The organism is Escherichia sp. MOD1-EC5495, assembly GCF_002965965.1.
Lineage (GTDB): Bacteria > Pseudomonadota > Gammaproteobacteria > Enterobacterales > Enterobacteriaceae > Escherichia > Escherichia ruysiae.
In genome coordinates this window covers 57,672-99,213 of the sequence record NZ_PTRI01000019.1, presented here as the reverse complement: position 1 = coordinate 99,213, position 41,542 = coordinate 57,672, and the positions used below count along the sequence as shown (strand labels likewise).

General features: G+C 49.7%; 34 protein-coding genes and 1 pseudogene (1 of these 35 running past the window's edge). 24 read left to right on the top strand and 11 right to left on the bottom strand.

The window, feature by feature from the left end; genetic code table 11:
* The 5 genes from BEG40_RS22150 to dosP form a co-directional block, all read left to right on the top strand.
* A partial coding sequence (locus BEG40_RS22150) for a hypothetical protein (protein WP_001447379.1) occupies window positions 1-80 on the top strand: 80 nt, incomplete at its 5' end.
* 157 nt (window positions 81-237) lie between these two features.
* Window positions 238-1,773: an acid resistance gamma-aminobutyrate antiporter GadC gene (gene gadC, locus BEG40_RS16120; protein WP_000246004.1), complete on the top strand. Its 1,536-nt coding sequence runs from the start codon at window positions 238-240 to the stop codon at window positions 1,771-1,773.
* Window positions 1,774-1,903: 130 nt separating this feature from the next.
* Window positions 1,904-3,223, top strand: a complete 1,320-nt coding sequence (locus BEG40_RS16115) for a family 10 glycosylhydrolase (protein WP_021550797.1) — start codon at window positions 1,904-1,906, stop codon at window positions 3,221-3,223.
* A 350-nt stretch (window positions 3,224-3,573) separates the two neighbouring features.
* Entirely contained in the window at window positions 3,574-4,956 is a 1,383-nt protein-coding gene (locus tag BEG40_RS16110) for a diguanylate cyclase (protein WP_000426303.1), read from the top strand.
* 24 nt (window positions 4,957-4,980) lie between these two features.
* Entirely contained in the window at window positions 4,981-7,386 is a 2,406-nt protein-coding gene (dosP, locus tag BEG40_RS16105) for an oxygen-sensing cyclic-di-GMP phosphodiesterase DosP (protein ID WP_105285742.1), read from the top strand.
* Window positions 7,387-7,453: 67 nt separating this feature from the next.
* Here dosP and BEG40_RS16100 read toward each other — a convergent pair whose 3' ends face one another.
* Window positions 7,454-8,377: an omptin family outer membrane protease gene (locus tag BEG40_RS16100; RefSeq protein ID WP_105285741.1), complete on the bottom strand. Its 924-nt coding sequence runs from the start codon at window positions 8,375-8,377 to the stop codon at window positions 7,454-7,456.
* A gap of 310 nt (window positions 8,378-8,687) precedes the next feature.
* On the bottom strand, window positions 8,688-9,119 hold the full coding sequence (osmC, locus tag BEG40_RS16095; RefSeq protein ID WP_000152304.1) for a peroxiredoxin OsmC: 432 nt from the start codon (window positions 9,117-9,119) through the stop codon (window positions 8,688-8,690).
* Between the two features lie 343 nt (window positions 9,120-9,462).
* Between osmC and bdm the strand changes: the two genes are divergently transcribed.
* The 5 genes from bdm (at window position 9,463) to BEG40_RS16065 (ending at window position 13,344) form a co-directional block, all read left to right on the top strand.
* Window positions 9,463-9,678, top strand: a complete 216-nt coding sequence (bdm, locus tag BEG40_RS16085) for a biofilm-dependent modulation protein (protein WP_000495766.1) — start codon at window positions 9,463-9,465, stop codon at window positions 9,676-9,678.
* A 101-nt stretch (window positions 9,679-9,779) separates the two neighbouring features.
* Complete coding sequence (gene sra, locus BEG40_RS16080; RefSeq protein WP_000841554.1) at window positions 9,780-9,917, top strand: stationary-phase-induced ribosome-associated protein; 138 nt, start codon at window positions 9,780-9,782, stop codon at window positions 9,915-9,917.
* 154 nt (window positions 9,918-10,071) lie between these two features.
* Window positions 10,072-11,769: a malate dehydrogenase gene (gene maeA, locus BEG40_RS16075; protein WP_105285740.1), complete on the top strand. Its 1,698-nt coding sequence runs from the start codon at window positions 10,072-10,074 to the stop codon at window positions 11,767-11,769.
* Between the two features lie 133 nt (window positions 11,770-11,902).
* The gene (adhP, locus tag BEG40_RS16070; protein WP_000642427.1) at window positions 11,903-12,913 is read left to right on the top strand and encodes an alcohol dehydrogenase AdhP; all 1,011 of its coding nucleotides are present in this window, start codon (window positions 11,903-11,905) and stop codon (window positions 12,911-12,913) included.
* Between the two features lie 146 nt (window positions 12,914-13,059).
* Window positions 13,060-13,344 carry a HigA family addiction module antitoxin gene (locus tag BEG40_RS16065; protein ID WP_105285739.1) on the top strand — a complete coding sequence of 95 codons (285 nt, stop codon included), beginning with the start codon at window positions 13,060-13,062 and terminating at the stop codon, window positions 13,342-13,344.
* Window positions 13,345-13,394: 50 nt separating this feature from the next.
* Here the strand turns inward: BEG40_RS16065 and fdnI are convergent, their stop codons facing one another.
* Genes fdnI through fdnG form a run of 3 tightly spaced genes read right to left on the bottom strand, consistent with a single transcriptional unit; the run spans window position 13,395 to window position 17,985 of the window.
* Entirely contained in the window at window positions 13,395-14,048 is a 654-nt protein-coding gene (gene fdnI / locus BEG40_RS16060) for a formate dehydrogenase-N subunit gamma (RefSeq protein WP_000045648.1), read from the bottom strand.
* A complete protein-coding gene (gene fdnH, locus BEG40_RS16055; protein WP_001240582.1) occupies window positions 14,041-14,925 on the bottom strand; it encodes a formate dehydrogenase N subunit beta in 885 nt (294 codons plus the stop codon). Before fdnH ends, fdnI begins: the two co-directional genes overlap by 8 nt.
* Before the next feature lie 12 nt (window positions 14,926-14,937).
* A complete protein-coding gene (gene fdnG / locus BEG40_RS16050; protein WP_135522432.1) occupies window positions 14,938-17,985 on the bottom strand; it encodes a formate dehydrogenase-N subunit alpha in 3,048 nt (1,015 codons plus the stop codon).
* Window positions 17,986-18,216: 231 nt separating this feature from the next.
* Between fdnG and yddG the strand changes: the two genes are divergently transcribed.
* The 7 genes from yddG to BEG40_RS16010 all read left to right on the top strand — a co-directional run bounded on the left by yddG (window position 18,217) and on the right by BEG40_RS16010 (window position 28,472).
* On the top strand, window positions 18,217-19,098 hold the full coding sequence (yddG, locus tag BEG40_RS16040; RefSeq protein ID WP_010355607.1) for an aromatic amino acid efflux DMT transporter YddG: 882 nt from the start codon (window positions 18,217-18,219) through the stop codon (window positions 19,096-19,098).
* 265 nt (window positions 19,099-19,363) lie between these two features.
* Window positions 19,364-20,752 carry a nitrate/nitrite transporter NarU gene (gene narU / locus BEG40_RS16035; protein WP_105285738.1) on the top strand — a complete coding sequence of 463 codons (1,389 nt, stop codon included), beginning with the start codon at window positions 19,364-19,366 and terminating at the stop codon, window positions 20,750-20,752.
* A gap of 93 nt (window positions 20,753-20,845) precedes the next feature.
* Window positions 20,846-24,586 carry a nitrate reductase Z subunit alpha gene (gene narZ / locus BEG40_RS16030; protein ID WP_105285737.1) on the top strand — a complete coding sequence of 1,247 codons (3,741 nt, stop codon included), beginning with the start codon at window positions 20,846-20,848 and terminating at the stop codon, window positions 24,584-24,586.
* A complete protein-coding gene (gene narH / locus BEG40_RS16025; RefSeq protein ID WP_000702556.1) occupies window positions 24,583-26,127 on the top strand; it encodes a nitrate reductase subunit beta in 1,545 nt (514 codons plus the stop codon). The genes narZ and narH overlap by 4 nt, the downstream gene beginning before the upstream one ends.
* A complete protein-coding gene (gene narW / locus BEG40_RS16020) occupies window positions 26,127-26,822 on the top strand; it encodes a nitrate reductase molybdenum cofactor assembly chaperone (protein ID WP_105285736.1) in 696 nt (231 codons plus the stop codon). Before narH ends, narW begins: the two co-directional genes overlap by 1 nt.
* Window positions 26,819-27,499, top strand: a complete 681-nt coding sequence (gene narI, locus BEG40_RS16015; protein WP_000617142.1) for a respiratory nitrate reductase subunit gamma — start codon at window positions 26,819-26,821, stop codon at window positions 27,497-27,499. Before narW ends, narI begins: the two co-directional genes overlap by 4 nt.
* 79 nt (window positions 27,500-27,578) lie before the next feature.
* The gene (locus tag BEG40_RS16010; RefSeq protein ID WP_105285735.1) at window positions 27,579-28,472 is read left to right on the top strand and encodes a PhzF family isomerase; all 894 of its coding nucleotides are present in this window, start codon (window positions 27,579-27,581) and stop codon (window positions 28,470-28,472) included.
* Between the two features lie 42 nt (window positions 28,473-28,514).
* On the opposite strand, the gene nhoA is transcribed toward BEG40_RS16010, so the two are convergent.
* Window positions 28,515-29,360 carry an N-hydroxyarylamine O-acetyltransferase gene (nhoA, locus tag BEG40_RS16005; RefSeq protein WP_032225164.1) on the bottom strand — a complete coding sequence of 282 codons (846 nt, stop codon included), beginning with the start codon at window positions 29,358-29,360 and terminating at the stop codon, window positions 28,515-28,517.
* Window positions 29,361-29,534: 174 nt separating this feature from the next.
* On the opposite strand from nhoA, the gene BEG40_RS16000 reads away from it, so the two are divergent.
* On the top strand, window positions 29,535-30,104 hold the full coding sequence (locus tag BEG40_RS16000; protein ID WP_105285734.1) for a flavin reductase family protein: 570 nt from the start codon (window positions 29,535-29,537) through the stop codon (window positions 30,102-30,104).
* A 3-nt stretch (window positions 30,105-30,107) separates the two neighbouring features.
* On the opposite strand, the gene pptA is transcribed toward BEG40_RS16000, so the two are convergent.
* Window positions 30,108-30,335 carry a tautomerase PptA gene (pptA, locus tag BEG40_RS15995; RefSeq protein WP_001120153.1) on the bottom strand — a complete coding sequence of 76 codons (228 nt, stop codon included), beginning with the start codon at window positions 30,333-30,335 and terminating at the stop codon, window positions 30,108-30,110.
* A gap of 310 nt (window positions 30,336-30,645) precedes the next feature.
* Here pptA and BEG40_RS15990 point away from each other — a divergent pair, with 310 nt between their 5' ends.
* Both BEG40_RS15990 and BEG40_RS15985 read left to right on the top strand, forming a co-directional pair.
* Window positions 30,646-32,622, top strand: a complete 1,977-nt coding sequence (locus BEG40_RS15990; RefSeq protein ID WP_105285733.1) for an alkyl/aryl-sulfatase — start codon at window positions 30,646-30,648, stop codon at window positions 32,620-32,622.
* Between the two features lie 105 nt (window positions 32,623-32,727).
* The gene (locus BEG40_RS15985; RefSeq protein WP_105285732.1) at window positions 32,728-33,777 is read left to right on the top strand and encodes a GGDEF domain-containing protein; all 1,050 of its coding nucleotides are present in this window, start codon (window positions 32,728-32,730) and stop codon (window positions 33,775-33,777) included.
* Here the strand turns inward: BEG40_RS15985 and BEG40_RS21780 are convergent.
* Window positions 33,778-33,882 (bottom strand): annotated as a pseudogene (locus BEG40_RS21780) (thioredoxin domain-containing protein); the annotation flags it as partial.
* A 266-nt stretch (window positions 33,883-34,148) separates the two neighbouring features.
* Between BEG40_RS21780 and ansP the strand changes: the two are divergent.
* Window positions 34,149-35,648, top strand: a complete 1,500-nt coding sequence (gene ansP / locus BEG40_RS15980; RefSeq protein ID WP_105285731.1) for an L-asparagine permease — start codon at window positions 34,149-34,151, stop codon at window positions 35,646-35,648.
* Window positions 35,649-35,773: 125 nt separating this feature from the next.
* Here ansP and yncE read toward each other — a convergent pair whose 3' ends face one another.
* Window positions 35,774-36,835: a 7-bladed beta-propeller protein YncE gene (gene yncE / locus BEG40_RS15975; RefSeq protein ID WP_105285730.1), complete on the bottom strand. Its 1,062-nt coding sequence runs from the start codon at window positions 36,833-36,835 to the stop codon at window positions 35,774-35,776.
* Between the two features lie 240 nt (window positions 36,836-37,075).
* Here yncE and pqqU point away from each other — a divergent pair, with 240 nt between their 5' ends.
* Window positions 37,076-39,178 (top strand): TonB-dependent receptor PqqU, encoded by a 2,103-nt coding sequence (pqqU, locus tag BEG40_RS15965; RefSeq protein ID WP_105285728.1) that lies wholly within the window; start codon window positions 37,076-37,078, stop codon window positions 39,176-39,178.
* Window positions 39,179-39,217: 39 nt separating this feature from the next.
* Here the strand turns inward: pqqU and curA are convergent, their stop codons facing one another.
* Complete coding sequence (curA, locus tag BEG40_RS15960) at window positions 39,218-40,255, bottom strand: NADPH-dependent curcumin/dihydrocurcumin reductase (protein ID WP_000531466.1); 1,038 nt, start codon at window positions 40,253-40,255, stop codon at window positions 39,218-39,220.
* 180 nt (window positions 40,256-40,435) lie between these two features.
* Here curA and BEG40_RS15950 point away from each other — a divergent pair, with 180 nt between their 5' ends.
* Together BEG40_RS15950 and BEG40_RS15945 are read left to right on the top strand one after the other, a co-directional pair.
* Window positions 40,436-40,954 (top strand): GNAT family N-acetyltransferase, encoded by a 519-nt coding sequence (locus tag BEG40_RS15950; protein ID WP_000027831.1) that lies wholly within the window; start codon window positions 40,436-40,438, stop codon window positions 40,952-40,954.
* Window positions 40,951-41,400: a DMT family transporter gene (locus BEG40_RS15945; RefSeq protein WP_001076555.1), complete on the top strand. Its 450-nt coding sequence runs from the start codon at window positions 40,951-40,953 to the stop codon at window positions 41,398-41,400. The genes BEG40_RS15950 and BEG40_RS15945 overlap by 4 nt, the downstream gene beginning before the upstream one ends.
* On the opposite strand, the gene ydcY is transcribed toward BEG40_RS15945, so the two are convergent.
* Window positions 41,401-41,542 carry the 3' portion of a DUF2526 family protein YdcY gene (gene ydcY, locus BEG40_RS15940; RefSeq protein ID WP_000018633.1) on the bottom strand. The gene runs 92 nt beyond the window's last position, so only the last 142 of its 234 coding nucleotides appear in the window; its start codon lies beyond the right edge, outside the window — the gene reads right to left on this strand; it ends in the stop codon at window positions 41,401-41,403.

The following is a 41,542-nucleotide window of genomic DNA, read 5'->3' as shown; positions in this document are numbered from 1 at the left end:
ACAAAGCCTCCCTGAAATATCTCAGCGATCACCCGAAATTGCAGGGTATTGCTCAGCAGAACAGCTTTAAACATACCTGATAACGTTTAGATGGTAATGGCGTCCCGGAACGATCCCGTTTCGGGACAAATTCCAGAGTCTGTTCACTGGCATTAGCAATGGAAAAATATTGCTCTGAATACGCTTCAGAACAAGACAGGCGCGGTTCCGACAGGAATACCGTTTTAGGGGGAAAATATGGCTACATCAGTACAGACAGGTAAAGCTAAGCAGCTAACATTACTTGGATTCTTCGCTATTACGGCATCGATGGTAATGGCTGTTTATGAATATCCTACCTTTGCAACATCCGGTTTTTCATTAGTTTTCTTCCTGCTATTAGGCGGGATTTTATGGTTTATTCCCGTTGGACTCTGTGCTGCGGAAATGGCTACTGTGGACGGTTGGGAAGAAGGTGGCGTTTTCGCCTGGGTATCGAATACCCTGGGGTTAAAATGGGGATTTGCAGCGATCTCATTTGGTTATTTGCAAATCGCTATCGGCTTTATTCCGATGCTCTATTTCGTGTTAGGGGCACTCTCCTACATTCTTAAATGGCCAGCACTGAATGAAGATCCGGTAACAAAAACCATTGCGGCACTCATCATTCTTTGGGTTCTGGCATTAACTCAGTTTGGCGGTACTAAATATACAGCGCGAATTGCTAAAGTCGGCTTCTTTGCCGGTATCCTGTTACCCGCATTTATTTTGATTGCATTAGCGGCGATTTACCTGCACTCCGGTGCGCCAGTTGCTATCGAAATGGATGCAAAAACCTTCTTCCCGGATTTCTCTAAAGTTGGCACCCTGGTTGTGTTTGTTGCCTTCATATTGAGTTATATGGGGGTAGAAGCCTCCGCAACCCACGTCAATGAAATGAGCAATCCTGGGCGCGATTATCCGTTGGCAATGTTATTGCTGATGGTGGCGGCAATCTGTTTAAGCTCGGTTGGTGGTTTGTCCATTGCGATGGTCATTCCGGGTAATGAAATCAATCTGTCCGCTGGGGTAATGCAAACCTTTACCGTTCTGATGTCCCACGTGGCACCGGAAATTGAGTGGACGGTTCGCGTGATCTCCGCACTGCTGCTGCTGGGTGTTCTGGCAGAAATCGCCTCCTGGATTGTCGGTCCTTCTCGCGGGATGTATGTTACAGCGCAGAAAAACCTGTTACCTCCAGCGTTCGCCAAAATGAACAAAAATGGCGTGCCGGTCACTTTGGTTATTTCTCAGTTGGTGATCACCTCTATCGCCTTGATTATCCTCACCAATACCGGTGGTGGTAACAACATGTCCTTCCTGATCGCACTGGCTCTGACGGTGGTGATTTATCTGTGTGCTTATTTCATGCTGTTTATTGGCTACATTGTGTTAGTCCTTAAACATCCTGACTTAAAACGCACATTTAATATCCCAGGCGGTAAAGGCGTGAAACTGGTTGTGGCTATTGTCGGCCTGCTGACCTCAATCATGGCGTTTATTGTTTCCTTCCTGCCGCCGGATAATATCCAGGGTGACTCTACCGATATGTATGTCGAATTACTGGTCGTTAGCTTCCTGGTGGTACTTGCCCTGCCCTTTATTCTCTATGCCATCCACGATCGTAAAGGCAAAGCGAATACCGGTGTGACACTGGAGCCAATTAACAGCCAGAACGCACCGAAAGGTCACTTCTTCCTGCATCCACGTGCTCGTTCACCGCACTATATTGTGATGAACGATAAGAAACATTAACCATCTCTGAAGGAGATAAGACAAGGGAGCGATAGTTAATCGCTCCCTTTTTCGTACCTGTTATCGTATTGACTTGCCCCAGATAAGTACGAGAATGAGCAACACATCTGTTTACCGGAAACCAGCATATATGGATATCTGCTCCCGAAACGTGAAATTAGCGATCAAAAAGCCAGCCACACTCGTTGCTCTGGCTCTTTTACTGTGTAGTTGTAAGACCACACCGCCAACGCCAATAACTACACCACCAGCAGGTTCAAAACCACCAGCGACCACACATCAATCAGCGCAACCGATGCGCGGTATCTGGCTGGCCACTGTGTCTCGCCTCGACTGGCCACCTGTTTCCTCGGTTAATATCAGTAACCCCACCAGCCGAGCCCGTGTACAACAACAGGCGATGATTGACAAGTTAGATCATCTACAACGTCTCGGCATCAATACGGTTTTTTTCCAGGTAAAGCCCGATGGTACAGCCCTTTGGCCATCGGAAATTTTGCCGTGGTCCGATCTTATGACTGGCAAGATTGGTGAAGATCCAGGTTACGATCCGCTGCAATTTATGCTCGACGAAGCCCACAAGCGTGGGATGAAAGTGCACGCTTGGTTTAACCCCTACCGCGTGTCGGTTAACACAAAACCCGGAACTATCAGGGAATTGAATAGCACCCTGTCACAGCAACCAGCCAGTGTCTACGTGCAGCATCGCGACTGGATCAGAACGTCGGGCGACCGTTTTGTTCTCGACCCTGGTATCCCTGAGGTTCAGGATTGGATCACATCAATAGTTGCAGAAGTGGTTTCCCGTTATCCGATAGATGGCGTGCAGTTCGACGATTATTTCTACACTGAATCACCGGGTTCGCTACTGAACGATAACGAGACGTACCGCAAATATGGGAGAGCTTTTGCATCAAAAGCAGACTGGCGGCGTAACAATACCCAGCAATTAATTGCAAAGGTATCGCACACCATTAAAAGCATTAAGCCAGAGGTTGAATTTGGCGTTAGCCCAGCTGGCGTCTGGCGCAACCGATCACACGATCCGCTCGGTTCCGATACCCGAGGCGCAGCCGCCTATGACGAATCCTATGCAGATACCCGCCGTTGGGTAGAACAAGGTTTACTGGATTATATTGCCCCACAAATTTACTGGCCTTTCTCACGTAGCGCCGCACGTTATGACGTACTGGCAAAATGGTGGGCAGATGTCGTTAAACCGACCAAAACCCGTCTATATATCGGTGTTGCCTTCTATAAAGTGGGTGAACCCTCAAAGATAGAACCTGACTGGATGGTTAACGGCGGCGTGCCAGAACTAAAAAAGCAGCTTGATCTTAACGATGCTGTACCCGAAATTAGCGGCACGATTCTGTTCCGCGAAGATTACCTTAATAAGCCACAGACCCAACAAGCCGTTAGTTATCTGCAAAGTCGTTGGGGAAGTTAAACGCCCTGTTTTACTGTGTCATGCCGGTGATGTAAGCACCGGCTTGTCACCCTGCAAAAATGCCGTAACCTCTTAAATAAAATTATCTCCATATAAGCCGATTGTTATAATCCTCTGATTAATTAGTATCAACATGAAAAACAATACGATATTCGTCACCACCGAAAAATAATCACGATGGGCTATACTCTTCAGAAGAACAGTAGCGTAGATTAAAACTGTCTAATCCGTTTATTTCTTTTCATTTTATCCTCATATTTCAGGAGAATATGGTGCGATAAGTCTGTCCAGTATGTTGCGTTTCGTTTTTCGATCCCATCTGCCTTTCCAGTCGTATAAGGGGCTGAATTATGGAGATGTACTTTAAAAGAATGAAAGATGAGTGGACTGGATTAGTGACCCAGGCTTCCCCTCTCATTCGCGCTAAAGCCGCAGAAATTGCTGTTGCACATGCCCATTACCTGAGCAATGAGTTTTATCGTATTGTACGCACTGACCCACATGCCGAAGAGTTTTTGAGTAACGAACAGGTTGAAAGGCAACTTAAAAGTGCTCTGGAGACATGGATTATCGATGTGCTCTCTGCGCAAGCGGACGATGTTGATAGGCTTATACAAATCCAACATACCGTGGCCGAAGTACATGCCCGTATTGGCATTCCCGTAGAAATCGTTGAGATGGGTTTTCGTGTATTGAAGAAAATCCTCTATCCAGCAATATTTTCCTCTGATTATTCGCCTGCGGATAAACTTCAGGTTTATCATTTTTCGATTAACAGTATCGATATAGCCATGGAAGTTATGACCCGTGCGTTTACCTTTAGTGACAGTAGTGCGGCTAAAGAAGACGAAAACTATCGTATCTTCTCACTACTGGAAAATGCCGAAGAAGAAAAAGAACGGCAAATAGCCTCATTACTTTCATGGGAATTAGATGTTATTTATAAAGTCCTGTTGGATTCTGATTTAGGCAGCAGCTTACCGTTAAGCCAGGCGGATTTTGGCTTATGGTTTAACCATAAAGGTCGTCATTATTTTAGCGGTATTGCCGAAGTAGGTCATATCTCCCGCCTTATTCAGGATTTCGACGGGGTTTTTAATCAGACAATACTCCATGCCAAAAATCTGAGTAACAAAAGTCTGCGAGTGAAGTTTTTATTGCAGATACGAAATACCGTATCGCAAATTACCACCTTACTACGAGAACTGTTTGAAGAAGTTTCTCGCCATGAAGTAGGAATGGATGTGTTGACTAAGCTACTTAACCGTCGTTTCCTGCCGACTATCTTCAAACGTGAAATTGCCCATGCCAATCGGGCTGGCACGCCGTTGTCTGTTCTAATCATTGATGTTGATAAATTCAAAGAGATCAATGACACATGGGGACATAACACCGGCGACGAAATTCTGCGTAAAGTCTCGCAGGCGTTTTACGACAATGTCCGTAGTAGTGATTATGTTTTCCGCTACGGTGGTGATGAATTTATCATTGTTCTGACAGAAGCCTCAGAAACTGACACTTTACGTACCGCAGAACGTATCCGCAGTCGGGTAGAAAAAACCAAACTGAAAGCTGCAAACGGCGAAGATATTTACCTCTCTCTGTCCATTGGCGCCGCCATGTTTAATGGACATCCGGATTATGAACGTTTAATTCAAATAGCCGACGAAGCTCTGTATATCGCCAAAAGACGAGGTAGAAACCGTGTTGAACTCTGGAAAGCCAGTCTTTAGATTCACCCGGATGCAGAGGTAATCATGAAGCTAACCGATGCAGAGAATGCCGCTGACGGCATTTTTTTCCCCGCGCTTGAGCAAAATATGATGGGCGCGGTGTTAATTAACGAAAATGATGAAGTGATGTTTTTCAACCCCGCAGCAGAAAAGCTTTGGGGATATAAACGCGAAGAGGTCATTGGCAATAACATCGATATGCTGATTCCCCATAATTTGCGCCCTGCACACCCTGAATACATCCGGCATAACCGCGAAGGTGGTAAAGCGCGTGTCGAAGGAATGAGCCGGGAATTGCAGCTTGAGAAAAAAGATGGCAGTAAAATATGGACACGATTTGCCCTGTCAAAAGTGACTGCCGAGGGGAAAATTTATTACCTGGCGCTGGTGCGAGATGCCAGCGTTGAAATGGCGCAGAAAGAACAGACCCGGCAGTTGCTCATTGCCGTGGATCATCTCGACCGACCTGTGATTGTGCTTGATCCTGAGCGTCATATCGTTCAGTGCAATCGCGCGTTTACAGAAATGTTCGGCTATTGCATCAGCGAAGCCAGCGGTATGCAGCCCGATGCGCTGCTTAACATTCCTGAATACCCGACAGATAACCGCATCCGCTTACAGCAGCTTTTGTGGAAAACCTCCCGCGATCAAGATGAATTTTTGCTATTAACGCGCACGGGTGAAAATATCTGGATTAAAGCGTCTATCAGTCCGGTCTATGACGTGCTTGCTCATCTACAAAACCTGGTAATGACCTTCTCAGATATCACCGAAGAACGGCAAATCCGCCAACTGGAAGGCAACATCCTCGCCGCCATGTGCAGCAGCCCGCCGTTTCACGAAATGGGCGAAATCATTTGCCGTAATATTGAATCCATTCTTCATGAATCGCATGTTTCGCTGTATGCATTGCGTAATGGGATGCCAGTGCATTGGGCGTCGTCCTCTCATGGGACAGAAGTAAAGAATGCACAAAGCTGGGCTGTTACCATTCGCCAGCGCGATGGCGCACCAGCGGGAGTTCTGCAAATCAAGACGGCTGCAGGGACAGAAACCAGTGCATTTGTCGAACGCGTGGCAGACATCAGCCAGCATATGGCCGCACTGGCGCTGGAACAGGAGAAAAGCCGCCAGCACATCGAACAGCTAATCCAGTTTGATCCGATGACCGGTTTGCCAAATCGCAATAATCTGCACAATTACCTCGATGACCTTGTTGATAGAGCCGTCTCTCCGGTGGTTTATCTTATTGGCGTCGACCATATTCAGGATGTGATCGACAGCCTCGGCTATGCGTGGGCCGATCAGGCATTGTTAGAAGTCGTTAATCGCTTTCGTGAAAAACTCAAACCCGATCAGTATCTCTGCCGCGTTGAAGGTGCACAGTTTGTCCTCATTAGTCTGGAGGATGAAGTCAGCAACATTACCCAAATCGCTGATGAGCTACGCAACGTCGTTAGCAAACCGGTCATCATTGACGATCAGCCTTTTCCTTTAACCGTAAGCATTGGTATCAGTTACGACGTTGGTAAAAACCGTGACTACCTGCTTTCTACCGCCCACAATGCAATGGATTTCATTCGCAAAAACGGCGGTAACGGCTGGCAGTTCTTTAGCCCGACAATGAACGAGATGGTTAAAGAGCGGTTGATATTAGGCGCGGCGCTGAAAGAAGCAATCAGCAACAACCAGTTGAAGCTGGTTTACCAGCCGCAGATCTTCGCCGAAACGGGCGAACTGTATGGTATTGAAGCTCTTGCTCGCTGGTATGACCCGCAGCATGGACATGTTCCCCCTTCCCGGTTTATTCCCCTCGCAGAAGAGATTGGTGAAATTGAAAATATTGGTCGTTGGGTAATTGCTGAAGCCTGTCGCCAGTTAGCAGAATGGCGAAGCCAGAATATTCATATCCCGGCGTTATCCGTAAACTTATCTGCGCTGCATTTTCGCAGTAATCAGCTACCCAATCAGGTTTGCGATGCGATGGAAGCCTGGCAGATTGACGGCCACCAGCTGACGGTGGAAATCACTGAAAGCATGATGATGGAACACGATACGGAGATCTTTAAACGCATCCAGATCCTGCGGGATATGGGCGTAGGTTTATCTGTCGACGATTTCGGCACCGGCTTTTCCGGCTTATCTCGCTTAGTCAGCCTGCCGGTAACGGAAATTAAAATCGATAAAAGTTTCGTCGATCGTTGCCTGAGCGAAAAACGCATCCGTGCCTTATTAGAAGCCATTACCAGCATTGGACAAAGCCTGAACTTAACCGTAGTGGCAGAAGGTGTGGAAACGAAAGAACAGTTTGAGATGTTACGCAAGATCCACTGCCCCGTGATTCAGGGCTATTTCTTCTCACGTCCTTTGCCCGCTGAGGAGATCCCTGGCTGGATGTCTACTACGCTACCGCTTCAAATCGACGCTTAGTACATCTTGCCCGCGCAGGCGGGCAAGATTTCACGTATTCATATTCCGCCATTCGCCCGTCGCTATATTAAAATTTGTACTGAATGCCCGCGCCAATAATGTAATTATAGTTTTGCATCCCTGGCGAATCTTTCTCTTTTACGCTTTCACCCTTTTCTTTATAAGAAATTACTGTGTTACCAATATCATTAGAGAATCTACTCCATGACATTTCTGTGAAAATACGAGCCTGTGAATTAATGTTATACCCCACATTAATAAGACCTGAATAATATTTTTGGTTGGATACTTTATCTTTAAATGTAATGTTGCGCAAATAGTGCTGATCTGTTCCTTTCCCTTCTCCCCAGGCGCTATATTTAAATTGAGCAATAATATCAAAATCATGATAGATATATTTACCAGAAAGACCTAAATAAGGCGCACTGAATTTTTGTTGGTAGCCAATAACTCTTTGGTTATGAGGGATATCTCCAGTGTCGGCACCATTATCATAACTATAGTAACCTCCTTTCGCCGTCCAACTGAAACGCGTCTCCTGATAGCCTAACATAGCGCCGAGTTGGTAGTTTTGATCCTTTAAAAACCAACCTGTCATATTGAGATCAAACTGATTTGCAAAATTCAACCGCGTTGCCGGATGATGTGACCAATCGCTCCAGTGGTGCTGCCCCGGCTCGAGCCAGTCATAATCATCCATCAGCGTGCCGGCAGACGCAATTGTCGTCCAGCCTTTAGCATTAAGCGTCAGCCATGAGATTGCATCCCAGGTTAGCCCCATTTTAATAATGGGGGTATTTTGAATTTTCCAGTCCAGTTGGCTAAGTTTGCCGCCATCGCTATAAACAAACTCACCTGACTCACCATTCAGAAATGAAAGAGAAGCATCACCAAAGACATTGTCAGATAAGAAATTAAATTCTGAAGATGCGCTTGCATACTGACTTAGAGATATTAAAGCAATAGCAAAAGAGACCTTTTTCATCAACATAGTTTCATCCTTATTAAACAATGTTAATTAGCTCATTAATTAAATTTAATTAATTCAAATTAATTAAATCAACTGAATCTTACAATGCCATAAATGTTTCTCACCATCAAACAGAGAACATAAATAAACAGAGTTTTACTGTTATTCTGAACGGAATAGGAGTTTACAACCTGATGTAATAATGATTGTTCGAGAACAGTCGGGAATAACGAAAAGAATGACGATGCAGTTTAAATGCAAGATTTCATTGGGATAAGCAGAAAATATTGGTATAAATGCTTGCCGGATGACAACATCATCCGGCGAGTACTTATGCTTTCAACTGGTAATCCAGCGTAATTTCCGCTTTCAGTACCTGAGAAACCGGGCATCCGGCTTTTGCTTTCTGAATAATGCCGTCAAAGGTTGAGGCATCAATACCCGGTACGGCAACTTCACTCTTCAGTGCGATTTTGGTAATCGCGAAACCAGCATCGACTTTATCCAGCGATACATCGGCAGTGGTATCAATCGATGTTGGCGTGAATCCCGCTTCCCCCAGCATTAATGAAAGCGCCATCGAGAAACAAGCGGCATGTGCTGCACCAATCAATTCTTCAGGGTTGGTTCCTTTTTCGCCCTCAAAACGTGTGTTAAATCCATACGGCTGTTGGTTCAGCACGCCGCTCTCGGTGGATACTGTTCCCTTCCCGCGTTTGATATCGCCTTCCCAGTGTGCCTGACCTTTCTTATGGATTGTCATTGTTGCTCTCCTGTGGGCTTAAAAAGGAAATTATAGACTACGTGAGAAACAGCACGAGGATAAGCAGGATATTCCGAATAAAATCCGGCGAAAATATTACCTCTGCACTTAAATAAAATTACCACAACAGACGACTGGAATATATGTATTGAGAGATACCGCAGCAATATCAATCCACAAATACCAATAATAATACTCATGAATATCATGTAGTTAAAATATAAAATTCATCAACCAGGACTAATCTTAACAACGAAGCGGCAAATATTTGCCATGCTGAATGTGCTTTATAAATCTGCGATCCGTAGCAGACACCATAAATACACAGACACGGAGAATCACTATGTTTACTTATTATCAGGCAGAAAATTCAACAGCAGAACCCGCTCTGGTTAATGCCATTGAGCAAGGCCTTCGGGCAGAGCACGGTGTTGTCACTGAAGATGACATTCTCATGGAGCTGACCAAATGGGTGGAAGCTTCTGATAACGACATCCTCAGTGATATCTACCAGCAAACCATCAATTATGTGGTCAGTGGCCAGCACCCTACGCTTTAAGCTGCTATGCTTGATCGGCAACCTAATTTAGGGGTTTAGCACGTGTTTCTTCGCTACGGCGATGTTGTCCTTAAAACTAGCAACAGGATTGAGGAGTTAAAATGAAATCGAACCGTCAGGCACGTCATATTCTTGGACTGGATCATAAAATTTCTAACCAGCGCAAAATAGTTACCGAAGGTGACAAATCCAGCGTGGTAAATAACCCAACCGGCAGAAAACGCCCCGCTGAAAAGTAATTCATAACCATCAGTCCTCAATGACGATTAAACACCATTGCCTGCGCAATGGTGTTTTTGTTTTTATCTGCTTTATACTTGGGGGCGACGCCCTGGCGGTAAAGCAAAGACGATAAAAACCCCAGGGATGGATATTCAAAAAAGAGTGAGTGACATGGAACCAAAAACAAAAAAACAGCGTTCGCTTTATATTCCTTACGCTGGCCCTGTACTGCTGGAATTTCCGTTGTTGAATAAAGGCAGCGCCTTCAGCATGGAAGAACGCCGTAACTTCAACCTGCTGGGGTTACTGCCGGAAGTGGTCGAAACCATCGAAGAACAAGCGGAACGAGCATGGATCCAGTATCAGGGATTCAAAACCGAAATCGACAAGCACATCTACCTGCGTAACATCCAGGACACTAACGAAACCCTCTTCTACCGACTGGTAAACAATCATCTTGATGAGATGATGCCCGTTATTTACACCCCGACCGTTGGCGCAGCCTGTGAGCGTTTTTCTGAGATCTACCGCCGTTCGCGCGGCGTGTTTATCTCTTACCAGAACCGCCACAATATGGACGATATTCTGCAAAACGTGCCGAATCACAACATTAAAGTGATTGTGGTGACGGATGGCGAACGTATCCTGGGTCTTGGTGACCAGGGCATCGGCGGGATGGGTATTCCAATCGGTAAACTGTCGCTCTACACCGCCTGTGGCGGCATCAGCCCGGCGTATACTCTTCCGGTGGTGCTGGATGTCGGCACCAATAACCAGCAACTGCTTAACGACCCGTTGTATATGGGCTGGCGTAATCCGCGTATCACTGACGACGAATACTATGAATTCGTTGATGAATTTATCCAGGCTGTGAAACAACGCTGGCCGGACGTGCTGTTGCAGTTTGAAGACTTTGCTCAAAAAAATGCGATGCCGTTACTTAACCGCTATCGCAATGAAATTTGTTCTTTTAACGATGACATTCAGGGCACTGCGGCGGTAACAGTCGGCACACTGATCGCAGCCAGCCGCGCAGCAGGTGGTCAGTTAAGCGAGAAAAAAATCGTCTTCCTTGGCGCAGGTTCAGCGGGATGCGGCATTGCCGAAATGATTATCGCCCAGACCCAGCGCGAAGGATTAAGCGAAGAAGCGGCGCGACAGAAAGTGTTTATGGTCGATCGCTTTGGTCTGCTCACCGACAAGATGCCAAACCTGCTGCCTTTCCAGACCAAACTGGTGCAGAAGCGCGAAAACCTCAGAGACTGGGATACCGACAGCGATGTGCTGTCACTGCTGGATGTGGTGCGCAATGTAAAACCAGATATTCTGATTGGCGTCTCAGGACAGACCGGGCTGTTTACGGAAGAGATCATCCGTGAGATGCACAAACACTGTCCGCGTCCGATCGTGATGCCGCTGTCTAACCCGACTTCACGCGTGGAAGCCACTCCGCAGGACATTATCGCCTGGACCGAAGGTAACGCGCTGGTCGCCACCGGTAGCCCGTTTAATCCAGTGGTATGGAAAGACAAAATCTATCCTATCGCCCAGTGCAACAACGCCTTTATTTTCCCAGGCATCGGGCTGGGTGTTATTGCTTCCGGCGCGTCACGTATCACCGATGAGATGCTGATGTCGGCAAGTGAAACTCTTGCTCAGTATTCGCCGCTGGTGCTGAACGGCGAAGGTCTGGTACTGCCGGAACTGAAAGATATCCAGAAAGTCTCCAGAGCGATTGCTTTTGCCGTTGGCAAAATGGCGCAGCAGCAAGGCGTGGCGGTGAAAACGTCTGCCGAAGCTCTGCAACAGGCCATTGACGACAACTTCTGGCAAGCCGAATACCGCGACTACCGCCGTACCTCCATCTAAGTCTCCGCCCGGTAGTGAATGTTACCGGGCAATTTTCCGCTCCCTTTTTCAGATCTCATCCATACTGGGTAGTGGCAAATAAATCTCATTTGCCTCACCTGCTATGCAGAACATCATCCGAAAAGGAGGAACTATGAAGGCTGCGGTTGTTACGAAGGATCATCATGTTGACGTTACGGATAAAACGCTGCGCTCACTGAAACATGGCGAAGCCCTGCTGAAAATGGAGTGTTGTGGCGTATGTCATACCGATCTTCATGTTAAGAATGGCGATTTTGGTGATAAAACCGGCGTGATTCTTGGACACGAAGGCATTGGTGTTGTGTCAGAAGTTGGCCCAGGTGTCACCTCATTAAAACCAGGCGATCGCGCAAGCGTGGCATGGTTTTACGAAGGATGCGGTCATTGCGAATACTGTAACAGTGGTAACGAAACGCTCTGCCGTTCAGTTAAAAACGCCGGATACAGCGTTGATGGCGGCATGGCGGAAGAGTGCATCGTAGTGGCTGATTACGCAGTAAAAGTGCCAGATGGCCTGGATTCGGCTGCTGCCAGCAGCATTACCTGTGCGGGCGTCACCACCTATAAAGCGGTGAAGCTGTCAAAAATTCGTCCCGGTCAGTGGATTGCTATCTATGGTCTTGGTGGCCTGGGTAACCTCGCCCTGCAATACGCGAAGAATGTCTTTAACGCCAAAGTGATCGCCATTGATGTCAATGATGAGCAGTTAAAACTGGCAACTGAAATGGGCGCTGATTTAGCGATTAACTCACGCACCGAAGACGCCGCCAAAATTGTGCAGGAGAAAGCGGGCGGTGCACACGCTGCGGTTGTTACAGCAGTAGCCAAAGCCGCATTTAACTCGGCGGTTGATGCCGTTCGTGCAGGCGGGCGTGTTGTGGCAGTCGGTCTGCCGCCGGAGTCCATGAGCCTGGACATCCCACGGCTGGTGCTGGATGGTATTGAAGTGGTCGGTTCACTGGTCGGCACGCGCCAGGATCTCACCGAAGCTTTCCAGTTTGCCGCCGAAGGTAAAGTGGTGCCCAAAGTCGCCCTGCGTCCGTTAGCGGACATCAACACCATCTTTACCGAGATGGAAGAAGGCAAAATCCGTGGCCGTATGGTGATTGATTTCCGCCGCTAAGAGACCATTGCTGCGACTGCCAGTCCTGGTGTCGCAGCATCGCACTCTCTCCAACATGAAATGGCTAAATGGATTATTGTTGCGTAAGAAGGAACAACAATGATAGTGTTCCCAGTGAAGGAACACTACTGAGAGTAAAGATACTGATGAAAATGGCCAATCATCCCCACCCAGGGGACATCATTCAGGAATCACTGGACGAACTGAACGTCAGCCTGCGCGAGTTTGCCAGAGCAATGGAAATTGCGCCCTCGACAGCGAGCCGATTGCTGACCGGAAAAGCGGCTTTGACGCCAGAAATGGCGATTAAACTTTCCGTGGTGATCGGCAGTTCGCCGCAAATGTGGTTGAATCTGCAAAACGCGTGGAGTCTGGCAGAGGCTGAAAAAACGGTGGATGTGTCGCGACTACGCCGTCTGGTTACGCAATAAAAAAATGGCGCCTTTTACAGCGCCATTTTCTGTCTAAAGTTCAAAAGAGATTATATCCCTTCTTCACTCTCTTTTTTCGCTTCTGCCTTCTCGATTTCACGATACCAGCGCGGATGGTGTTTCTTCGCCCAGCGACGGCTCACCTTCCCTTCGATCATCCCTTTAATCGATCCTTTCACCCAAAATGCCATATACATATGGATCAGAATGGCGTGGATCAGGATGATACCGGCAGCCGCGTGGATCAGCAGGCTGTAGCGAACAACCTGCATCGGGAAGTACTGCGCAAAGTACGGACGCCAGATAATCACCCCGGTCACCAGCAGCACGAAAATCATGCTCATGATCGACCAGAACATCATCTTTTGCCCGGCGTTGTACTTACCAACATCCGCCACTTTGTGCTCATTGCCTTTTAATACTTCGACAATGTTCAACAGCCACGGAATATCTTTCTTATCCGGGATGTTGTGATGCACAAAACGCACAAACATAAACATCAGCGCGACGAAAATCGCAATGCCGAAGAACGGGTGCAAAATGCGTCCCATCTGCGGCGTACCGAAGGTTTGCGTCAGCCATTGCAGCGTCGGGAAGAAGAACGAAATCCCGGACAGCGCCACCAGGAAGAAGCAAATCACCACGGTCCAGTGACAGGCGCGATCAATAAATTTGGTGCGCACAATCATTTTCGACTTACTCATGATGATCCTCCTCGTCATCGTCCACTTCCTTATTCGGGCCAATACCGATGTAGTGGAAAATCAACCCGGCAAAAGTGGCAATAAAGCCAGCCGCTGCCAGCGGTTTCAACGCGCCTTTCCACAGGCTTACCGAGGTATCGATCTTCGGATCTTTCGGCAGACCATGATACAGCTCCGGCTGATCGGCGTGATGCAGCACGTACATAACGTGCGTACCACCGACCCCTTCCGGGTTGTAGACGCCAGCATGTTCGTAACCACGCGCTTTCAGTTTCGCCACGCGCTGTTCCGCCAGCTCCAGCATCTCCTTCTTGGTGCCGAAGTGGATAGCCCCGGTCGGACAGGTTTTCACACAAGCCGGTTCCTGGCCGACGCTGACGCGATCGACGCAGAGCGTGCATTTATATACCCGGTTATCCTCTTTGTTGAGGCGCGGAATATTAAACGGACACCCGGCAATGCAGTAACCACAGCCGATGCAGTTTTCCGACTGGAAATCGACAATCCCGTTAGCGTACTGAATGATTGCACCAGCAGACGGGCACGCCTTCAGGCAGCCCGGATCTTCACAGTGCATACAGCCGTCTTTACGGATCAGCCACTCCAGCTTGCCGTTCTGTTCGGTTTCGCTAAAGCGCATCACCGTCCAGGACTTGGCGCTCAGATCGGCGGGGTTATCGTAAACCCCGACGCAGTGCCCCACTTCATCACGGATGTCGTTCCACTCCGAACACGCCACCTGGCAGGCTTTACAGCCGATACAGGTGGAAACGTCGATAAGTTTCGCGACTTCTGCTTTGTAATCACGCACCTGAGAAGGCGGCGTGATGGAGTTAGTTGCGGACCTTTTGATAATGTCCTGCGTTTCCATAGCCATCTGTTCGCCCCCTTACGCCTTCTCGATGTTTACTAAGAACGCTTTATATTCCGGCGTTTGCGAGTTTGCATCACCGACATTCGGAGTCAGAGTGTTAGCGATATAACCTTTACGCGCGACACCCTCAAAGCCCCAGTGGATCGGAATACCCACCGTTTCAACCTGCTGACCGTTTACATTCAGCGGCTTCAGACGGCGCGTTACCACAGCCACAGCACGGATAAAGCCACGCTTGCTGGAGACAGTGACACGGTCACCATTGGCGATGCCTTTCGCTGCCGCCAGCGTTTCGCTGATTTCCACAAACTGTTCCGGCTGGGCGATTGCGTTGAGCAATGCGTGCTTGGTCCAGGTGTGGAAGTGCTCGGTCAGACGATAAGTTGTACCCACATACGGGAACTGCTCTTTTTTACCCATCCGCAGCGCGTCTTGTTCATACAGACGAACGACCGGGTTAGAAACCACGTTCGGATGCAGTGGGTTAGTTCCCAGCGGCGTCTCAATCGGCTCGTAGTGTTCCGGGAACGGACCTTCCGCCATTTTGTTGATGGCAAACAGGCGTCCCATCCCTTCCGGCTGCATGATAAACGGCCCGGTTGGCGTACCCGGCGCGGCATTGCCGAAGTCAGGAATATCGTTACCCGTCCACTTGCTGCCGTTCCACTGGATCAGCATTCGTTTCGGATCCCACGGTTTACCGTTGATATCCGCTGAAGCTCGGTTGTACAGCACGCGACGGTTGAGCGGCCACGCCCAGGCCCATCCCAGCGTATTCCCCAGACCGGACGGGTCGGAGTTATCGCGGTTGGCCATCTGGTTGCCCTGCTCTGTCCAGCTACCGGTATAGATCCAGCAAGAAGATGCGGTCGTACCGTCATCACGCAGATGCGCAAAGCTACTCAGCAACTGACCTTTCTTCGCAATCAGCACGCCATTGGCATCATAGAGATCTTCCAGCGCATAGCCGTTGTTCTCTTTTGCCACTTCGTCAGACTGCGGCTCGTGCGGCTGCTTGTAGTTCCAGCTCATCTTCATCAGCGGTTCTACGCCTTTACCACCTTCAGCTTTGTACAGCTCGCGCAGGTGATGGTAGATACCCGCCAGAATTTCGCCGTCGTTACGCGCTTCGCCAGGTGCGTCCTGACCTTTCCAGTGCCACTGCAACCAGCGACCGGAGTTGGCGATAGAACCATCTTCTTCAGCAAAGCAGGTCGAAGGCAGGCGGAATACCTCAGTCTGAATAGACGCCGGATCGACATCGTTCGACTCGCCGTGGTTCTGCCAGAAAGTAGACGTTTCAGTCACCAGCGGATCGATAACCACCATGTACTTCAGCTTACTCAGGCAGCTCACCACTTTGTTTTTGTCCGGGAAGGACGCAACCGGGTTAAAGCCCTGGCAGAAATAACCGCTGACTTTGCCTTCGTCCATCATGTTGAAATACTTGATGACGTCGTAGGTCTGGTCCCACTTCGGCAGCCAGTCGTAGCCCCAGTTGTTCTCTTTCTGCGCGGCATCGCCGTAGAAAGATTTCATCAGGCTAACGAAGAACTTCGGATAGTTGCTCCAGTAGTTCACCTGATCCGCCAGCGTCGCTTTCGGCGTGTTCGCTTCCAGATAAGACTGCAGATCAACCTGCTTTTCTGACGGCAGCGTCAGATAACCCGGCAGGCTGGTAGAGAGCAGGCCTAAGTCGGTCAGACCCTGAATGTTGGAGTGACCACGCAGTGCGTTCACGCCGCCACCAGCCATACCCATGTTGCCGAGCAGCAACTGGATCATCGCCATAGTACGGATGTTCTGCGCACCGACGGTGTGCTGCGTCCAGCCCAGCGCGTACAGGAAGGTGGTTGTGCGATCCGGCGCGCTGGTGGAGGCCAGCACTTCACACACTTTCAGGAAGTCAGCTTTTGGCGTACCGCAGATGTTTTCCACGACGTCCGGCGTGTAGCGGGAAACGTGCTCTTTCAGCAGGTTCCACACGCAGCGCGGATGAGTCAGCGTGTCATCGCGTTTCGCATAGCCGTTTTCATCGAACTGATAGTTCCAGGACGACTTATCGTACTGGCGTTTTTCAGCGTCATAACCACTGAACAGACCGTCTTCGAAAGCAAAATCATCACGCACCAGCAGGCTGGCGTTGGTGTAATGCTTAACGTATTCAGCGTTGATTTTGTTGTTTTCGATCAGGTAGCGCAAAACGCCAGACAGGAACGTAATGTCCGTACCGGAACGAATAGGTGCGTAAATATCCGCTACAGAAGCGGTACGCGTAAAACGGGGATCGACAACGATCAGGGTTGCATCGTTGTTGTTTTTCGCTTCCATCGCCCAACGGAAACCGACGGGATGCGCTTCAGCAGCGTTACCGCCCATTACCATTACGACGTTAGCGTTTTTGATATCCACCCAGTGGTTGGTCATCGCACCGCGACCAAATGTTGGAGCAAGACTTGCTACCGTTGGTCCGTGTCAGACGCGCGCCTGGTTGTCTACCGCCAGCATCCCGAGGGAGCGGGCAAATTTTTGGGTCAGCATCCCGGTTTCGTTGCTGGCGCCGGAAGCACACAGCATACCGGTAGAAAGCCAACGGTTTACCGTTACGCCCTGCTCATTCTTTTCAATAAAGTTGGCGTCACGGTCAGCTTTCATCAGCTTCGCAATACGGGAGAATGCTTCTTCCCAGCTAATGCGCTGCCATTTATCAGAGCCTGGCGCACGATATTCCGGGTAACGCAGACGGTTTTCGCTGTTCACGTAATCCAGCAAACCGGCGCCTTTCGGGCACAGTGCGCCGCGACTTACCGGATGATCCGGGTCACCTTCAATGTGATAAATCGCTTCTCTGGCGTTTTTCGCGCCATCGCCCAGGCTATACATCAATAGCCCGCAACCTACGGAACAGTATGTGCAGGTGTTACGGATCTCTTTAGCGCGTAATAATTTGTAGTTTCGCGCCTGAGCCAGTGCTTGCTTCGGGGCAAAGCCCAATGCCGCTACTGTTGTTCCAGCCATACCGCCCGCGCAGATTTTAAAAAATTGTCTGCGACTGACGTCCATTGCTTTCCTCTTTTTTCAGGGGTATTACTGCGCGAGGAAACTAACAGTAAAATTCTGAATCTTTTTGCGCGAAATCAAAAAGAACACGTGTTTGCCACAAAATAATCCGCCTGCGCAAATTGACCTACCTCAATGGCGGTAGAAAAACGCACCACTGCCTGACAGGCCGGTTAAAAAAATGCTATAAATTTCAGCTTAATTTTTAACGGCAAGAGAGACTAAACAGCGAGCATGACACGACAAAAAGCAACGCTCATAGGGCTGATAGCGATCGTCCTGTGGAGCACGATGGTAGGATTGATTCGCGGTGTCAGTGAGGGGCTCGGCCCGGTCGGCGGCGCGGCGGCGATCTATTCATTAAGCGGACTGCTATTAATATTCACCGTTGGATTCCCGCGTATCCGGCAGATCCCGAAAGGCTATTTACTTGCCGGGAGTCTTTTATTCGTGAGTTATGAAATCTGCCTCGCGCTTTCCTTAGGTTATGCTGCTACCCGCCATCAGGCGATAGAAGTAGGCATGGTGAACTATTTATGGCCCAGCCTGACGATACTTTTCGCCATTCTTTTTAATGGTCAGAAAACAAACTGGCTGATTATTCCCGGATTGCTTTTAGCCTTGATGGGTGTCTGTTGGGTATTAGGCGGCGACAATGGGCTACAATATGATGAAATCATCAATAATATTACCACCAGTCCATTAAGTTATTTTTTGGCGTTTATTGGTGCGTTTATCTGGGCAGCTTATTGCACAGTCACTAATAAATATGCCCGTGGATTTAACGGCATTACCGTTTTCGTTCTTCTGACGGGAGCAAGTCTATGGATTTACTATTTTATAACGCCACAACCAGAGATGGTTTTTAGCACCCCCGTCATCGTTAAACTCATATCTGCGGCATTTACTTTAGGATTTGCTTACGCCGCCTGGAATGTCGGTATTTTACATGGCAATGTAACGATTATGGCAGTGGGTTCTTATTTTACGCCTGTACTTTCTTCTGCTCTCGCTGCCGTGCTACTCAACGCACCGCTATCGTTCTCATTCTGGCAAGGCGCACTCATGGTCTGTGGCGGTTCTCTGCTCTGTTGGCTGGCGACACGTCACCGATAAAGAAAGATAGCAACGCTTCATGCTGCAACAAAACACGTTCAGGCTATGCGGATTGAAATATTAGTGAAGGCAATGATATATCTTTGTTACATTCAGTAACACATAACCCTTCAGATAATCCGCATTCTCGCCGCGCGGCTGCGCTTTCTTATCTATCCTTTCAGTCAGTATCTCACCTGATTCTCTTAATTCTAAAAGTGGGTCATCGCGCCCAACGTCCTGTCTTTCTTTTTTTCATTACCAACGTGTGCATGTGAGGAAGAATATGGCACTGCAAAATGAGAAAAGTAATCGTTATCTTTTGCGCGACTGGAAGCCAGAAAATCCGGCCTTCTGGGAAAATAAAGGAAAACATATAGCACGAAGAAATCTCTGGATATCAGTCAGTTGTTTACTTCTTGCATTCTGTGTCTGGATGTTATTTAGCGCAGTCACCGTTAATCTCAATAAAATTGGCTTTAATTTTACGACCGATCAGCTTTTTTTATTAACCGCATTACCCTCCGTTTCTGGCGCATTATTACGTGTCCCCTACTCCTTTATGGTGCCTATATTTGGTGGGCGTCGCTGGACTGTTTTTAGTACCGCGATCTTGATTATTCCCTGCGTCTGGCTCGGTATTGCCGTACAAAACACCCATACTCCTTTTGGAATATTTATTGTTATTGCCTTGCTGTGTGGTTTCGCTGGCGCGAACTTCGCTTCCAGTATGGGCAATATCAGTTTTTTCTTCCCGAAAGCAAAACAAGGTAGCGCATTAGGGATTAATGGCGGATTAGGCAATTTAGGCGTCAGCGTGATGCAACTGGTTGCGCCACTGGTGATTTTTGTTCCGGTATTTGCCTTTCTCGGTGTTAATGGCGTACCGCAGGCCGATGGCTCGGTGATGTCACTGACGAACGCCGCATGGATTTGGGTGCCACTGCTGGCGATTGCCACTATCGCCGCCTGGTTTGGGATGAACGATATCGCCAGTTCACGCGCGTCAATTGCCGATCAGTTGCCTGTGTTACAACGCCTGCATCTCTGGTTGTTGAGTTTGCTCTATCTCGCCACCTTCGGTTCGTTTATCGGTTTTTCCGCTGGTTTTGCCATGCTGGCGAAAACTCAGTTCCCGGATGTGAATATTCTGCAACTGGCGTTCTTTGGGCCGTTTATCGGCGCGATTGCCCGGTCAGTTGGCGGTGCTATCTCCGATAAATTTGGTGGCGTGCGGGTGACGCTTATCAACTTTATTTTTATGGCGGTTTTCAGTGCCCTGTTGTTCCTCACTCTGCCTGGTACAGGTTCCGGCAATTTCATCGCATTTTTCGCCGTGTTTATGGGGTTGTTCCTGACAGCGGGTCTGGGTAGTGGCTCCACCTTCCAGATGATTGCCGTCATCTTCCGCCAGATAACCATTTATCGCGTCAAGATGAAAGGCGGCAGCGATGATGAAGCGCAGCGAGAAGCGATCACCGAAACGGCGGCAGCTCTGGGCTTTATCTCAGCCATTGGCGCAGTTGGCGGCTTTTTTATTCCGCAGGCGTTTGGCATGTCGCTGAATATGACCGGCTCTCCGGTGGGCGCGATGAAAGTGTTTTTAATCTTTTACATCATCTGTGTACTGCTGACCTGGCTGGTCTATGGTCGGCGAAAGTTTAGCCAAAAATAAGAGGGCGATGCCTGACGCGTCGAGTCGCACCCGTAGGCCGGATAAGGCGTTTGGCATCAGATCCCAAATCATTCCTGGAGCAGGAGTCATGTCATGAGTAAACTTTTGGATCGCTTTCGCTACTTCAAACAAAAGGGCGAAACCTTTGCCGATGGTCACGGACAGGTGATGCATAGCAACCGCGACTGGGAGGACAGCTATCGCCAGCGTTGGCAATTCGACAAAATCGTGCGTTCCACCCACGGCGTTAACTGTACCGGCTCCTGTAGCTGGAAAATCTACGTTAAAAACGGCCTGGTGACCTGGGAAATTCAGCAGACCGACTACCCACGCACTCGCCCTGACCTACCCAATCATGAACCACGCGGCTGCCCGCGTGGCGCAAGTTACTCCTGGTATCTCTACAGCGCCAACCGCCTGAAATACCCGCTAATTCGTAAACGGCTGATTGAACTGTGGCGCGAAGCACTTAAACAACACAGCGATCCGGTACTGGCGTGGGCATCGATTATGAATGCCCCGCAAAAGTGCCTGAGCTACAAGCAGATACGCGGGCGCGGTGGCTTTATCCGCTCCAACTGGCAGGAACTGAATCAACTGATTGCCGCTGCTAACGTCTGGACCATCAAAACCTACGGCCCGGATCGCGTTGCCGGTTTCTCGCCGATCCCGGCGATGTCGATGGTCTCTTACGCCGCCGGAACGCGTTATTTATCACTACTTGGCGGCACCTGCTTAAGTTTCTATGACTGGTATTGTGACCTGCCGCCCGCCTCGCCGATGACCTGGGGCGAGCAAACCGACGTGCCGGAATCCGCCGACTGGTATAACTCCAGCTACATCATTGCCTGGGGTTCTAACGTACCGCAGACGCGCACGCCAGACGCCCACTTCTTTACCGAAGTACGTTACAAAGGCACCAAAACTATCGCCATTACCCCGGACTACTCGGAAGTAGCAAAACTGTGCGACCAGTGGCTGGCGCCAAAGCAAGGCACCGATAGCGCGCTGGCAATGGCGATGGGCCATGTGATCTTAAAAGAGTTCCACCTCGATAACCCCAGCGACTACTTTATCAACTACTGCCGCCGCTACAGCGATATGCCGATGCTGGTGATGCTGGAACCGCGCGACGATGGCAGCTACGTGCCTGGACGCATGATCCGCGCGTCTGACCTGGTGGATGGTCTGGGTGAAAGCAACAATCCGCAGTGGAAAACCGTGGCAGTTAATACCGCTGGGGAACTGGTGGTGCCGAACGGTTCGATTGGTTTTCGCTGGGGAGAAAAAGGCAAATGGAATCTGGAATCCATTGCCGCAGGTTCAGGAACAGAGTTGTCGTTAACCCTGCTCGGTCAACACGACGACGTTGCAGGCGTGGCTTTCCCCTACTTTGGCGGCATTGAAAACCCGCATTTTCGCAGCGTAAAACACGATCCGATTCTGGTACGCCAGCTTCCGGTGAAAAATCTGACGCTCGCCGATGGTAGTACCTGTCCGGTGGTCAGCGTTTATGATCTGGTGCTGGCGAATTACGGTCTCGATCGCGGGCTGGAAGATGAAAACAGCGCGAAGGATTACGCTGAAATCAAAGCCTACACGCCGGCCTGGGGCGAGCAAATTACCGGCGTGCCGCGTCAGTATATTGAAACCATCGCCCGTGAATTTGCCGATACTGCCCATAAAACCCACGGACGTTCGATGATTATCCTCGGTGCTGGTGTTAACCACTGGTATCACATGGATATGAACTACCGTGGGATGATCAATATGCTGATCTTCTGCGGTTGTGTCGGGCAAAGCGGTGGCGGCTGGGCGCACTATGTCGGTCAGGAAAAACTGCGTCCGCAAACTGGTTGGTTACCACTGGCCTTTGCGCTTGACTGGAACCGCCCACCGCGCCAGATGAACAGCACCTCATTTTTTTACAATCACTCAAGCCAGTGGCGCTATGAAAAAGTCACCGCTCAGGAATTGCTCTCACCGCTTGCCGATGCCAGTAAATACAGCGGTCATCTGATTGATTTCAACGTTCGCGCCGAACGCATGGGCTGGCTACCTTCTGCGCCGCAGTTGGGGCGTAATCCGCTCACGTTGAAAGCCGAAGCCGACAAGGCCGGATTGTCACCCGCCGAATTTACCGCTCAGGCGCTGAAATCGGGCGATTTGCGTATGGCCTGCGAGCAGCCGGATAACGGCAGCAATCATCCGCGTAACCTGTTTGTCTGGCGTTCTAACCTGCTTGGCTCCTCCGGCAAAGGCCATGAGTATATGCAGAAATATCTGCTGGGTACGGAAAGCGGTATTCAGGGGGAAGAACTTGGGCCGACGGAGGGAATTCAACCGGAAGAAGTTGAGTGGCAAACCGCCGCGATAGAGGGCAAGCTCGACCTGCTGGTGACGCTTGACTTCCGCATGTCCAGCACCTGTTTATTCTCCGATATCGTCCTGCCCACCGCGACCTGGTACGAAAAAGACGATATGAATACCTCGGATATGCATCCGTTTATTCATCCGCTTTCAGCGGCGGTCGATCCGGCGTGGGAGTCTCGCAGCGACTGGGAAATCTACAAAGGTATCGCCAAAGCATTCTCGCAAGTCTGCGTGGGGCATCTTGGCAAAGAAACAGATATTGTACTGCAACCGTTGTTACACGACTCTCCGGCAGAACTCTCCCAGCCGTGTGAAGTGCTCGACTGGCGCAAAGGCGAATGCGACCTGCTCCCAGGTAAAACCGCGCCGAATATTGTGGCAGTGGAGCGCGACTACCCTGCCACCTATGAACGTTTTACCTCGCTGGGGCCGTTGATGGACAAACTTGGCAACGGCGGTAAAGGGATTTCGTGGAATACTCAGGATGAAATCGATTTCCTCGGCAAACTCAATTACACCAAACGTGATGGCCCGGCTCAGGGGCGTCCGCTGATTGACACCGCCATTGATGCATCAGAAGTGATTCTGGCGCTGGCACCGGAAACCAACGGTCATGTGGCAGTAAAAGCCTGGCAGGCGCTGGGCGAGATCACCGGGCGCGAACATACTCATCTGGCGCTGCACAAAGAGGACGAGAAGATTCGCTTTCGCGATATTCAGGCGCAGCCGCGTAAAATCATCTCCAGCCCCACCTGGTCCGGTCTGGAAAGCGATCACGTCTCCTATAACGCGGGATACACCAACGTTCACGAGTTAATTCCGTGGCGCACGCTGTCGGGACGCCAGCAGCTCTATCAGGATCATCCGTGGATGCGCGCCTTTGGTGAAAGCCTGGTGGCTTATCGTCCACCTATCGACACCCGTAGCGTCAGTGAAATGCGCCAGATCCCGCCAAACGGCTTCCCGGAAAAAGCACTTAACTTCCTGACGCCGCACCAGAAATGGGGCATTCATTCTACCTACAGTGAAAACCTGCTAATGCTGACGCTCTCGCGCGGCGGACCGATTGTCTGGATCAGCGAAACCGATGCCCGCGAACTGACCATTGTTGATAACGACTGGGTGGAAGTGTTTAACGCCAACGGTGCGTTGACGGCTCGAGCGGTGGTCAGCCAGCGCGTGCCGCCGGGCATGACCATGATGTATCACGCTCAGGAACGCATTATGAATATCCCCGGATCGGAAGTGACCGGAATGCGCGGCGGTATTCATAACTCAGTCACCCGCGTTTGCCCGAAGCCGACGCATATGATTGGCGGTTACGCGCAACTGGCCTGGGGCTTTAACTACTACGGCACCGTCGGCTCGAACCGCGATGAATTCATCATGATCCGCAAGATGAAGAACGTTAACTGGCTGGATGATGAAGGTCGCGATCAGGTACAGGAGGCGAAAAAATGAAAATACGTTCGCAAGTCGGCATGGTGCTTAATCTCGATAAATGTATCGGCTGCCATACCTGTTCGGTGACCTGTAAAAACGTCTGGACCGGTCGCGAAGGCATGGAGTACGCATGGTTTAACAACGTCGAAACCAAACCGGGCATTGGTTATCCGAAAAACTGGGAAGATCAGGAAGAGTGGCAAGGCGGCTGGGTCCGCGATGTGAATGGCAAGATACGCCCGCGTCTGGGCAGCAAGATGGGCGTAATAACCAAAATCTTCGCCAACCCGGTGGTGCCGCAGATTGATGATTACTACGAACCTTTCACCTTCGACTACGAACATTTGCATAGCGCACCGGAAGGCAAACATATCCCTACTGCTCGCCCGCGTTCGCTGATTGACGGGAAGCGGATGGACAAAGTGATCTGGGGGCCAAACTGGGAAGAACTGCTGGGCGGCGAGTTTGAAAAACGTGCCCGCGACCGCAACTTCGAGGCCATGCAAAAGGAGATGTACGGGCAGTTTGAAAACACCTTCATGATGTACCTGCCGCGCCTGTGCGAACACTGTCTTAACCCTAGCTGCGTGGCGACCTGCCCCAGCGGCGCTATCTACAAACGCGAAGAAGACGGCATTGTGCTGATCGATCAGGATAAATGTCGTGGCTGGCGCTTGTGCATTAGCGGTTGTCCATACAAAAAAATCTACTTCAACTGGAAAAGCGGCAAGTCAGAAAAATGCATCTTCTGTTATCCGCGAATTGAGTCCGGTCAGCCAACGGTCTGCTCCGAAACCTGCGTGGGTCGCATTCGTTATCTTGGTGTACTGCTCTACGACGCCGACCGCATCGAGGAAGCGGCGAGCACCGAGCGCGAAGTTGATCTCTATGAACGCCAGTGCGAAGTGTTCCTCGATCCGCACGATCCATCAGTGATCGAGGAAGCCCTGAAACAAGGTATCCCACAAAACGTGATTGAAGCTGCCCAGCGTTCGCCTGTTTACAAAATGGCGATGGACTGGAAACTGGCGCTACCACTGCACCCGGAATATCGCACCCTGCCGATGGTCTGGTACGTTCCTCCGCTGTCGCCGATTCAGTCCTACGCAGATGCGGGCGGTTTGCCCAAAAGCGAAGGCGTGCTTCCCGCCATCGAAAGCCTGCGTATTCCGGTGCAATACCTCGCCAATATGTTGAGTGCGGGCGATACCGGCCCTGTACTGCGGGCACTGAAACGGATGATGGCAATGCGCCACTATATGCGTTCGCAAACCGTAGAAGGCGTAACTGATACCCGCGCAATCGCCGAAGTCGGGCTGAGCGTCGCCCAGGTGGAAGATATGTATCGCTATCTCGCTATCGCCAACTATGAAGATCGGTTTGTCATTCCGACCAGTCATCGGGAAATGGCGGGCGACGCCTTCGGTGAACGCAACGGCTGCGGCTTTACTTTTGGCGACGGTTGCCACGGCTCTGATACTAAATTCAACCTGTTCAACAGTAGCCGGATCGATGCTATCGACATTACCGAAGTACGCAATAAAGCGGAGGGGGAATAATGCAAATCCTCAAAGTAATCGGCCTGTTGATGGAATACCCGGACGAGCTGCTATGGGAGAACAAAGACGACGCGCTGGCGCTGATTCGCCACGACGCGCCGATGCTCACCGATTTCACCTGCGATCTGCTTAATGCGCCGCTGCTGGATAAACAGGCTGAATGGTGTGAAGTGTTTGACCGTGGACGTACCACCTCGCTGCTGCTATTTGAACATGTTCATGCCGAGTCACGCGATCGCGGTCAGGCAATGGTGGATCTGCTGGCGGAGTATGAAAAAGTCGGCCTGCAACTAAATTGTCGCGAGCTACCTGATTATCTGCCTTTGTATCTGGAGTATTTAAGTGTGCTACCCGACAACCAGGCTAAAGATGGTTTGCTCAACGTTGCGCCAATCCTCGCCTTGCTTGGCGGGCGCTTAAAACAACGCGAGGCGCCGTGGTATCCGTTGTTTGACACCCTGCTGCATCTGGCGGGAAGTACACTCTCAAGTGACAGTGTCACAAAACAGATACGCAGCGAGGAGCGCGACGACACCCGTCAGGCACTGGATGCGGTGTGGGAAGAGGAACAGGTGAAGTTTATTGAAGATAACGCCACGGCGTGTGACAGCTCGCCGCTTAATCAATATCAGCGACGCTTTAGTCAGGATGTCGCACCGCAGTATGTGGACATCAGTGCGGGAGGTGAGAAATGATTCAGTATCTGAACGTCTTTTTTTACGATATCTACCCGTACTTGTGTGGCACGGTTTTTATCCTTGGAAGCTGGCTGCGCTACGATTACGGGCAGTACACCTGGCGTGCCTCCTCCAGCCAGATGCTGGATAAACGCGGGATGGTGCTGTGGTCGAACTTGTTCCATATCGGCATTCTGGGGATCTTCTTCGGTCATCTGTTCGGCATGTTAACGCCGCACTGGATGTATGCGTGGTTTTTGCCGGTAGCGGTAAAACAGCAGATGGCGATGGTTCTCGGCGGTATTTGCGGTGTATTAACGTTGATTGGCGGTGCGGGGTTGCTGGTGCGCCGTTTAACGAATCCGCGTATCAGGGCGACGTCTTCTGGTGCGGATATCCTGATCCTCGCTATTTTGTTAATTCAGTGCATTCTTGGGTTAACCACCATTCCCTTTTCAGCACAACATCCGGACGGCAGTGAAATGATGAAGCTGGTGGGATGGGCGCAAAGCATCGTCACTTTCCAGGGCGGCGCATCGACGCATCTTGATGGCGTAGCTTACATCTTCCGCGTTCATCTGGTGTTGGGAATGACCATCTTCCTGCTCTTCCCGTTCACCCGACTGGTGCATGTATGGAGCGCACCATTTGAGTACTTTACCCGCAGGTATCAGATTGTACGTTCGCGGCGATAATTCTCATGCTGGCCGGATAGCCTTTCGCTCTCCGGCCGATTGCAGGCTATGATAGTTCTCCAGCCACAGGAGAACGTTAATGAAACCGCAGATTTACCACGTCGATGCTTTTACCTCTCAACCGTTTCGCGGCAATTCTGCCGGTGTTGTTTTCCCTGCCGATAATCTTAGCGAAGCGCAAATGCAACTTATCGCCCGCGAGTTAGGCCATTCGGAAACGGCTTTTCTGCTGCACAGTGACGACAGCGATGTACGTATTCGCTACTTTACGCCAACGGTTGAAGTGCCGATTTGCGGTCACGCGACGGTAGCAGCGCACTATGTACGTTCAAAGGTATTGGGTTTGGGAAATTGCACCGTCTGGCAAACATCGCTGGCGGGAAAGCACCGTGTCACTATCGAAAAACAAAACGGGGATTATCGTATTTCTCTGGAGCAAGGCTCGCCGGGCTTTGAACCGCCGCTGGAAGGTGAAGCTCGCGCGGCAATTATCAACGCGCTTCATCTCACTGAAGACGATATTTTGCCAGGCTTGCCAATTCAGGTGGCAACCACAGGACACTCAAAAGTGATGATTCCGCTGAAACCGGAAGTGGATATCGACGCCCTTTCGCCTGACCTTGCTGCGCTGACCGCTATCAGTAAACAGATTGGCTGCAATGGTTTTTTCCCCTTCCAGATCCGCTCAGGCAAAAATGAAACCGATGGTCGCATGTTCTCGCCTGCGATTGGTATTGTGGAAGATCCGGTGACCGGCAATGCCAATGGTCCGATGGGCGCATGGTTAGTGCATCACAACGTATTGCCTCACGATGGCAACGTGTTGCGTGTTAAAGGCCATCAGGGGCGAGCTCTGGGGCGTGACGGCGTGATTGATGTGACGGTGACTATTCGGGACAACCAACCGGAGAAAGTCACCATTTCTGGCACAGCGGTGATTTTGTTTCATGCCGAATGGGCCATTGATCTCTGAAACCGTTGCCGGATAAGGCGTTTGCGCCGCATCCGGCACAAACTATTTCCCTGCCTCCGGATGCGTATCAAACGCCGCCATCACCAGTGCCAGTTCATCCACGGTAAACCCATGTTTCGCATCATCCACGCCCAGCCCAAATTGTTCCTGCATCACGGCATATAACGACGCCACATCTGGCAGATTCCGCTGATCCACCGCGTGCCCATTTTCATAATGGGTGAAATGGAAATTGGTCAGCGTCAGTTTGCCACCGTCCGGCAAATGGCGGCACATCAACAGATGATGGCGAAAATGCGACTGCGGCCAGTGCGCCGACCAGAAATTGCCCATCACATAATCACTTTGTTGCTGCTCGCAGAGATCAAAACGATACATCGACTGCCAGTGCTGATGATGATTAAACTGCAAAACCCAGTTATCACCCTCCTGCAACAACCGATACTCTCCGTGTGGCGTGGTTTGCGCGATATCCGGCACTAAACGGATTGGCGCGGTCAGCGTCTGACCACCAAAACCGACGTCGGCAATCCATTGTTCACCTTCCAGTTCCACTAACAACAGACGGTGCGTGCGCGGCGGCAACGATGGGGGGTTAGATAACACTACGCGACCTAACAAACTGCGAACGTTAAACCCCAGTTCGCGTAACACCCGCTCAAACACACCATTCTGCTCAAAACAGTAACCGCCACGTCGCGCAGTCACCAGTTTCTCTTCCAGCGATTGATCATCAAGCTGGATTTCTCTCGGCAGCAAAACGTCGAGATTTTCAAATGGAATAGTGCAATTGTGTTTCAGGTGTAATGCTCTTAGCGTATCGATATTGACCGCAGCAGCACCCGTCCAGCGAATACGGGCAAAATAGTGATTCAGAATGGGCGTCATCAGGCGTTTCCCTTAGTGGTTTTCTCAACTTATAACCTGGAATAGATGCCACACCGGCTATTTTGTGCGATCGCGGACAAGCATCACGTTCGCAAATCGCCAATCCCGTTAATTTCGTTACTTATTGCGTTACGAGCTACGCTTTTAAAACAACCTTCTTAGCGAGGCGATACCGTGAGCCAATTTATTCCCGTTGAGTTGCATCATGCCAGCCGTCTGTTAAACCACGGCCCTACCGTCTTGATCACCAGTTTCGATGAGCAATCCCAGCGACGTAACATTATGGCTGCGGCCTGGTCGATGCCCGTAGAGTTCGAACCACCACGCATGGCCATTGTGGTTGATAAATCGACATGGTCACGGGAGTTGATTGAACGTAGTGGCATGTTTGGCATTGTGATCCCAGGAGTCGCAGCAACTAACTGGACGTGGGCAGTGGGCAGCATTTCTGGGCGTGATGAAGATAAGTTTAACTGTTATGGCATTCCGGTTATTAAAGGCCCGGTACTTGGCTTGCCGGTGGTCGAAGAGAAATGTCTGGCATGGATGGAGTGCCGCTTGCTTCCCGCGACTTCTGCGCAAGAAAAATACGACACGTTGTTTGGCGAAGTGGTATCAGCAGCGGCAGACGCTCGTGTTTTTGTCGAAGGCCGCTGGCAATTTGATGACGATAAACTCAATACGCTACATCATTTAGGCGCTGGCACCTTTGTTACCAGCGGCAAGCGTGTTACGGCAGGTTAAGCATTACATGCTGTAACCGGGTTTCTTTATCAACGTCTCCATTTGGGGCGCGATCTCGGCGTCCCAGACCGCTTGCCATGATTCCGGTTGTATCTGTTGTAGTGCAATGCTTATCGAACTCTCTTTACTGTTCAGATGGCGAATAATGACGTCGGTAATCTCCGCCGCCAGTGCCGTTTTTTGTTGTTCATCCAGTTCACGGGGAAAACATTTAATGTCTATGTGTGGCATTGTTGTGCTCCTTTTGAAAGATGTCAGCAAAATTAGCACAAGCCGAAAACGTCATGTGTTATTTGATGCGAAATGATGTGCGATATATGCGCCGTCACTTTAATAACGTACATATACTATTAGCTTCCGCGCCAATACGCACCCGTCCTGTAACATACAGAATCTATTCTTTATTTCTTATCATATTAAGAAAATTCACGACATCCAGCTTGCTGATTTATTAATGCCAATTATAGTTATTCTTGCCCTCAATCATAATTTTCACTCGTAATATCCTTTCTTTTATAAAGTCCTTCTGGAGACACTTGCGATGCAGCTTAACCATATTGCTAAAAGTCTGCTAGTCATGGGATTATTCACAACAAGTTCACTTCCTCTCATCGCAGCAGAAGCGCCCAAAGAGGCCTCCGCTGCCACCCAACAAGCGAATAACGCACTTTATAGTCAATTGCCGTTTTCCGATAACAGCGATTTTGCTGATGCTCATAAAGGTTTTATTGCTCCTTTACCTCAGGAAGTGATTAAGGGTGAACAAGGGAATGTTATCTGGAACCCACAGCAATATTCTTTTATCAAAGAAGGCGATAAAGCACCTGATACTGTCAATCCAAGTTTATGGCGTCAGGCGCAACTGATAAATATCAGCGGCTTATTTGAAGTGACTGAAGGCGTCTATCAGATTCGCAATCTCGATTTATCAAATATGACCATCATTGAAGGTAAAGAAGGTATTACCGTTGTTGATCCACTGGTTTCAGCAGAAACAGCTAAAGTTGGCATGGATCTTTATTATAAAAATCGCGGTCAAAAACCAGTGGTGGCGGTTATCTACACGCACAGTCATGTCGATCACTACGGCGGCGTTCGCGGTGTGGTTGATGAAGCTGACGTTAAATCAGGAAAAACAAAAATTTATGCGCCAGCCGGATTTTTAGAAGAGGCTGTTTCAGAAAATATTATGGCTGGCAATGTAATGAGCCGACGAGCCAGTTATATGTACGGTAACTTGTTGAAACCTGATGCTAAAGGTCAGGTCGGCGCTGGGCTGGGAACAACTACCTCAGCCGGAACGGTTACATTGGTTGCCCCCACCAACTACATCACCAAAACCGGACAAAAAGAGACTATCGACGGGCTGACCTATGATTTTCTGATGGCGCCCGGTTCCGAAGCACCTTCCGAAATGCTGTGGTTTATTGAAGAAAAGAAACTGATCGAAACCGCAGAAGATGTCACGCACACCCTCCACAACACCTATTCGCTGCGTGGTGCCAAAATTCGTCAACCTCTTCCGTGGTCTAAATACATCAACGAAGCACTCAATCTGTGGGGCGATAAAGCGGAGATTATTCTCGCCCAGCATCACTGGCCAACCTGGGGTAACGATAACGTTGTCAAACTGCTAAAAAGCCAACGCGATTTGTACCGTTATATCAACGATCAAACGCTACGCATGGCGAATCAGGGGCTGACTCGTGATGAAATTGCCGCAAACTTCAAATTGCCCTCTTCGCTTGCTAACACCTGGGCGAATCGCGGTTATTACGGTTCAGTGAGCCATGATGTGAAAGCAACTTATGTGCTTTATCTCGGCTGGTTTGATGGTAATCCTGCGACTCTCGATGAACTGCCACCAGAAGACGCCGCTAAAAAATTCGTGGAATATATGGGCGGTGCTGATGCCATTTTACAAAAAGCCAAACAGGATTATGACCAGGGAAATTTCCGCTGGGTTGCCCAGGTTGTCAGTAAGGTGGTGTTTGCCGATCCAAACAACCAGGCAGCAAGGAATCTGGAAGCCGATGCGCTTGAACAGTTAGGCTACCAGGCCGAATCCGGGCCGTGGCGTAATTTTTATCTCACTGGCGCACAGGAATTACGCAATGGTGTGCAAAAACTGCCTACGCCAAATACAGCCAGTCCTGACACCGTTCGTGCCATGACGCCGGAAATGTTCTTTGATTATCTTGCTGTGCATATAAATGGCGAGAAAGCGGCAGACGCTAAAGCAGTATTGAATTTTGATTTCGGTGAAGATGGCGGCACTTATAAAGTGGAACTGGAAAACGGTGTGCTCAATCACACTGCTGATACGCAAGCCTCTGACGCCGATGCGACTATCACCCTCTCCCGCGATGTCTTGAATAAAATCATCCTGAAGGAAGAGACATTAAAAGAAGCCACGGATAAAGGCGAAGTAAAAATCACTGGAAATGCGGAAAAACTCAACGAACTGTTAGGGTATATGGATAACTTTGAATTCTGGTTCAATATTGTAACGCCATAATTTTCGTGTAAGTCGGGCAGGTTCCCTGCCCTTTTGGGGTTATAAACAAAAATGAATTCTGACAAAAGAAAACACCCTCATTATTCATGGAAAAACCGGCAGGATATGGTTATTCGCGGTATGGCGATTAGCCTGCCGTGGTTTGCGTTGATTAACATCAGTTTTGCATCGTTGGTTTTGCTTCGAGGGGTTTTGTTTAATGAAGGCACGACTCCATGGTTTAATGAGAAAAATCTTGTACACACTATTGATATTTCATCATTAGGTATTTTGCTAATCAGTGGTCTTTTATTAGTTAGCCCACGCAACAAAGTGCAGTATATTCAGCAGTTATTGGTCATACTAAGCCTACTATGGTCATGGTGTTGTTTTTATTTTATTGCACACTGGACGCTACCTTTTGCATATCCACTGTGTGTATTACTAATGCTTAGCGCCGTTGTTGCGCTATATTTCCACACCCCATCACTCCTCGCATTTATCATTCCCTTATGGTTTACCATCCCGTTAGCCAGTCTTGTGCTCAATCAGTATGTGAATATTCATTTCGCTGTTATCTGGAGCATTTTTTCACTGGCTCTCTATGGCGGACGTTTTATTTTGTTGCGTTGGTTTGAAGAAGCATGGCAACAAAATAAGTACAACAACCAGTTGATTCATCACCTCGATGCATTAGCTCATCGCGATCCCTTAACTGGAGTGGCAAACCGACGAGCGTTGGATAGTATTTTACGTGATGCCGTCGAACAAAAGACGTCGTTCGTTTTAATTATGCTGGATGTCGATTTTTTTAAACGCTACAACGACACTTATGGGCACCCTGCTGGCGATCGTTGTCTGATACAAGTTGCCGACGCACTGCAACGCGCAATTCGCCAGCCCGAAGATGTAGTTACGCGTTATGGTGGCGAAGAGTTTGCCATTATTCTTTTCAATGCGAGCTTGCAGGAAGCCGAAGCGATAGCAGCCAGAATTAAGCAAGAACTTAAACTGGCAGCGATTGCGCATCAGACATCTTCCGTGAGTGAAGTTGTTACGGTTAGTCAGGGGATTACCTGTCCTACCCCCGCAAAAACGACTGAACAAATAGTTGCTGATGCCGATGCCGCGTTATATCGAGCGAAAGAAAATGGGCGAAATCGGTGGGCTAAATAACTCTATTCCGCTGACATCAACAAACTTATAGGGAATATCAGCCAGAGTCAGTATCAGTTCACTGATGGTGGAACCCCATCCTGGTACGCCATAAACCTTAATCATATCTCCCCCGTACAGCGTTAAAGCTTAAGTGTAGGTCAGTAAACAGGGCAACCCGGACTAAGATTTGTCATTTTTTCAGCAATCCTTTTAATCCCCACTCAACTTGTAAGGGGATATTTTGCATCGTTTATCGATAACAGGTAGGATGCTGCGCCGATAGTTTTATACCCATAAAGAATAATGGTGATAACTGTCATCGCCAGGATGAATAAACATTGTTCATGGCGACTTATAAGACTTTTTCAACGAAGCAATCAGGGAGAGCAATGAGTAAACACGACACCGACACTTCAGATCAACACGCCGCGAAACGCCGCTGGCTTAATGCCCACGAAGAGGGTTATCACAAAGCGATGGGCAATCGTCAGGTGCAGATGATCGCCATTGGCGGCGCGATTGGGACAGGTTTGTTTTTAGGCGCAGGTGCCCGACTGCAAATGGCCGGCCCGGCACTGGCACTGGTCTATTTAATCTGCGGCCTGTTTTCGTTTTTTATTTTGCGTGCGTTGGGTGAGTTGGTATTACATCGCCCTTCCAGTGGTAGTTTTGTCTCTTATGCCCGTGAGTTTTTGGGTGAGAAAGCCGCTTATGTTGCCGGCTGGATGTACTTCATCAACTGGGCGATGACGGGGATTGTCGATATCACCGCCGTCGCACTGTATATGCATTACTGGGGCGCGTTTGGCGGCGTGCCGCAATGGGTATTTGCGCTCGCTGCGCTGACCATCGTTGGCACCATGAATATGATTGGTGTGAAATGGTTCGCAGAGATGGAGTTCTGGTTTGCGCTGATTAAAGTGCTCGCCATTGTGACCTTTTTGGTCGTGGGTACAGTGTTCCTCGGTAGCGGTCAGCCGCTGGATGGCAACACCACTGGCTTTCATTTAATTACCGATAATGGTGGTTTTTTCCCGCACGGTTTGCTGCCTGCGCTGGTGTTAATTCAGGGCGTGGTATTCGCTTTTGCCTCCATTGAAATGGTCGGAACTGCCGCCGGAGAATGTAAAGATCCGCAGACTATGGTGCCAAAAGCAATTAACAGCGTGATTTGGCGTATTGGCCTGTTTTATGTCGGTTCTGTCGTGTTGCTGGTCATGTTACTGCCGTGGAGCGCCTATCAGGCCGGTCAAAGTCCTTTTGTGACCTTCTTCTCTAAACTCGGTGTGCCGTACATTGGCAGCATCATGAACATTGTGGTGCTGACCGCCGCGCTCTCCAGTCTGAACTCTGGCCTCTACTGCACCGGGCGTATTCTGCGTTCGATGGCGATGGGCGGATCTGCGCCGGGTTTTATGGCGAAGATGAGTCGCCAGCATGTGCCGTACGCCGGGATTCTGGCGACGCTGGTTGTGTATGTCGTTGGCGTATTCCTCAATTATCTGGTGCCGTCGCGCGTATTTGAGATTGTCCTGAACTTCGCGTCATTGGGAATTATCGCCTCCTGGGCGTTTATCATTGTTTGTCAGATGCGCCTGCGTAAAGCCATCAAAGAAGGTAAAGCAGCGGATGTCAGTTTTAAACTGCCTGGTGCGCCCTTCACGTCCTGGCTGACATTACTGTTTTTACTGAGTGTCCTGGTGCTGATGGCATTCGATTACCCGAACGGGACTTATACCATCGCGGCGCTGCCGATTATCGGTATTCTGCTGGTTATAGGCTGGTTTGGTGTGCGCAAACGCGTTGCTGAAATTCACAGCACTGCGCCAGTCGTCGAGGAAGATGAAGAAAAACAGGAAATTGTGTTTAAATCTGAAACGGCGAGTTAATTGCAAAATATGCCCGGCTACGAGCCGGGCATATTCATATTGCTGACGAGGTGCTCCGCTTGCCGAATGCAGCGCTTGCGCCGCATCCGGCCTACGAAAGACAAACTCCTCCATGTCTGTGTCTGTTACAGCGCAATACGAATCACATCGTCCGGCTGAGTGGCTTCTTGCTGTTTAGTCGATTTTTGCTTCACGCTGACATACAGTGTTTTGCCATCGGCAGAAAGCGCCAGACTGTTAGGATGGGTCGGCGTGTCGAACGTTTTCACCACTTTATAGCTTTTCGCGTCAATCACACTGACTTTACCCGCCTGCCGATGCGTCACATAGGCTTCATTACGCGCCGGGTTAAACAATACAGCCAGTGATTCCGGTGCCGCTACCTTTGCCAGAATATTGCCGTTACGGGTATCGACCACTAACACTTCTGCCGCTTTGGAGTCAGTGATAAATGCTCGCTGGTTGGCAGTATCGAGACTGATGTTGATAAAGAAATGCTCTTTGCCATCATCCAGCAGCTTTTTACGGCTCAGGATTTTATTGTCGGCTGTGTCGATGGTAATCAATTCGCCGTCAGCGTTAGTGGTGTAAAGACGTTTGCCTTTGCTATCCAGCGCCAGACCGGTACTCATTTTACCGGTGTTCTGGATGGCAGTTTTCAGTTTGATATTCTCGCCATCAACCACCCAAATAACACTCTCTTTCCCAATACCGCTGATGTAAACAGTGTTCGTAGCATCATCAGCAACCAGCTCACGCGGCTGTAGCGGACGCACTTCTTCTGTACGTTTGCGATCGTCCAGTACCAGACGCCCTTTCACTTCGCCCGTTTTGGCATCAATTGCCGTGACCGCACTGTTTACTGTGTTACCAAACCACAACGTTTGAGTAGCGTTGTTGATAGTGGCGCCAAACGGCTTGAGATCGTTATGAATTGCCTGAGTGACTTCCAGAGTCACCGGATCGAGACGATAAACCACACCGCCTTTGTCCAGTTTGCGGCTTTGCGATGTGGTGAGCCACAGCGCGTTTTCCTGCTGGCTATAAGCCATTTCGTAGGCACCTTTACCTACCGCTTTACGCAGCATTTCTTCCGCTGCCTGCGTACTGAATGATGAAGCAACGAGCAATGAACCTAACAGTAGCGAACCACGCAGGCGCGATGAAAACAGATGACGTAAATGCATGACGACTCCCTTTGATGAACCGATTTATAGCTGCTTCACAATGCTTCGTTGAGCATAATCTTCGTTACGCCCTTGTTATAAATGGGAATGGTAATCATTATTTTCTCAAATGTGGAGCATTTCTTGTCACCACGACTACAATTTTCCCAATTGATTAACGTATTGTGCCGTTTTGTTTTCTATAAATTTACAAATTCATTACCATGACGGTGTTTTCCCATTCTTAACCTGGCTTTTTTCATGAAGATTTTTTCCGTCCGACAGACCGTTTTGCCCGCACTGATTCTCCTTTCTCCTTCCACTTTTGCCGCTAATGAACAAACCATGATTGTTAGCGCCGCGCCGCAGGTAGTTTCTGAACTGGACACACCCGCTGCGGTAAGCGTGGTCGATGGCGAGGAGATGCGTCTGGCAACGCCGCGCATCAATTTGTCTGAATCACTGACCAGTGTGCCTGGTTTGCAGGTACAAAACCGGCAGAACTATGCGCAGGATCTACAACTGTCTATTCGCGGATTTGGTTCCCGTTCCACTTACGGTATTCGCGGTATTCGCCTGTATGTTGATGGCATTCCCGCCACTATGCCTGACGGACAAGGGCAAACGTCTAATATCGATTTAAGTAGTGTGCAAAACGTGGAAGTGCTACGAGGCCCCTTTTCTGCCCTGTATGGCAATGCGTCTGGCGGCGTAATGAACGTCACCACACAAACCGGCGAACATCCACCAACTATTGAAGCCAGCAGTTACTATGGCAGTTATGGTAGCTGGCGCTATGGACTGAAAGCGACGGGCGCAATGGGCGACGGCACCCAACCTGGCGATGTTGATTACACCGTTTCGACCACGCGTTTTACAACTCACGGCTATCGTGACCATAGCGGCGCACAGAAAAATTTAGCCAATGCCAGACTGGGCGTACGCATTGATGACGCCAGTAAGTTAAACCTGATTTTCAACAGTGTGGACATCAAAGCCGATGACCCTGGTGGGTTGACCGAAGCAGAATGGAAAGCGAATCCGCAACAAGCGCCTCGTGCTGAACAGTACGACACGCGTAAAACCATCAAACAAACTCAGGCTGGATTACGCTACGAGCGCAGCCTTAGCGCGCAGGATGTGATGAGCGTGATGATGTACGCAGGCGAACGGGAAACGACCCAGTATCAGTCGATCCCGATGACCCCGCAGCTTAACCCGTCACACGCAGGAGGTGTAATTACCCTGCAACGTCATTACCAGGGTATAGACAGCCGCTGGACACATCGTGGCGAGCTGGGAGTTCCGGTCACTTTCACTACTGGCCTGAACTATGAAAACATGAGTGAAAACCGAAAGGGTTACAATAACTTCCGCCTTAATAACGGCGTGCCGGAGTACGGGCAAAAAGGTGATTTGCGTCGCGACGAACGCAATCTGATGTGGAACGTCGATCCCTATTTACAAACCCAGTGGCAACTAACCGACAAACTGTCGCTGGATGCTGGCGTGCGCTACAGCTCCGTGTGGTTTGATTCTAACGATCATTACGTTACTCCCGGCAATGGTGATGACAGCGGTGATGCCAGTTATCACAAATGGCTTCCTGCGGGATCGTTGAAATACGCCATGACCGATGCCTGGAACGTCTATCTGGCAGCCGGGCGCGGTTTTGAAACACCAACCATTAACGAGCTTTCTTACCGTGCTGATGGGCAAGGCGGTATGAACTTTGGTTTAAAACCGTCCACCAACGACACAATCGAAATCGGCAGTAAAACGCGTATCGGCGATGGCTTGTTTACCGCTGCGTTATTCCAGACCGATACCGATGATGAAATCGTTGTTGATAGCAGTAGCGGCGGGCGTACCATTTATAAAAATGCCGGGAAGACGCGCCGTCAGGGGGCTGAACTGGCGTGGGATCAGCGTTTTGCCGGAGATTTCCGTGTGAAAGCGTCGTGGACGTGGCTTGACGCAACTTATCGCAGCAATGTTTGTAACGCTCAGGACTGTAATGGTAACCGAATGCCCGGGATCGCCCGCAATATGGGCTTTGCGTCGTTAGGTTATGTGCCAGAAGAAGGCTGGTATGCAGGCACAGAAGCACGTTATATGGGCGATATCATGGCGGATGACGAGAATACGGCAAAAGCGCCCTCTTACACTCTCGTCGGTTTGTTCACCGGCTATAAATATAATTACCGTAATATGACAATAGATTTATTTGGTCGTGTCGATAATTTATTCGATAAAGAATATGTCGGCTCGGTGATTGTTAATGAATCCAATGGTCGATATTACGAGCCTGCGCCTGGGCGGAATTATGGTGTAGGCGTAAATCTCGCATGGCGATTTGAATAATATTCATTAGTGGCGGCAAGAATGCCGCCACCTGAAATGTTAATCATCATCCGCAACACGGATCACGACTTTGCCGAAGTTTTTACCATTCAGCAGGCCGATGAATGTCTGCGGGGCGTTTTCTAAACCATCGGTAATTTGTTCACGATAGTGAATTTTCCCCTCCTTCACCCATTGCCCCATCTCTTGCTGGAACTCATGGATGCGATGACCATAATCCTGACTAATAATAAACCCTTGCAGGCGAATACGTTTTTTCAGCACCGTAGCCATAAGTAGCGGTAAACGATCCGGCCCGGAAGGCAGTTCGGTGGAGTTATAACCGCTCACTAAACCGCAAACGGGAATACGCGCGGATGTATTGAGTAAAGGCAGCACCGCATCAAACACCTTACCACCAACGTTTTCATAATAGATGTCCACGCCTTTCGGACACGCTTTCGCCAGTTGTTCGGCAAAATCATCTGCGTGATGATCAAGACAAACATCAAAACCCAGAACATCTATGGCATGACGACATTTTTCCGCGCCACCGGCAACACCCACCACGCGGCAACCTTTTAGTTTGCCGATTTGCCCCACTGTCGCGCCAACCGGCCCCGTTGCTGCAGCAACTACCAGCGTTTCTCCCTTTTTGGGTTGACCGATATCCAGCAGCCCCATATAAGCCGTAAAGCCAGGCATTCCCAGCACACCCAGTGACCACGAAGGATTTTCCGGATGATCGCCAAGTTTCACCAGATCATCGCCACTGGATATGTCGTAATCCTGCCAACCGCTGTAACCCAGCACCCAGTCGCCAGGCTGGTAATCCGGATGATTAGATTCCACCACCCGACTCACCGTGCCGCCGACCATCACGCCACCAATATCAACCGGTGGTGAATAAGATGGCTCATCGCTCATGCGCCCGCGCATATACGGATCCAACGACAGGTAGACCGTGCGTAATAACACCTGTCCTTCACCCGGTGTGGCGACATCATCTTCTTCAAGACGGAAATTCTCCGGAACCGGCGCGCCGTATGGACGCGACGCCAGAACCCAACGGCGATTACGCTGCTTTTGTTGCCCCATAATGCTCTCCTGTGCTTTTGGCATGAATCCATCAATAGTAGCAGGCTCACTGGATTGGTTTTGTTTTCAGCCGTCACATCCCCTCTGCAACACGCAATAATTTCATCGAGGAATCCGTTGCTTCGGGCTGTTTTCGATAGTATTGATAACGTCATCATCATTATTTTATCGAGGCTTAAGATGTCCATCCGTTCTGCCCGCAAAGCCGATTGTGCTGCAATTGCGGAAATTTATAACCATGCTGTACTGCATACGGCAGCTATCTGGAACGACCAGACTGTGGATACAGATAACCGCATTGCCTGGTTTGAAGCACGGACTTTATCAGGTTATCCGGTGCTGGTGAGCGAAGAAGATGGCGTAGTTACAGGATATGCCTCGTTTGGTGACTGGCGTAGTTTCGACGGTTTTCGCCATACCGTGGAACATTCGGTTTATGTCCATCCGGAGCATCAGGGTAAAGGTCTTGGGCGAAAATTGTTACGCGCGTTGATTGATGAAGCGCGGAACTGCGGTAAGCATGTGATGGTTGCCGGCATAGAATCACAAAATCAGGCGTCGTTGCATCTGCACCAGACGCTGGGATTTGTCGTCACAGCGCAAATGCCACAGGTAGGCACTAAATTTGGTCGCTGGTTGGATCTCACCTTTATGCAATTACAACTCGACGATCGTAGCGAACCGGATTCACTCGAATGAATCAGTCGCTTACCCTTGCCTTTTTGATCGCTGCCGGGATTGGTCTTGTGGTGCAAAACACATTGATGGTACGCATCACCCAGACATCCTCTACCATTCTCATCGCCATGCTGCTGAATTCACTGGTGGGGATTGTGCTGTTCGTGTCTATTTTGTGGTTTAGGCAAGGAACAGCAGGCTTTGGCGAACTGGTTTCCAGCGTGCGCTGGTGGACTCTAATCCCTGGTTTGTTGGGATCGTTTTTTGTTTTCGCCAGTATCAGCGGATATCAGAATGTTGGCGCGGCAACGACCATTGCTGTACTGGTCGCCAGTCAACTTATTGGTGGTCTGGTGCTGGATATTTTCCGCAGTCATGGCGTGCCACTTCGGGCGCTGATTAGCCCAATTTGCGGGGCAGTTTTATTGGTAGTTGGCGCCTGGCTGGTGGCCAGACGCACGTTTTAATCAGAGGATGGTGCCGCCTTTGGTTAATTGTTCGTGGCGCGCCTCCATATCTTCTTTATGCTTGCGACCGTGATGAGCAATTGCGGTGCGCAAACGCTGCTGCTGGGTGTAACGATCTTCCCGGCTTAACTCTGCGTCATCG

Coding starts and splice junctions, on each gene's coding strand:
- gadC (WP_000246004.1), top strand. CDS start 238: ATGGCTACATCAGTACAGACAGGTAAAGCTAAGCAGCTAACATTACTT.
- BEG40_RS16115 (WP_021550797.1), top strand. CDS start 1,904: ATGGATATCTGCTCCCGAAACGTGAAATTAGCGATCAAAAAGCCAGCC.
- BEG40_RS16110 (WP_000426303.1), top strand. CDS start 3,574: ATGGAGATGTACTTTAAAAGAATGAAAGATGAGTGGACTGGATTAGTG.
- dosP (WP_105285742.1), top strand. CDS start 4,981: ATGAAGCTAACCGATGCAGAGAATGCCGCTGACGGCATTTTTTTCCCC.
- BEG40_RS16100 (WP_105285741.1), bottom strand. CDS start 8,377: ATGTTGATGAAAAAGGTCTCTTTTGCTATTGCTTTAATATCTCTAAGT.
- osmC (WP_000152304.1), bottom strand. CDS start 9,119: ATGACAATCCATAAGAAAGGTCAGGCACACTGGGAAGGCGATATCAAA.
- bdm (WP_000495766.1), top strand. CDS start 9,463: ATGTTTACTTATTATCAGGCAGAAAATTCAACAGCAGAACCCGCTCTG.
- sra (WP_000841554.1), top strand. CDS start 9,780: ATGAAATCGAACCGTCAGGCACGTCATATTCTTGGACTGGATCATAAA.
- maeA (WP_105285740.1), top strand. CDS start 10,072: ATGGAACCAAAAACAAAAAAACAGCGTTCGCTTTATATTCCTTACGCT.
- adhP (WP_000642427.1), top strand. CDS start 11,903: ATGAAGGCTGCGGTTGTTACGAAGGATCATCATGTTGACGTTACGGAT.
- BEG40_RS16065 (WP_105285739.1), top strand. CDS start 13,060: ATGAAAATGGCCAATCATCCCCACCCAGGGGACATCATTCAGGAATCA.
- fdnI (WP_000045648.1), bottom strand. CDS start 14,048: ATGAGTAAGTCGAAAATGATTGTGCGCACCAAATTTATTGATCGCGCC.
- fdnH (WP_001240582.1), bottom strand. CDS start 14,925: ATGGCTATGGAAACGCAGGACATTATCAAAAGGTCCGCAACTAACTCC.
- yddG (WP_010355607.1), top strand. CDS start 18,217: ATGACACGACAAAAAGCAACGCTCATAGGGCTGATAGCGATCGTCCTG.
- narU (WP_105285738.1), top strand. CDS start 19,364: ATGGCACTGCAAAATGAGAAAAGTAATCGTTATCTTTTGCGCGACTGG.
- narZ (WP_105285737.1), top strand. CDS start 20,846: ATGAGTAAACTTTTGGATCGCTTTCGCTACTTCAAACAAAAGGGCGAA.
- narH (WP_000702556.1), top strand. CDS start 24,583: ATGAAAATACGTTCGCAAGTCGGCATGGTGCTTAATCTCGATAAATGT.
- narW (WP_105285736.1), top strand. CDS start 26,127: ATGCAAATCCTCAAAGTAATCGGCCTGTTGATGGAATACCCGGACGAG.
- narI (WP_000617142.1), top strand. CDS start 26,819: ATGATTCAGTATCTGAACGTCTTTTTTTACGATATCTACCCGTACTTG.
- BEG40_RS16010 (WP_105285735.1), top strand. CDS start 27,579: ATGAAACCGCAGATTTACCACGTCGATGCTTTTACCTCTCAACCGTTT.
- nhoA (WP_032225164.1), bottom strand. CDS start 29,360: ATGACGCCCATTCTGAATCACTATTTTGCCCGTATTCGCTGGACGGGT.
- pptA (WP_001120153.1), bottom strand. CDS start 30,335: ATGCCACACATAGACATTAAATGTTTTCCCCGTGAACTGGATGAACAA.
- BEG40_RS15990 (WP_105285733.1), top strand. CDS start 30,646: ATGCAGCTTAACCATATTGCTAAAAGTCTGCTAGTCATGGGATTATTC.
- BEG40_RS15985 (WP_105285732.1), top strand. CDS start 32,728: ATGGTTATTCGCGGTATGGCGATTAGCCTGCCGTGGTTTGCGTTGATT.
- ansP (WP_105285731.1), top strand. CDS start 34,149: ATGAGTAAACACGACACCGACACTTCAGATCAACACGCCGCGAAACGC.
- yncE (WP_105285730.1), bottom strand. CDS start 36,835: ATGCATTTACGTCATCTGTTTTCATCGCGCCTGCGTGGTTCGCTACTG.
- pqqU (WP_105285728.1), top strand. CDS start 37,076: ATGAAGATTTTTTCCGTCCGACAGACCGTTTTGCCCGCACTGATTCTC.
- curA (WP_000531466.1), bottom strand. CDS start 40,255: ATGGGGCAACAAAAGCAGCGTAATCGCCGTTGGGTTCTGGCGTCGCGT.
- BEG40_RS15950 (WP_000027831.1), top strand. CDS start 40,436: ATGTCCATCCGTTCTGCCCGCAAAGCCGATTGTGCTGCAATTGCGGAA.
- BEG40_RS15945 (WP_001076555.1), top strand. CDS start 40,951: ATGAATCAGTCGCTTACCCTTGCCTTTTTGATCGCTGCCGGGATTGGT.